Below are 57,671 nucleotides of genomic sequence, written 5' to 3' on the forward strand. Positions count from 1 at the left end.
ACCGCCAACGGCTACGGCGAGCGGGTCGGCAACGCCAACCTGTTCCCCGTCGTCGCCGCGCTGGAACTGAAGTACGGCAAGAGCGTGCTGCCCGAGGGTGCGCTGGCGGAGATGACCCGGATCTCGCACGCGATCGCGGAGGTCGTCAACCTCACGCCCTCCACGCATCAGCCCTATGTGGGGGTGTCCGCGTTCGCGCACAAGGCCGGTCTGCATGCCTCCGCGATCAAGGTCGATCCGGATCTCTACCAGCACATCGCCCCGGAGCAGGTCGGCAACACCATGCGGATGCTCGTCTCCGACATGGCGGGCCGTGCCTCGATCGAGCTGAAGGGCAAGGAGCTCGGCATCGAGCTCGGCGGTGACCGCGAGCTGATCGGCCGGGTCGTCGAGCGGGTCAAGGAGCGCGAACTCGCCGGCTACACCTACGAGGCCGCCGACGCCTCCTTCGAACTGCTGCTGCGCGCCGAGGCCGAGGGCCGCCCGCGCCGCTACTTCCGTACCGAGTCCTGGCGGGCCATCGTCGAGGACCGCCCCGACGGCACCCACGCCAACGAGGCCACCGTGAAACTGTGGGCCAAGGGCGAGCGGATCGTCGCCACCGCCGAGGGCAACGGCCCCGTCAACGCCCTCGACCGCGCGATGAGAGTCGGTCTGGAGCGGTTCTACCCGCAGCTCGCCAAGATGGAGCTGGTCGACTACAAGGTCCGCATCCTCGAAGGTCGCCACGGCACCGAGTCCATCACCCGCGTCCTGATCACCACGGGTGACGGAGGCGGCGAATGGTCCACCGTCGGCGTCGCCGAGAATGTCATCGCCGCCTCCTGGCAGGCCCTGGAGGACGCCTACACCTACGGTCTGCTGCGCGCCGGCGTCGAGCCGGCCGAGTAGACCGCGGGCGGGGGCGCCCCCCGAGCATCAGGGCTGGAGCCGCCACTTCTGGTTGGCGGCTCCGGTGCACGACCAGATCTGTGCCCGGGCCCCGTTCGCCGACGAGTTGTCCGAGACGTCCAGACACTTGTCGGCCGCCGCGTTCACCAGATCACCGGTGGACGCCTCGTACCGCCACTGTTGCGCCCCCGACCCGTTGCAGCCGTACAACTGGATCTTCGCGCCGTTCGCCGTCGACGCACCCGTCACGTCCAGGCACTTGCCCAGTGCCTGGACCGACCCGTCCGCCCGGACCGTCCAGCGCTGGGCGGTGGAGCCGTTGCAGTCCCAGAGCTGGACGGCCGTGCCGTCGGCGGTCGAGCCGCCCGCCACGTCGAGGCACTTGCCGGCCAGGCCCACCAGGGCGCCCGACGCGTCCGAGCCGCCGCTCTGCGTGCCCGACCAGGTGAAGGTCGCGGACGTCTTGCCCGGCAGCGAGTAACGGACGGTCTGGCCGCCCCAGTTGATCCGCATCTCACGCGCCGACGACGAGTCGTTGTAGGCGATCAGGGCCTTGGAGCCGTCGGGATTGCGCCAGGCCACGTTCGGCACGTCGCCGCTCGCCGTCGAGGCGATCCGGTGGGCGCCCGGCTTCACGAACTTCGTCAGATGCCCCATCGTGTAGTACTCGATGGTGTAGTCGACCTGCCCGTGCCGGCCGTCTCCGTTGTGCACGGTGATCAGGCCGTCGCAGGTCCCGCAGCCGCCGTTGTGGGGGCCGCGGTTCTGGTCGACCGCCAGGGACCACTTGGTCACCGACTTCGCCCAGTTACGGGTGTAGTCGATGATGTTCATCATGTCCTCGCGCTGCTGGTTGCCGATCCAGGTGCCGCCCGAGTGCTCGGTCTGGAAGGCGTCCAGCTGCGGATACTGGTTGTGCACGTCCGTCTGCTTGGAGACGTTTCCGCCGTAGCCGTGCCAGGCCACGCCACCGAAGTTGGGGTGGCTGCGCACCGCCGCGTCGTTCACCGCCGGCGCCGCGTAGGCGTCGTAGGTGTCCCAGTTCCAGTCGTGGGCGAGCACCTTGGTCGGCAGGCCGGCGCCCTGGAGCCTCGGCAGCAGCTCGCTCTTGGTGAAGAAGGCGAGCCCGGAGCCGTTCCAGCTCATCGACGGGTAACCGGCGCAGCAGGTCGGCTCGTTCTGTGCGGTGACGTAGTCGACGGGGACGCCCTGGTCGCGCCAGGCCTGGAGGTACTTCACGAAGTAGTTGGCGTAGGTGCCGTAGTTCTCGGCCTTCAGCCAGCCGCCGTTGAGCTGGCCGTTGTCCTTCATCCACGCGGGCGCCGTCCACGGTGACGCCACCAGGGTGAGGCCCGGATTGAGCTGTCGTGCCTGCTTGGTCAGCGGCAGCACGTCGGCGAGGTCGTGGGCGATCGAGAACCGCGACAGCGAGGGGTCGGTCTGCCCGGCCGGCAGGTCGTTGTAGGTGTAGCCGAAGCGGGCCAGGTCGGAGCCGCCCATCGGGTTGCGGACGAAGGAGAGCCCGATCCCCTCGGTGGGTGAGAAGAGCTTGCGCATCGTCGCGTCACGCGTGGCCTGGGAGAGTGCGCCGCTGCCCTTCATCAGCCATGCGGCCGTGTCGGTGAAGGAGGCGCCGCCGCCGCTGAACGTCTGGAAGCGGGTGTTCTCGTCGACGGTGATGTTGGTGCCGCTGCCGCCGTTGCCCGCCTGGAAGTTGACGGGTGTCTGCTGCTGGAGTCCGCGGGTGACGGTGCGGCCGCCGGCGTCGCTGGTCGTGGTGAGCCAGACGTTCACCTGCTCGCCTGCGGCCTGCGCCGTACCGGCGGTCAGACCGGTCAGACCGGCGGCCGCGAGGGTGGCCGCGAGCAGAATTCTGATCGTTCGCTTCGGTCGTCTTGCCATGGGCTGGAGCCCTTCTCGGCAGATGTGTGGGGGTCGAGGCGTGAGTGAACTGCCGATGCGAACGTCCGTCAAGAGATTGCGCATTCACACTCTGAACGAACAACCCTCCATGCAGCGGCTGAAGTTGGGGTTTCGGCGATTCCGGTGTGAAGTCTTGACGGCGTGACGGGACGCTAGTTGACTCGCCGCGCACCACCGGTACCGGTTCCGGCACCGGTTCCGGACCTCGTCGCGGAGGCCTCCCCATGCCCGTCACCATCGCCGATGTCGCACGTCAGGCGGGTGTCAGCAAGACGACCGTGTCCCGGGTGCTCAACACCAGGGGCGAGGTCGACGTCGCTACCGCCGCCCGCGTTCGTGAAGTGATCGCGGCGCTCGGCTATGTGCCCAGCAGCGGAGCCGTCGGACTGGCCCGCGGCACCAGCCGTACGGTCGCCATGCTGACGCCCCCGCTGACCTGGCCGTGGATGGGCGAGGTCCTCCAAGGGGTCGTCGACACCGTCGAGGCCGCCGGCTACGGACTGCTGCTCTTCACCTGCAACCGCGGACGGGAGTCCGTGGAACACTTCGCCGGCCAGGTCTCCGCCCGCGCCTTCGACGGACTCCTCGTCGTCGAGCCCGAGGACACCCTCGACACGATCACCGCGATGCACCGCAAGGGCCTTCCCGTCGTCCTCATCGACGACCGCGGCCATCACCCGGAGTTCCCGTCCGTCGCGACCACCAACCGGGAGGGCGGGGCGTCGGCCGCCCGCCATCTGCTCGCCGACGGCCGCTCCCGCCCCCTGATCGTGACCGGCCGCCCCGACTTCGGCTGCGTACGCGAGCGGCTTGAGGGCTTTCTGGAGGTGCTGCCGACCGACCGCGTCGTCGGCGGTGACTTCACCGAGGTCTCCGGGCGGCTGGCGACGGAACGCTTCCTCGCCACCGGCAGGGCCTTCGACTCCGTCTTCGCGCACAACGACCTCAGCGCGGTCGGCGTGCTGCGGGCCCTGCGCGCCGCGGGACGGAGCGTCCCCGACGACATCGCGGTCGTCGGCTTCGACGACATCCCCATGGCCCAGCACACGGAACCACCGCTGACCACCGTCCGCCAGCCGATGCGCCGGATGGGGGAGCGGGCGGCCGGGATGCTGCTCGCCCACCTCGGCGGCACTCCCGCTCCCGTCGAACCCGTCGTGCTGCCCACCGAACTGATCGTGCGCGCCTCCGCACCCGCCTGAGCCGCGCCCGCTCCCCGACGCCCCTCGCGCTCGATCCCTGTCGTTCCCCCGACACCACCGCACCCGCTCGCACCAGCCCTCCCGCTCGCCGACCTTCCTGCCGTGCCACCCCGTCCGCACCGAAGGAGCCGCAATGCCCCCCACCCGTACCCGCTTCAGAACCAGAGCCGGCACGGCCGCGCTCGCCGCGACCGCCGTCCTGACCACCCTGCTCACCGGCGCCGGAGCCGGGGTCAGCGCGGCGGCCGACGATCCGGTGCCGTTCGCCGTCGACCGCTTCGAGGGCGAGGTCCCGTTCGCCAATCCGCCCGCCGAGGGCATCTTCACGTGGGGGAGCGACGCCGACGACCAGCCCCGGCTGGAGCTGAAGGAGCGCGCGGACGCGCCCGAGGGCGCCAAGGTCCTCGAAGGCTCCTACGACATCAGCGGCTGGGGCGGCCTCACCCACGACTTCGCCTTCGACAAGCCCGCGCAGAACTGGACCCCGTACAAGGGCATCCGCTTCTGGTGGTACGGGCAGAACACCGCACCGCTGCCGCCCGGTTCGGGCAAGAAGATCAACTTCGAGCTCAAGGACGGCGGCGCCAACGGCGAGGCCTCCGAACTGTGGACCACCTCGTTCACCGACGACTGGGAGGGCTGGCACCTCGTCGAGATCCCCTTCGCGGACTTCGTCTACCGCGCCGACTACCAGCCCGTCGGCGGCATCGACCAGGTCCTCGGACTGAACGAGATGTGGGGCTACGCGCTCACCCTGCCCACCGGCGCCCCCGGCCGGTTCGCCATGGACGGCGTCGAGCTGTACGGCAAGGCCGACCCGGCGCTGAAGGCGAGCGTCATCACCGACGCGGCCGTCCACCCGGTCGACGAGGGCGGCACCGCCAAGGTGAAGATCTCCGTCGCCACCACGGGCTCGGGCCCCACCGAGGAACCCGTCACCGTCGCTTACACCACCGAGGGCGGGACCGCCGAAGCCGGCAGGGACTACACCCCGGTCTCCGGCACGGTCACCTTCCCGGCCGGGTCCGTCTCGGGCACATCGACGTCGGTCGCCGTCGCGACCCGCAAGGACCGCTCGGCCGAGCCGGCCGAGACGATTCCGCTGAAGCTCACTGTCACCGGAGCGAAGGCGCCCGCCGAGACCCCGCAGATCGTCGTGGACGCCCACGGTCTGCCGTATCTCGACAAGAAGCTCCCGGTGAAGAAGCGCGTCGCCGACCTGCTCTCGCGGATGACGCTCGCGGAGAAGGCCGGGCAGATGACCCAGGCCGAGCGCAACGCCCTGAAGTCTCAGGGCGACATCGCCGCCTACGACCTCGGTTCGCTGCTCTCCGGCGGCGGCTCGGTGCCGACCCCGAACGCCCCTGAGGCCTGGGCGAAGATGGTCGACGCCTACCAACTGCGCGCGCAGGCGACGCGGTTCCAGATCCCGCTGATCTACGGCGTGGACGCCGTGCACGGCCACAACAACGTCATCGGGTCGACGATCATGCCGCACAACATCGGCATCGGGGCCACCCGTGACGCGGCCGTGGCAGCGAAGACCGGCGCCGTGACGGCGAAGGAGGTCCGCGCCACCGGTATCCCGTGGGACTTCGCACCCTGCCTCTGCGTGACGCGCGACGAGCGCTGGGGCCGCTCCTACGAGGCCTTCGGGGAGGACCCCGCCCTGGTCACCGCCATGGAGACGGTGATCACGGGTATGCAGGGCGCCCCGTCCGGCAAGGATCTCGCCCGCAACGACAAGGTGCTGACCAGCGCCAAGCACTACGTCGGCGACGGCGGTACGGAGTACGGCTCGTCCTCCACCGGCTCGTACACGATCGACCAGGGCATCACCAAGGTCACCCGGCAGGAACTGGAGGCCGTCCATCTCGCGCCGTTCGCGGAGGCCGTCAAGCGCGGCGCCGGCACGGTCATGCCGTCGTACTCGTCGCTGGACGTCCTGGGCGACGACCAGGGCCCGGTGAAGATGCACGCCAACGCCGAGATGATCAACGGCGTGCTCAAGGACCGCATGGGCTTCAAGGGCTTCGTCATCAGTGACTGGCAGGCCATCGACCAGATCCCCGGCGACTACGCGAGCGATGTGCGTACCTCGGTCAACGCCGGACTCGACATGATCATGGTGCCGACGGCCTACCCGGACTTCCACCGGACCCTTCAGGAGGAGGTGACGGCGGGCCGGATTCCCGAGGCGCGGATCGACGACGCCGTCTCGCGGATCCTGACCCAGAAGTTCGCCCTGGGACTGTTCGAGAAGCCGTACGCCGACACCACCCACCTCGGCAGCATCGGCTCGGCTCCCCACCGGGCGGTCGCCCGTGAGGCCGTCGCCAAGTCCCAGGTGCTGCTGAAGAACGACGGCGCGGTCCTGCCCCTCAAGCCGTCGCAGAAGGTGTACGTCGCCGGGTCCAACGCCGACGACATCGGCAACCAGGCCGGCGGCTGGACCATCAGCTGGCAGGGCTCGTCCGGGAAGATCACCCCCGGCACGACGATCCTCGAGGGCATGAAGAAGGCCGCCCCCGAGACGGTGACCTGGTCCAAGGACGCGTCCGCTCCCCTTGAGGGCCACGACGTCGGTGTGGTCGTCGTCGGCGAGACCCCCTACGCCGAGGGTGTCGGAGACGTCGGCAACGGCCACGACCTGGAGCTGAGCGCGGCCGACCGGGCCGCCGTGGACAAGGTGTGCGCCGCGATGAAGTGCGCCGTCCTGATCGTCTCCGGCCGCCCGCAGCTGATCGGCGACCGCCTCGGCGACATCGACGCACTCGTCGCCTCCTGGCTGCCGGGCACCGAGGGCGACGGCGTCGCCGACGTCCTCTACGGCCGGAAGGCCTTCACCGGCCGGCTGCCCGTGACCTGGCCCAGGTCCGCCGCACAGCTGCCGATCAACGTCGGGGACACCGCGTACGACCCGCAGTACCCCTACGGCTGGGGCCTCACCACCCTGAACAAGCCGCCGGCCGGCGGGGAACTCACCCTCAAGGCCATGGCACTGGCGGCGAAGCTCCTGGAGGTGACCGGCCGGGGCGACTCCCCGGAGGCGCGCGAGCTGGTCTCCCGGGCCCGGCTCCTCGTCCAGCAGAAGATCGGGCAGCGGATCACGGCCGCGTCGGCGAAGCCGTTCGCGGACGCGGACCATCTACTGCTGTCCGGCAAGCCGGCCGCGGCCGTGGCCAAGCTGACGGCCGCATACAAGGCGGCCTGAATCAGACCCTTGGCGCATGTCCGAAAATCAACCCTTTCGGGTAGCGTCAAGGTATGAGGACCAGGCTGTTCACCGCACTGTCCGGTCTGCTGCTCGCGCTCTCGGCGGCCGCCCTCGGGGTGGCGCCGGGGGCGCACGCGGCCACCGGCCCCGCCACCGTGGCCGCCGCTCTGGAGAACAGCCCGGTCTATGTCGACCCGCGCGCCTCCGCCCAGCTCTCCAAGGCGGACGCGGACGCGCTGGCACAGAAGATCAAGAACGCGGACAAACCGCTGTTCGTGGCCGTCCTGCCGGCGTCCGCCGACTTCCCGCCCGAATCCGTCCTGCGGAACGTCCGCACCGAGACGGGTGTCACCGGCCTCTACGCCATCCGCCTCGGCGACGGTTTCAACGCGGCGGCCGACAGCCGCGTCCTGTCGGGCCAGGCTGTCCAGAACCTGGTCACCGCGGTCAAGACGCCCCCCGGCGCCGACGCCGCCACCCAGCTGAACAACTTCGTCGACCAGGCGCTCCCGCAGATGCGGGGCAGCGCGCCCGCCTCCTGGGGCACCACCGGAGGGGACGAGGGAGTGAACGGCGGCGCCGTGATCGCCTTCGGTGCGGTGCTCGCCGCGGGCGGAGTCGGCGCCTACGCGCTCGTGGCCCGCAACCGCCGCCGCAAGGCACAGGAGGAGCGAGAGGCCCTCGACAAGCTCCGGGTGGTGGTCGACGAGGACATCACCGCCTTCGGTGAAGAACTCGACCGACTGGACTTCCACCCCTCGGAGAAGGGCGCGAACGACGCGATGCGCGCCGACTACGAGCGGGCGCTCGACTCGTACGACAAGGCGAAGTCGCTGATGGGCGCCGCCCGCCACCCCTCCGACGTGCGAGGAGTCACCGAGGCGCTGGAGGACGGGCGCTTCAGCCTGGCCGCACTCGACGCCCGGCGCACGGACCGGCCGATTCCGGAGCGCAGGGCCCCCTGCTTCTTCGACCCGCGCCACGGGCCCTCCGTCACCGACATGACCTGGACCCCGGACGGCGGCCAGGCCCGCGAGATCCCGGTGTGCGCGGTGGACGCCTCCCGGCTCAAGGGCGGCCTGGACCCGATGGCCCGCACGGTCGAGACGGGGGACGGCCGGCGGCCGTACTGGGAGGCAGGACCGGCGTACGGCCCCTGGGCCGGCGGCTACTTCGGCGGCGGCATCCTCCCCGGTCTGCTGGCCGGCACACTGCTCGGCAGCGTGCTCGCGACCCCTGCGTACGCGGCGGACTACGGCGGCGCCGACTACAGCGGCGGCGACTACTCGGGCGCCGACTTCAGCTCGTCGGACTTCGGCGGAGGCGGGGACTTCGGGGGCGGCGGAGGCTTCGGTGGCGGCGGGGACTTCGGGAGCGGTTTCTGAGCGGGCGGCACCCGGCGATGGCAGCGTCCTGAGGTGCGGTCCGGCCCGGCAGCGACAGCGCGCGGACAGCGGAGCGCCCGCCCGGCCGTCGGGACGGCGGGGCGGGCGCGCTCTGGGTGCCGGGGTGACGTCCCGGATCAGGCCGCGGACTTGATCGCGGAGATGTCGAAGGTCAGCTTCACCTTGTCGCTGACCATCACGCCGCCCGTCTCCAGCGCGGCGTTCCAGGTCAGGCCCCAGTCGGAGCGAAGGATCTCGGCGGAGCCCTCGAAGCCCACGCGCTCGTTGCCGTAGACGTCGGTGGCGGAGCCGTTGAACTCCAGCTCGATGGCGAGGGGGCGCGTGACGTCCTTGATCGTCAGGTCACCGGTGATCCGGTAGGTGTCGCCGCCGAGCGTCTCCGCCTGCGTGGAGCGGAAGGTCATCTGGGGGAACTTCTCGGTCTCGAAGAAGTCACCGCTGCGCAGGTGGCCGTCGCGGTCGGCGATACCGGTGTCGATGCTGGCGATCGTCACGTCGATCTCGGCGGTGGAGTGGTGCGGGTCCTTGCCGTTCAGCTCGAGGCTGCCGGAGAACTCACCGAACGAGCCGCGGACGTTGGTGACCATCGCGTGGCGGACCGTGAAGCCGATGCTGCTGTGGGCCGGGTCGATGGTGTAGCTGCCGGACAGTGCGACCAGGGCGGGGTCGACCTGGGTGGCGGTGGCGGTGGCAGTGGCAGCGGCTTCGGGCTTGCGATTGAAGATACCCATGATGTCGGACTCCTCGGGGGACGGGGCGGTCGGTAGTTAAACCTTCAACGACATCGACCATAGACCTATTCCGTTTAAAGTTCAACATCTTCTGGAGGGGTTCACCCGAACGACATGCGCACCCCCTGGCGACGCGCGTAGAACTCGGGCAGCATCTCTGTGCTCCACCTGCACCGCCCGTACCACCGGACTGGCACGGTCCCCAACGGTCATCAGCAGGAGGGATCTCCCCCCATGAAAATCCGATCGACGCTCACCGCGCTCGCGCTCGTCTCCGGCGCGCTCCTCGCTCCCGGCTTCGGCGTCCTCAGCAGCGCGACCGAAGCCCACGCGGCCACCAAGATCAGCCACGCCACGGCCACGTCGATGTTCCGCTCGTCCGGGATCACCTGGTCCTCGTCCGGCGGCTGCTCGAACCGCAACAACCCCACCTGTACGTCGTTCGACCAGCTGAACCTCATGTCCGCGCAGGGGGCCCAGACACTGAAGAGCGCGAGCGGGTGTGCCCTCAACATCACCGGCGGCACCGAGACCGGGCACGCGAGCGGCACGTACTCCCACTGGAACGGCTACAAGCTCGACTTCAGCAAGGGCACGTGCGTCGGGAACTACATCAAGAACACCTTCAGCTACATCGGCGCACGGCCGGGCGACGGCGCCCCGCAGTGGAGGTCCGGGTCCGGGAACGTCTACGCGGACGAGGGCAACCACTGGGACGTGACCTACTACAACTGCGGCGGCTGCTGACCGTACGGGCGAGTGCCCGGCCCCTCCGCAGATGGCGGAGGAGCCGGGCACTCGGCGTGTCAGGGGCCGGCGGTGACGAGCCGGCGGTCATGGGCTGCTGGTCAGGACCCGACGGTCAGGACGTGCCGGTCAGGACCCGACGGTCAGCGTGAAGCGCCGCGGGTTGCCGTCGTGCGCCGCTCCCGAGACGTCGGGCTGTCCGTCCGGACGGACGTCGTCGTACGGGAACGCGTACCCGATCGGGGTGTTGGCGTGCACGACACGGGAGAAGTGGTTCGTGCCGGGGTCGAGGTAGTAGTCGGCCGCGGTCGCTCCGTTCGGCTGGTCAGGGTGGGACAGCAGGGTCGTCCGGTTGAAGCCGGCGGCGAGCCGGGCGAGCAGGCCCTTCTTGTCGTCCGGGTCGCCGGGGTTGTTGGCGAACGGTCCGTGGTTGCAGGTGAAGACGTCCTTGGAGGACGGCTTCGAGAAGGTGTGACCGCCGTTGAAGGTGAGCGTCTCCCCGTTCACCCGGCCGGTGAACACCCCCCGTCCGCCCTGGAGATCGATCCGCAGATCGGTGGAGCGGTACTTCTCCCAGACCTGGTCGATGTAGGAGTCGAAGGCGTCGCGGAACGGCATCTCCGCGGGCCGGTCGAAGTAGGGGGCCATCAGGTTCTGCGGCGCGATCACGCGCAGCACCTTGCCGTCCGCGCCGCGGATGACGAGCTTGTCCCACGGTTGTCCGTCCTCGGCCGCCTGGGCGGCGAGACCATCGGCGATCTTCTGCACCGCGCCGTCCGGCAGTGGCGCCACGGTGTGGGTGGCGTCCCCGGTGAGTGTGAGGCCGATGGGGAGGGCCGTCACCAGGTCGACGTAGCTGATGTTCGCGTACAACTGCTGGGGGTTGAAGGTGAACTCGGCGAAGGACCAGATGCGGTCGTAGTTGGCGTCGGACGGCGTCGCGAAGGCGGGCTCGACCAGGGAGGGGCCCGGGTTCACGAAGAAGTCCAGCTTGTCGTCGCGGACGAAGTAGACGCGGGCGCCAAACATCTGAGGAAGCGTCAGCACGATCGGGCCGGAGCCCGCCGCGGGCAGCGGGATGGCGCAGTCGACCGGCAGCGGGGTCTCGGGCGCCGACGGGTTCTCGGGGTAGTGGACACCGCCGTCCGGGCGCAGCAGCACCCACCGGTCGGTGCCCTGTTCGTGGCCGGTGACATAGGCGTGGACCGTGCCGGGGAGTGACTTGTTCTCCAGGGCGAGCTCGCAGGTGGGGGCTGCGGCCCTGGCGCGGGGGCTGAGAGCGCTTCCCCAGGCGGGATAGGTGGCCGCGGTGACCGCGGCGGCCGCACCGGTGAGGAAGATACGTCGGGATATCACGGACAGAACTCCTGGTGCTCGTGGGGGAGTTCTCACTGTTGCGACGCCCGGTACCCGCGTCAAGAGATATGACTGAGAGCGCTCTCGGCAGTTTTCACTGCCCATAAGCCGGGGTTAAGGCAGTCGGCGTGAGGACGCGCGTGTGGCGCAAGCGCTTGCTGGCAGCTTGTGTCATGACCATTGAAGGCACCCGGCTGCCGTGCTAGACCACAGGTCGACCGGACCGAATCACTCACGCACCGGAGGCCCCCGTGCCGCTGTCGTCAGCCTGGTCCCGCCGTACCTTTCTGGCCACCACGGGAGCAAGCGCTCTCTGTATCGCCCTCACACCACGGGTGAGCGCTGCGGCGGACGACGAGTACGAGACCCTGCGGCAGCGCTGGTTGGAGATCAGCCTCGGCAGCGGCTACGACGCGACCGTCGAACCGTACGCGTCCCGCCTCGCCGAGACCGGGACGCTCGCCGCGGGCTTCCGCGCCTCGATGGCGCCCACCGCGACCTCACTGTGGCCCGGATACCCCTTCGACCCGCCCGCCGGCATCACCCAGAGCTACACCCGGCTGTGGACCATGACCCAGGCGTACGCGCAGCAGGGCACCGGACACACCGGTGACGCCGGGCTGCTCGCCGACATCCTCCGCGGCCTCGACCATCTCGCGACGACCGTCTACAACCCCTCGACGACCCGCTACGGCAACTGGTGGGAGTGGCAGATCGGCAGCCCCCGCCTCCTGATGGACATCGTCGCCGTCCTCCACGACGACCTCGGCCGGGCCCGGCGGGACGCCGCGTTCGCCGCCGTCGACCACTTCGTCCCCGACACGATGCTCGGCGACTACACCGGCACCTCCACCGGCGCCAACCGCGTCGACCTGTGCCGCTCGGTCGCCCTGCGCGGCGTGCTCGGCAGGGCGCCCGCCAAGATCGCCCTGGCCCGCGACGCCCTGTCGCCCGTCTTCCCATACGTCACCCGGGGCGACGGCCTCTACGCCGACGGCTCGTTCGTCCAGCACACCTGGGTCGCCTACTCCGGCACCTACGGCCAGGTCATGCTCGACGGCCTGGGGCGTCTCTTCAGCCTGCTCGCCGGATCCACCTGGGCCGTCACGGACCCCAACCGGCAGATCATCCTGGACAGCGTCGAGCACGCGTACGCGCCCCTGATTTACAACGGGCTGATGATGGACAGCGTCAACGGCCGTGCCATCAGCCGCGGTTACCTCAAGGACGACGACCGCCGCGTCATGCGCAGCGACCACTTCCACGGCCAGGCGCTGATCGCCGCGATCGCGCTGCTCGCGGGCGGGGCGAGCGCTGAGGAGCGGGAACGCTGGCACGCGCGGATCAAGGGCTGGATCGCCCGCGACACCACCACCCCGATTCTCGAAGGCGCCCAGTTCGGGGTCGCCGATCTGTCCCGGCTGCACGCCGTCGACGCGTCGCCCGTCCCGGCCGCGCCCGAGCCCGTCGGACACCACCTCTTCGCCGCCATGGACCGGGCCGTCCACCGCCGCCCCGGCTGGACCGCGAACATCTCCATGGCCTCACAGCGGATCTCGTACTACGAGTGCGGCAACGGCGAGAATCCACGCGGCTGGCACACCGGCGCCGGAATGCTCTACTGGTGGCCGGGCGAGGCGCAGGGCGGCCAGTACACCGACTGGTTCTGGCCGACCGTGGACTTCTACCGGCTCCCCGGCACGACCGTGTCGACCAAGCGGCTCGCCGACAGGGCGGGCGGCGAGTGGGGACTGCCCAAACCGGCGGCGCGCTGGGTGGGCGGAGCCTGTGACGGCGAGTTCGCCGCCGTGGGACAGCACCTCCACGGGCTGGACTCCACCCTGCGGGCCCACAAGTCCTGGTTCTGCGTCGCCGACGCGGTCATCTGCCTGGGCGCCGGCATCTCCTGCGCCGACGGGGTGCCGGTCGAGACCGTTGTCGACAACCGCAATCTGGGCGAGGGCGGCACGAACGCCTTCACCCGCGGCCACGGCTGGGCGCATCTCGACGGCCACGGCGGCTGGGTCTTCCCGGAAGGGACGGCGGAACTGCGCACCCTGTGGGAGGACCGGACCGGAGCGTGGAGCGACATCAACACCACCAGCTCCACCGAGCGCGCCACCCGCCGCTACCGCACTCTCTGGCTGGACCACGGCACCGATCCGGCCGATGCCTCCTACGCCTATCTGCTGATGCCGGGCGCGAGCCGCCGAACGCTCGCCGCCCGCGCGCACGACCGCCGCTGGCTGGAGATCCTCGACAACACCGCGGCCCGCCAGGCCGTCGCCGTCCGCTCCCTGGGCCTGACCGCGGCGAACTTCTGGCAGCCCGGTACGGTGGGCCCGCTCACCACGACGGCGCCCGCCAGTGTTCTGCTGCGGACCCGGCGCCGCACGGCCACGTTCCATCTCAGCGATCCGCTGCGCACCGGAGCACCCCTGGAGATCACCTGGCGCCGGCCGGTCCGCCGGGTCGTCGCCGCGGACGACGGCATCGAGGTGGTCGCCGCGGGGCGCGAGCTGCGACTGCGCCTCACCGGGGGCACCGCGGGGGCGAGCTACCGCTGTGAGGTGACTCTCAGCTGAACACCTTGTTGGACTTCCACAAACATCAGTGGCACTGAGCTGGTGGTTGGGCTGCTGTGCCGAATGGTTCTGTGCAAGGCCAACAGGAGAACGGACCGGAGACTGTACGGAGTCGACGGCAGGGTTTCCTCGGTCGGATCCGTAGGGTCGAGGCATGACCGTTTTGGACGAGACCGCCAGTGAGCCGAGCGACGCTCGCGGACGCGTGGCCGAGCTGCACGATCTGCGCGACCGTGCGCGGCGCGGGCCCAGTGACCGCGCCACCGAGGCGCAGCACGCCAAGGGCAAGCTGACCGCCCGCGAGCGCATCGCGCTGCTGCTGGACGAGGGCTCGTTCAAGGAGGTCGAGCAGCTGCGCCGGCACCGGGCGACCGGGTTCGGTCTGGAGGCGAAGAAGCCGTACACCGACGGTGTCATCACCGGCTGGGGCACGGTCGAGGGCCGCACGGTCTTCGTCTACGCACACGACTTCCGGATCTTCGGCGGCGCGCTGGGCGAAGCCCACGCCACCAAGATCCACAAGATCATGGACATGGCCATCTCGGCCGGTGCCCCCCTGGTCTCCCTCAACGACGGCGCCGGCGCCCGTATCCAGGAGGGCGTCTCCGCCCTCGCCGGCTACGGCGGCATCTTCCAGCGCAACACCCGCGCCTCCGGTGTCATCCCGCAGATCTCGGTGATGCTCGGCCCGTGCGCCGGTGGCGCGGCGTACTCGCCCGCGCTCACCGACTTCGTCTTCATGGTCCGCGAGACCTCGCAGATGTTCATCACCGGCCCGGACGTCGTCAAGGCGGTCACCGGTGAGGAGATCACCCAGAACGGCCTGGGCGGCGCGGACGTCCACGCCGAGACCTCCGGCGTCGCGCACTTCGCGTACGACGACGAGGAGACCTGCATCGCCGAGGTGCGCTACCTGCTGGCGATGCTCCCCTCGAACAACCGTGAGAACCCGCCGTCGGTCCCGGCCGAGGACCCGGCCGACCGTCGCTCCGACGTCCTGCTGGACCTCGTGCCGGCGGACGGCAACCGGCCCTACGACATGCACCAGGTGATCGAGGAGCTCGTCGACGACGGCGACTACCTGGAGATCCACGAGCGCTGGGCCCGCAACATCATCTGCGCACTGGCCCGTCTCGACGGCCAGGTGGTCGGCATCGTCGCCAACCAGCCGCAGTCCCTGGCCGGTGTCCTGGACATCGAGGCCTCCGAGAAAGCGGCGCGCTTCGTCCAGATGTGCGACGCCTTCAACATCCCGATTATCACTCTTCTGGACGTACCCGGCTTCCTGCCCGGCGTCGACCAGGAGCACGGTGGAATCATCCGGCACGGAGCGAAGCTCCTGTACGCGTACTGCAACGCCACCGTGCCGAGGATCTCGCTGATCCTGCGCAAGGCGTACGGCGGTGCCTACATCGTGATGGATTCCCAGTCCATCGGTGCGGACCTCACCTACGCCTGGCCCACCAACGAGATCGCGGTGATGGGCGCCGAAGGTGCCGCCAACGTCATCTTCCGCAAGCAGATCGCGGAGGCCGAGGACCCCGAGGCCATGCGGACGCGCATGGTCAAGGAGTACAAGGCCGAGCTCATGCACCCCTACTACGCGGCGGAGCGCGGACTGGTCGACGACGTCATCGACCCGGCCGAGACCCGTGAGGTGCTGATCGCGTCTCTCGCCATGCTCCGCAACAAGCACGCCGACCTGCCGTCCCGCAAGCACGGCAACCCCCCGCAGTAACCCTGCGACGAACCTGGAGCCCCAACAGCCATGAGCACTCCTGCCGACTCATCGTCCTTGCTCCGCGTCGAGAAGGGCCACGCCGACGCCGAGGAACTGGCCGCGATCACCGCGGTCCTGCTCGCCCGTGCCGCCTCCCAGCCCGAGGCGCCCGCCCACCGCGGCCGCTCCACGGCCGGCTGGCGCCGCCTGGAGCGCCAGCGCGGCTTCCAGCCCTCCCACAGCTGGCGGGGCTGACGCCAGGCTCTCCTGACGCCTTCTGGGGCCCCTCTCGCCGGTACTCCGGCGGGCGGGGCCCTTCGTCGTACCGCGCGAGCGCCGAAATACGCGACGGGGCGGGGCACGGCGGACACACGAAAGGCCCCCGCGGTGCGGGGGCCTTTTCGACTGGGGACACGAACCGCGGTACCGGCTACCGCAGACGCGCCATCAGGGCGTGTTCGACCAGTGTGATCAGGGCACTCTTGGCGTCTGCGCGGTGGCGGGCGTCGGTGGTGATGATCGGGGTGTCGGGGCCGATCTGGAGTGCTTCGCGGACTTCTTCGGGGTTGTAGGGCTGGTGTCCGTCGAAGCCGTTGAGGGCGATGACGAACGGGAGGCCGCTGTTTTCGAAGTAGTCGACGGCGGGGAAGCAGTCGGCGAGGCGGCGGGTGTCGACGAGGACGACGGCGCCGATGGCGCCGCGTACGAGGTCGTCCCACATGAACCAGAAGCGGTCCTGTCCGGGGGTGCCGAACAGGTAGAGGATCAGGTCCTGGTCGAGGGTGATGCGGCCGAAGTCCATGGCGACGGTTGTCGTCGTCTTGTCCCCGGTGTGTGTGAGGTCGTCGATGCCGGCCGAGGCTGAGGTCATGACGGCTTCGGTACGCAGCGGGTTGATCTCCGAGACGGCGCCGACGAACGTGGTCTTGCCCACGCCGAATCCGCCCGCCACCACGATCTTCGCGCTGGTGGTTGAGCGGGCTGCACCGCCGCTAGAGCTTGCGAAGTCCACTGAGCACCCTTTCGAGCAGTGTCACGTCTGGCTGGCCGCCGGCGGACTCGTCGCCGCCGGGCTGGTGGATGGCGACAAGTCCGGCCTCCGCCAGGTCGGCGACGAGGATCCGGGCAACGCCGAGGGGAATGGTGAGAAGCGCCGAGATCTCCGCGACCGACTTGATCTCGAAGCACAGCCGGCAGATCCGCTGGTGCTCGGGCAACTGCCCTTGCAGCCGGGCGGGATCGGCCGTGGTGGACACCAGCGCCTCGATGGCGAGCTGGTACCGCGGCCGGGTCCGGCCGCCGGTCATGGCGTACGGACGCACAAGCGGGTTGTGCGCGTTCTGGGCAGCACCCGAACCCGATGCCGGCTCCTGGGCCCTGCGCGGCTGCACAGGCTGGATGCGCGACGGCGGCTGCTGCCCATAGGGCGACTGCGGCTGGTGGTAGGGCTGTTGGGCACCCTGACCACTGGGCGTCGAAGGAAAATTGAAGCGGTTCTGAGAGTGCTCACCCGGCATCTGGTGAGCACCGCCGTCATAGGGGCGTCCGCCTGGGGGTGTTGCCACGTTTCCTCCTCCGACTGCCGGTAGCCGGTTCCTGTCCCTGTGGAGCCGCGCCACCGCACCCTATGGTGCGGTGGCGTGAAACGCACTGTCCGTCTGTTAGTTGAGAAGACTGCCCTGGAGTTCCGCACGGAGATCCGGGGTCAGCACGCTGCCGGCCCGGTCCACCAGCAGAGCCATCTCGTAGCCCACGAGGCCGATGTCGGCGTCGGGGTGAGCGAGCACCGCCAGCGAGGAGCCGTCGGAGATCGACATGATGAAGAGGAAGCCGCGCTCCATCTCCACGACGGTCTGGTTGACCGCACCGCCTTCGAAAATCCTCGACGCCCCCGCGGTCAGCGAGGTCAGACCGGAGGCGACAGCCGCCAGCTGATCGGCTCGGTCCCGGGGGAAACCCTCGGACATCGCCAGCAGGAGTCCGTCGGCGGAGACCACCACGGTGTGGGACACCCCAGGGGTGTTGTCCACGAAGTTGGTGATCAACCAGTTCAGATTCTGCGCCGCCTGGCTCATCGGGCTCACACTAACGCTCCTGGTTGTAGGTACTGCCCGGGCCGAAGCCCGATCCGTTCGTGTCCGATCCCGCGCTGCGTCCCTGCTGGACACCGCGCCGCAGGTTGCTCAACCTGCCCCGCACGTCCTCAGGGGCGCGGGAAACCTGGGGGCCCCGCTGCTGGGTCTGCTCCGCGGTGCCCTCGATGAGGTTCGCCTTGGGCACCCGCCGCGGAAGTCCGGAGGAGGTCACTCCGCCGGCCTTCGGCTCACGGAGCTTCTCCGCCCGCTGCCAGCGCTCGTCGTTGGTCGAGCGCCAGTCCGTGGTGTCGACGGTGCCGGTGCTGCCGCCTGCCGACTCGGGCTGACTGTTCTGCGGAGCCTGTCGAGGCTGCTCTGCGGGCTGCTGCCACTGCTGTTCGGGCTGCTGCTGCGGCTGTGACGGCTGGGAGCCGCCGCGCCGCGGCAGACCGGCGTCGGTCAGCGCGTGGCTGTTGCTCGGAGAGGGTCCCGGACGGTCGAAGCCTACGCGCTCGGGAGCCGCCGTGGGGGCGCTCGGCGCAGATTCCGATTCCTGCCGGTACTCCGGCTCATAAGCACCCTGGTAGGCGCTCTGATCCGGCCACTCGCCCTGGTGGGGCTGGGTGTCGTACTGCCCGTCGTACTGCTGCTCGGAACCCTGCGAAGCCTGGTAACCGGCTTCCGCATAGTTGGTTTCGGGCTGCTCCTGACGGTCCTGGTGCTCGGGGTAGCCGTTGACCGCGGGGTAGTTGTCGTACCCCTGCTGGGACTGGTCCTGGGCGTAGCCCTGCTCCGGGTAGTCCTGACCGTAGTCGGGGGCGTACTGCTGCTGGCCCTGGGCGTAACCCTGGTCCTGGCCGTAGCCCTGCTCCTGCGAGTAGTCCTGCTCCTGGCCGTACGGCCGCTCACCGTGTGCCTGGGCCTCCAGCGCCGCACGGCGCTCCTCGCGCATCAGCGAGCGGTTCACCGGGTCGAGCTGGGCGCCCTCCGGCTCCTCGTAGCGGGAGTCGTCGAAGCCGAGCTCCGCCGCGGTGAGCATGGGAGCGTGCTCGAAGGAGGACTGCTCCGGGATGATCTGGGAGACCGTGAAGTCGTCCTCGGGCAGGGGCTCGCCACCGCCACCGTGGGTGATGGCGTCCGGGAGCATGACCAGCGAGGTGGTGCCGGCCTGCTCGCCGGAGGGGCGCAGCTGGACGCGGATGCCGTGCCGGTCGGCGAGGCGGCCGACCACGAAGAGGCCCATGCGCTGCGAGACGGCGGCGTCCACCGTCGGCGGGTTGGCCAGCTTGTGGTTGATGTCGGCGAAGTCCTCGGCGGTCAGGCCGATGCCCTTGTCGTGGATCTCGATCATGACACGGCCGTCGGGAAGCCTGGTGGCCGTCACCCGGACCTTGGTCTGCGGCGAGGAGAACGTCGTGGCGTTCTCCAGCAGCTCGGCCAGCAGGTGCACGAGGTCGGTCACGGACTGGCCGTGGATCTCCGTCTCGGGCACGCCGGTCAGCTCGATGCGCTCGTAGGACTCCACCTCGGAGGAGGCGGCGCGGAGCACGTCGACCAGCGGGACCGGCTGGTTCCAGCGGCGGCCGGGCTCCTCGCCGGCGAGGACCAGGAGGTTCTCGCCGTTACGGCGCATACGGGTCGCGAGGTGGTCCAGCTTGAAGAGGTTCTCCAGCTGGTCCGGGTCGGCCTCGTTGTTCTCCAGGTCGGTGATCAGGGTCAGCTGACCCTCGATGAGCGACTGGTTGCGGCGCGACAGGTTGGTGAAGATCGCGTTGACGTTGCCACGGAGCATGGCCTGCTCGGCGGCGAGCCGGACGGCCTCACGGTGGACCTGGTCGAAGGCGCGGGCGACTTCGCCGATCTCGTCCTGGGTGTCGATGGGGATGGGCTGCACCCGGGTGTCGACGCGGCCCGGCTCGGTACGCGAGAGCTGGTCGACCAGCATCGGCAGACGCTGCTCGGCGATGCCGAAGGCGGCGGTGCGCAGCTGGCGCATCGAGCGGCTCATCTGGCGTGCCATGAGGCCGGCCAGGATGAACGCCGTGAGCAGGGCCAGCACGACGATGGCGCCGTTGAGGATGGCGTCGTTCCGGGCGTTGTCGGAGATGGTCGCGGCCTCGTTCACCGCCTTGTCGACGAGCTCGTTCTCGACCTCGGTGTATCCGTCGAACTTGGCGGTGGAGGCGCCCATCCACGTCCGCGGCGTGATGTCCTGAGCCGCCAGCGTGGAGGGCTTGGCGCCGGTGCCGATCTTGAGGGCCATGCCCGTGAGGACGGAACCGTCGGGGCCCGGCTGCGGGCTGAGGCCGGCGGCCTGGAGCTGCTTCGCGCCGTTCGCGGCCTTCTCGGCCATGACCGCCTTGAGCTTGTCCGCGTCGGCCTGCGTACCGCCGGAGACGTACTCACCGAGGGCGATCTGCTCGAGGTAGTTGTACGAGTTGAACGCCACGGTCTGCTTGGCGAAGATCGTCTCGTCCTTGCTGGGCCGCACCAGGAGGTGCGTACCGATGGAACGCTGGAGAGACCCGGCCGCCTTGGCGAGCTGGATGGCGTAGACGGTACGGCCGTAGCTGGTGACGTTGCCGGTGCCGAGACCCAGCTCGTTCGCGAACTCCATCAGCGAGTGCTGGATCTTGACGTAACCCTCTTCGGTGCCGACCGCCGACTTGGCCTCGATACCGCTGGAGTACGCGATCTTGCGCAGGGCTTCCAGCCCCGGCTCCTCGTTGCGGAACAGTGCCAGACGGCGCTCCAGGCCCTGCTTGTCAGGCATGTCCTGGACGGCGCTGTCGAACTTCTGCTTCGCCGCGTCCGTCGTGTCGTACCACTTGGTCACCTCGTCGCTGGTGCGGGCCTCCGGGGAGGTGGCCGTCAGCAGCGGCACGGCGGTCATGTCGCGCTCGTTGAGCAGTGCCTGGCCGTACTCCGCGGCGGCGCGCACGATGAGGGCCGTCTTCTCGGCGTCCTGGGCCTCGTTCCAGGTGTCGATCGAGCTCTTGACCTGGAAACCGCCCATGACCAGGCCTACGAGCACGGGTATGAGGAGAATCGCGTTCAGGCGCGTCGGAACTCGCCAGTTGCGCGGGGAAAGCCGGCTGGAGCTGCCACCGGGCGGCGGCGTGGGCGCCGGCTCGTCCGCAGGCGACACCACTGTGCGCGGCGGCGGGGTGAAGTTGCCCCGCGCCTGCTGCTGTGCGGAGCTCGTCATGCTTCGCCTCACTCGACCAACAACCTCTCGGCGTCGGCACCAACGCTGTGCCGTATTTCGTTTGGAGCCGTACTACTAGGGAGTTCATCGAATTTCAGCATGCGGGGTGGGTCCGTTCCAAACAGTTGGAATCAGCCATTCCGTGTAGTGGCGACCACAGATAAAACGGGCATAAAGAGCGAGGGACGCCAAAAGGCGAGGCAAAGGTGAGCGCAGTGGTACCGGCCGAACGCACCGGGTGTCCGGACCGCTGGAATTCTCTGTCGAAACGTTATGAACACGGGGGCGGGCCGTGTCAAAGGACACAGCCCGCCCCGTCACAACTACGACAAGTGCCGTATGTCGCCGTCTACTTGAGTCGGGCCATCAGGGCGTGTTCGACCAGTGTGATCAGGGCACTCTTGGCGTCTGCGCGGTGGCGGGCGTCGGTGGTGATGATCGGGGTGTCGGGGCCGATCTGGAGTGCTTCGCGGACTTCTTCGGGGTTGTAGGGCTGGTGTCCGTCGAAGCCGTTGAGGGCGATGACGAACGGGAGGCCGCTGTTTTCGAAGTAGTCGACGGCGGGGAAGCAGTCGGCGAGGCGGCGGGTGTCGACGAGGACGACGGCGCCGATGGCGCCGCGTACGAGGTCGTCCCACATGAACCAGAAGCGGTCCTGTCCGGGGGTGCCGAACAGGTAGAGGATCAGGTCCTGGTCGAGGGTGATGCGGCCGAAGTCCATGGCGACGGTTGTCGTCGTCTTGTCCCCGGTGTGTGTGAGGTCGTCGATGCCGGCCGAGGCTGAGGTCATGACGGCTTCGGTACGCAGCGGGTTGATCTCCGAGACGGCGCCGACGAACGTGGTCTTGCCCACGCCGAATCCGCCCGCCACCACGATCTTCGCGCTGGTGGTCGATCGGGCTGCACCGCCGCTAGAGCTTGCGAAGTCCACTGAGCACCCTTTCGAGCAGTGTCACATCCGGCGTGCCGCCGGCCTCTCCGTTGCCCGGCTGGTGGATCGCCACCATGCCCGCCTCCGCCAGGTCCGCCACCAGAATCCGTGCGACACCGAGCGGCATGGACAGCAGCGCCGACACCTCGGCCACCGACTTGACCTCACGGCAGAGGTGGCAGATCCGCTGGTGCTCGGGAAGCAGTCCGGCAAGGAGCGCCGGATCGGCCGTGGTGGACACCAGCGCCTCGATGGCGAGCTGGTACCGCGGCCGGGTCCGGCCGCCGGTCATCGCATACGGACGTACCAGCGGCTGGTCGCCCTCCAGTCCGTAGGCGTCTGCCGACGCTCCGTACGGATCGTGAGAGGCGGTTGGCGGGGTCATGAGTCCTCCGGGCGGGACAGCAAGTGGTCGGCGTGCCGTCTGAGTGGGCCGGTGGGGGGCAAAAGAGCGACCTGACGGGTTGGTGCGTTGGCGCTTGCCTGCGGAGCCGTGTGTGGGGCACGGCTCAGTGCAGGAGGCTTCCCTGAAGCTCGGCGCGCAGGTCCGGTGTGAGGACGCTGCCCGCGCGGTCGACGAGAAGGGCCATCTCGTAGCCGACGAGGCCGATGTCGCACTCGGGGTGTGCGAGCACGGCCAGCGACGAACCGTCGGAGACGGACATCAGGAAGAGGAACCCCCGTTCCATCTCGACAACCGTCTGGCTGACGGGTCCCCCTTCGAAGATCCGGGACGCCCCCGCGGTCAGCGAGGTCAGGCCGGATGCGACAGCCGCCAGCTGATCGGCGCGGTCACGGGGAAACCCTTCGGACATCGCCAGCAGAAGACCGTCGGCGGAGACCACCACCGTGTGCGACACCCCAGGGGTGTTGTCCACGAAATTGGTGATCAACCAGTTCAGATTTTGCGCCGCCTGGCTCATCGGGCTCAACTATCGCTCCTGCTGGTGAGTGGGGCCGAGGTTGAAGCTGCCGGTCGTCGAGTTCTGCTGACGGCCCTGCTGAATGCCACGACGGAGGTTGGTCAGCCGGCCGCGTACGTCGTTCGGCGCACGCGAGACCTGCGGACCTGTTTGGGTGTTCTGTTCCTGCGCGGTTCCCGCGACGAGATTGGCTCGCGGGACCCGACGGGGCAGACCTGATGTGGTGACGCCGCCGGCCGCGGGCTTCCTGACCCGCTCGGCCTGGCGCACCAGCTCGTCATTGGGGGAGGAGCGCCAGCCGCCACCGTTGGTGCTCTGCCCATTGTGCGGTGCCGCGGCAGGGGTGCGCTGCGGCATCGGCGGGGCGGGGCGCTCCGCGGACTGCTGCGGAACGGGGGCGGGCGACGCGGGCCGGGACGGCTCCTGCTCCTCGGACCGGCCCTGCGGGCCGCCGTGGAACCAGTTCGTCTCGAGCGTGTCGTACAGCGGCGTACGGCCGTCGCCGGGACCGGTCGCGGGCGGCAGCGCCTCGGGCTGCGGCTGCGGCGGCAGGGCGTTCGGCCGGCGCGCGCCGTAGTCGCCGTTCTGGGCGCTCTCGCGGCGCGGTGCCGGAGCACGGCCCGGAGCGGGCGGCTGGGGAGCCCCGAGGTCGGGACGGGCGAACTGCCCGGTGGACGCGGGGTCCTGGGACGGGCCGCCCTGCGAGCCGTTGCGCGGCGGCTGGAAACCGCCACCGGGCGTCTGGCCGGCCGGAGAGGTCGGGCCGAACACGTCCGGGCGGACGAACTGCCCGGTGGACGAGCCGGAACCCGAACCGCGCTGCGGCGGAGGAGCGTTGAAGTCGGGACGTGCGAACTCCGCCGTGGCGGCTGCGCCGCGGTCGTTGTCCTCGTGACCGCGCGGCGCGTCGGCCGGACGCTGGTTGCGCGCGGGCGGCTGCTCGCTGCCCCAGCTGGTGGACGGCGGACGCTGCGGGCCACCGGCACCGGGGAGTTCGGCACGCGGACCGCCGGGCAGCTGCTTGCCGCGGTCGCCGGAACCCTGAGAGAAGCCCTCCGAGCGGGATTCGCCGCGGGCCGGGGCGTTCTGCGCGCCACGGCCGGCACCCGAGCCGAAGGCGCCGGCGAGGCCGCCGCCCTGCCGGCCCTGGCCGGGCTGACCCTGGCCGGGACCGCCGTCGCGACCGGGAAGCGCGGCACGCGGAGCCGAACCGGCCCCGACCTGACCGCGCGGAGCGCCCGTGCCGATCCGGCCGCCCGTGGGAGCACCGGCACCGCCGGGGCCGCCGCCGAGGCCGGGACGGCTGCCGCCGCCCGCGCCACCGGGACCGCCGCCCGGGCGCCCGCCGAGACCCGCGGGACCGCCGGGACCCGGGGGAACGGCACCCTGGCCGTTGCCCGGACCGCCGGGGGAGCCGGGAGCCTTCTTGCCGCCGTGGGCGACGTCGACGGGCAGCATGACCAGTGCGGTCGTGCCGCCGGAGTCGGACGGGCGGAGCTGGATCCGGATGCCGTGTCGCAGGGACAGGCGGCCGACCACGAACAGACCCATGCGGCGGGAGACCGAGACGTCCACGGTGGGCGGCGACGCCAGCCGCTCGTTGATCGCGGCGAGGTCCTCGGGGGAGAGGCCGATGCCGGTGTCGTGGATCTCGACCAGGACGCGGCCGTCGGGCAGTGCGTGACCGGTGACGCGGACCTTCGTCTGCGGCGAGGAGAACGACGTCGCGTTCTCCAGCAGCTCCGCGAGGAGGTGCACGAGGTCGTTGACGACGCGTCCGGCGACCTCGGTCGCCGGGACCGCGGCCAGTTCGATGCGCTCGTACTGCTCCACCTCGGAGGCGGCGGCGCGGAGCACGTCGACCAGCGGGACCGGCCGGGTCCACCGGCGGCCCGGCTCCTCGCCCGCGAGGACGAGGAGGTTTTCGCCGTTCCGGCGCATACGGGTCGCGAGGTGGTCCAGCTTGAAGAGGGAGGACAGCTGGTCCGGGTCGGCCTCGCGGGACTCCAGTTCGGAGATGAGCGAGAGCTGACGCTGGATGAGGCCCTGGGAACGGCGCGAGAGGTTGGTGAACATCGCGTTGACGTTGCCTCGCAGGAGGGCCTGCTCGGCGGCCAGACGGACGGCCTCGCGGTGCACGTCGTCGAAGGCCGCGGCCACCTTGCCGATCTCGTCCCGGGAGTGCACACCGACGGACTCGACCGAGGTGTCCACGTCCTGCGGGTCGGACTCGGAGAGCTGCTTGACCAGGTCCGGCAGACGGTCCTGGGCGACCTTGGTCGCGGTGTCCTGGAGCCGGCGCAGCGAGCGGATCATGGACCGCGCCACGACGAAGGCGCCGACGAGCGAGACGCCGAGGACGAGCAGGATCAGCGCACCGTTGATGATCGCGTCGCGCTGCGACTCCTCGCGCAGTTCACGCGCCTTGGCCTCCATCTGGCCGAGCAGCGTGGACTCGATGACACGCATGGCCTGGATACGGACGCCGTAGTCGTCGGTCCAGTCCAGGAAGGAGCGCTCGTCCTGGCTGGCCAGACCGTTGCTGTTGTCGAGGACGCGCTTGGCGTACTTCTCGGAGGCCTCGATGGTCGGGTTGCCGTTGTCCAGCGGGTCGGTGAGCTCCTGGGCGTTGCCGCCGGAGGACTCGTAGACCGACTCGAAGGCGGCCAGCGAGGACTCGCCGTTCTCGAGAGCGGCCTTGCCGTAGAGGCGGTCGTTGTCCTCGAGGCCCTTGCCCTTGGAGCCGCTGCCGCCGGGAAGCGCGGCGGCGATGATCGCGCGCTGCATGGAGGCGTACTCCTTGGCGGACGAGAACGCCGCCAGCGCGCGGGTGCGCTTGATCATCTCCGGGCTGCTGGTGGCCTGCGCCATGTCCTGCGACAGGCTCAGCAGCGACTCGATGAGCCGGTGGTAGTTCTCGACCGTGAGGGAGTGCGGGCGACCGGTCTGGTAGGCCGTCTCGCGGATGGAGCCGAGGTTGTTGACCTGGACGGCGATCTGGTTCGCGTTGGCCCGGATGCTCTCGAGCGCGTCGTCCTTGTCCGTGTTGGGGATGTCACGGGTGGCTTCGAGGAAGGACTTCCGGGCGCGGTCGGTGACCGTGCGCGGACCGGTGACCTTGAAGTCGGTCGCGTCGGGGTTGTTCGCCAGCGGGCCGGCCGTCAGGTCACGCTCCGCCTGGAGCGCCTGGGCGAGGTCGGTCGCCTGCTTGGTCATGTTGGTGAGCAGCTGCATGTGATCCAGCTGCTTCATGTCCGCCATGGACTCGTTGATACGGAGTCCACCCAGCGTGGTGGCCGCGACGACGGGCAGGGTCAGCAGGGAGACGAGTCTCGTGCTGATGCGCCAGTTGCGCAGAGCTATTCGTGAGCCGGTGTCCGTCGGGCTCTTCGCCTTCGGCGGGGCCTTGGGGCCGTCGCCTCCGGGCGAAGCCGCGCCGGAGCGTGCGGCACGGTCACCGCTGTCGCCGGGGGATGCCGGATCTGCCTTGTGGGTGTGCTGGGCGTGCTGGGGCGAGGAGCCGCGGTCGGTCCCGCCGCGCGGCTCCTGTTCCGCCGCAGCGCTGCCATCCCTCTTGAAACGTCCCTGCACTAGCGTCGCAACCTCTGGACCAGGCGTCCCTCCGCGAGCGGCGGGACGGTGTCGGCGTCGGTGAGGGGCGCGACAGCGCCCCTTTTGTTGGTCGTTGAGTGACCGGCGCTTCTCCCCCTTCTCCGCCGCTGCCCGGCGCTGCGTTGCGCCCGTTGCGCGCCGGCCTGAAGCCGCGGCGGTGCGTGGAATTCCAGCACAGTGCCGGATCTCCAACAAGGGCCGCGTACCGGGCTGTGACCTGGATGACACGGTGTGAGCGTCGCGTCACAAGACGTAGAAGCTTTTCCCGGAGAAAAAGGGGCATTCCTCTACGACTCGACTGGGGGTGAAGGCTCCCCAGTCGCCATGATCAGGAGCGGAATGGCTGGTTCAGCTATGCAATGTCCGTTTCACTCTGGACGATTCATAGTCCGCATTGCCCGGATTGCCCGTCCCCTGGTGAGGAAACTCACACCTAGATCGCGGACTTGGGCGCCCCTCCTCGGGGAATTGGATGTTTAGCCTGGCGCTTTACAGGGATGGGTAATCCGTCAACCGCCGCTCATCGAGCGGCCGTACGCCGACAAGGGCTGAAACCACCGATGAAGACGATGATGTTCCGCAACATAGCCAACCCCCGGCGCACCACTCTCGCCCACCTCAAGGACGCGGACGAACTCCAGACGCCGGAGCAGCAGGAGCACTCGCTCGATCTTCCCACGCAGACGGCCAACCCCCGCCGTACGGTCCTGATGGACGCCCCCGCAGCGTAATGCGCGAGGCGGGAGCCCCCTACCGCGTTAGCCTGAAGCGTCAGACGCCAGCAGCGTAAGAAGTAGTAGAGGGGCCTCCGCATCCCGTGCGCATCGCCAGATTCTCCATCGACGGGAATGTCGCCTTCGGCGCGGTCGAGGGCGACAGTCCGGACGACCTCGTCCTCGACATCATCAAGGGCATCCCGTTCGCGGAGTTCGAGCTCTCCGGCACCAAGGTCCCCCTGAGCAAGGTCCGCCTGCTGCCGCCGGTGCTCCCCAGCAAGGTCGTGGCCTTCGGCCGCAACTACGCGGAGCACGCGGCAGAGCTCGGCCACGAGGTGCCCGACGCGCCGTTCGCCTTCTTCAAGCCCTCCACCTCGGTGATCGGCTCCGGCGACGACATCGCGTACCCCTCGTTCTCCCAGGAGCTCCACCACGAGGCCGAACTCGCCGTCGTGATCGGCCGGCTGTGCCGCGAGGTCCCGCGCGAGCGGGTCAAGGACGTCATCCTCGGCTACACCTGCGCCAACGACGTCACCGCCCGCGATGTGCAGAAGCGCGAGAAGCAGTGGGCGAGGGCCAAGGGCTTCGACACCGCGTGCCCGCTCGGCCCCTGGGTGGAGACGGACCTCGACCCCCACGACCTCGCCATCCAGTGCACGGTCAACGGAGAACAGCGCCAGCTCGGCCGCACGAGCCAGATGATCCACTCCATCGAGGACCTGGTCGTCAACATCACCGAGGCCATGACGCTGCTCCCGGGCGACGTCATCCTCACGGGCACCCCCGCGGGGGTCGGCCCCCTCAACGTCGGCGACGAGGTCGCCGTCACCATCCAAGGTATCGGCACTCTCGCCAACAAGGTGATCAAGCGTGGCTAACGCGAATGTCCGCGTACGTTTCTGTCCCTCCCCGACCGGCAACCCCCACGTGGGGCTGGTCCGCACCGCCCTGTTCAACTGGGCCTTCGCCCGGCACAACGGCGGCACCATGGTCTTCCGTATCGAGGACACGGACGCGGCCCGCGACTCGGAGGAGTCCTACACCCAGCTGCTCGACTCGATGCGCTGGCTCGGTCTGGACTGGGACGAGGGCCCCGAGACCGGCGGCCCGCACGAGCCCTACCGTCAGTCGCAGCGGATGGACATCTACCGCGACATCGCCGAGAAGCTGCAGGCCGGCGGCTACGCCTACGAGTGCTTCTGCACCGCCGTCGAGCTGGAGGCCCGCCGCGACGCGGCCCGCCTCGCCGGCAAGCCCTCGGGCTACGACGGCACCTGCCGCAACCTCCCCGCCGAGCGCATCGCGCGCTACAAGGAGGAGGGCCGGCCGGCCATCGTCCGGTTCCGGATGCCCGACGAGCCGATCACCTTCACGGACCTGGTCCGCGGCGAACTGACCTTCACGCCCGACAACGTGCCGGACTACGGCATCGTCCGGGCCAACGGCGCCCCGCTCTACACGCTCGTCAACCCGATCGACGACGCGCTGATGGAGATCACCCACGTCCTGCGTGGCGAGGACCTGCTCTCCTCCACCCCGCGGCAGATCGCGCTCTACAAGGCCCTGATCGAGCTGGGCATCGCCCAGCAGATCCCGGCCTTCGGCCACCTGCCGTACGTGATGGGCGAGGGCAACAAGAAGCTCTCGAAGCGCGACCCGCAGGCGAACCTCAACCTCTACCGCGAGCGCGGCTTCCTGCCCGAGGGCCTGCTCAACTATCTCTCGCTGCTCGGCTGGTCCTTCTCGGCCGACCAGGACGTCTTCTCCATCCCGGAGATGGTGGAGAAGTTCGACATCTCCGAGGTCAACGCCAACCCGGCGCGCTTCGACCTGAAGAAGGCCGAGGCGATCAACGCGGACCACATCCGCATGCTGGACGTGAAGGCGTTCACCGAGGCATGCCGCCCCTGGCTCCAGGCCCCGCACGCGGCCTGGACGCCGGAGCAGTTCGACGAGTCCCGCTGGCAGGCGATCGCCCCGCACGCGCAGACCCGCGTCACGGTGCTCTCCGACATCACCGCCAACGTCGACTTCCTGTTCCTGGACGCCCCCGTCGAGGACGAGGCGTCGTGGACCAAGGCGATGAAGGAGGGCTCGGACGCGCTGCTGCGGACGGCCCGCGAGAAGCTGGAGGCCGCGGACTGGAGCAGCGCCGACTCCCTCAAGGAAGCGGTCCTGGCCGCGGGCGAGGCCCACGGCCTCAAGCTCGGCAAGGCGCAGGCCCCGGTCCGTGTCGCGGTCACCGGCCGCACGGTCGGTCTGCCGCTCTTCGAATCGCTGGAGATCCTGGGCCGGGAGAAGACGCTCGCCCGGATCGACGCCGCGCTGGCGAAGCTCACCGCCTAGGGTCGGACCATGCCGATCCGCGCGGTCCTCTGGGACATCGACGACACGATCTTCGACTACTGCAGCGCCGACCGCGCCGGCATGATGCGGCACCTCAGGACCGAGGGCCTGGCCGACGGATACTCCTCCGTCGACCAGGCCCTCGGCCGTTGGCGCGAGGTCACCGCCCTGCACTGGGCGCGCTTCTCCGCGGGGGAGGTGGGGTGGCAGGAGCAGCGGCGTGATCGCGTACGGATGTTCACCGGGCTGCCCCTGAGCGATCCCGAGGCCGACGCGTGGTTCGACCGGTACATCGTTCACTACGAGGCCGCCTGGTCCCTCTTCCCGGACGCCGTGCCCGCCCTCGACCTGCTGGCGGGGGAGTACCGGCACGCGGTCCTGTCGAACTCCTCGCTCCACAACCAGGAGCGCAAGCTGCGGGTGCTGGGTGTGCGGGACCGGTTCGAGGCGCTGCTGTGCGCCGCCGAGCTGGGGTTCTCCAAACCCGCCGCCGAGGCCTTCCACGCCGGCTGCGACGCGCTCGGTCTGCCGCCCGACCAGGTGCTCTACGTCGGCGATCAGCCGGACATCGACGCCCGCGGTGCGATCGATGCGGGGCTCGCCGCGGTCTGGCTGGACCGGACCGGTGCGGGAGGGCGCCCCGAGCTGATCCGGATCACCGGCCTCGGGGAGCTTCCCGGCCTGCTGCGCGGGGAATCCCGTTTTGGAGCGCCGGACACCTTCAGGTAATGTTCTTCCTGCGCCGCCCGAGAAGGCCGAAAGGCCCGCCCGGACAGTGCGAATCAAACAAAAACCCCCAGGTCGGGGGTTGAGTTTTGATGGCCTATGGTGTAATTGGCAGCACGACGGTTTCTGGTTCCGTTAGTCTAGGTTCGAGTCCTGGTAGGCCAGCTCGCAGAGCTCATCTGCATCGCCCCCGTTGTGTAGCGGCCTAGCACGCTGCCCTCTCAAGGCAGTAGCGCCGGTTCGAATCCGGTCGGGGGTACAGATCCATCCTGCTGATCATCAGGGTCGCTCCCGATGACCGCGCAGTGACATCACCCGGCCCCGCCGGGTGGGATCGCTAGGGCCCCCGTTGTGTAGCGGCCTAGCACGCCGCCCTCTCAAGGCGGTAGCGCCGGTTCGAATCCGGTCGGGGGTACGTAAGTCACCATGGCCTATGGTGTAATTGGCAACACTACGGTTTCTGGTACCGTCATTCTAGGTTCGAGTCCTGGTAGGCCAGCTCGCGGAGCTCATCCGCAAGGCCCCCGTTGTGTAGCGGCCTAGCACGCCGCCCTCTCAAGGCGGTAGCGCCGGTTCGAATCCGGTCGGGGGTACAAACGAAAAAGGCCCTCCGCATCATGCGGAGGGCCTCTTCGCGTTGTCCGACGGGGTCGGCCTGGCCGCTGTTTCCTGAACTCGCCGCCTGGTGACGTCAGTTGGTCCCGCGGCTGTCCCTCGCCAACTCGCGCCCGCGCAACGGGGAGTTGTGCACGGGGATGCACGCGGTGAAGACGAGCGGGCCGGCCGCTGCGGCGTCGGAGCGGCCGGCCCGGAAGCAGTGCGGACGGCAGGTGTCAGCCGGTACGGCGCAGGGCCTCGCTCAGGCGGCCGGCGGCGTCGATGACGGCCTGGGCGTGCATGCGGCCCGGGTGCCGGGTCAGGCGCTCGATCGGTCCGGAGACCGAGACGGCCGCGACCACGCGGTTGGAGGGGCCGCGGACCGGTGCCGAGACCGAGGCGACGCCCGGCTCCCGCTCACCGATCGACTGGGCCCAGCCCCGGCGTCGTACGCCGGACAGGGCCGTGGCCGTGAAGCGTGCGCCCTGAAGGCCGCGGTGGAGCCGCTCAGGCTCCTCCCAGGCCATCAGGATCTGGGCCGACGACCCCGCCTTCATCGTGAGCGTGGAGCCGACCGGCACGGTGTCCCGCAGACCGGACAGCCGCTCGGCCGCCGCCACGCAGATGCGCATGTCTCCCTGCCGGCGGTAGAGCTGCGCGCTCTCGCCGGTCACATCGCGCAGATGCGTCAGCACCGGCCCCGCCGTGGCCAGCAGCCGGTCCTCGCCCGCCGCTGCGGCGAGCTCCGCCAGCCGCGGGCCCAGGATGAACCGGCCCTGCATGTCCCTCGCCACCATCCGGTGGTGTTCCAGTGCCACGGCAAGGCGATGTGCCGTGGGCCGTGCAAGCCCTGTCGCCGCGACCAGCCCGGCGAGGGTGGCCGGACCGGACTCCAGAGCGCTCAGAACCAGAGCTGCCTTGTCGAGAACGCCGACGCCGCTAGAGTTGTCCATGCAACGATATTCACGTCTCACACTGTGAAACGCAAGTTCAATTTTCCTGGAAACCCGCCAGTCTGTAGAGGCGGCCCGCAGACCAACGGGTTCCGCGACAAGATCTCTAGTGGTGTCGGCCCCCGGGCCGGCCGGAGGGAAAGCGATGGGTAGGACACTCGCGGAGAAGGTCTGGGACGACCATGTCGTCCGGCGCGCCGAGGGCGAGCCCGACCTCCTCTTCATCGATCTGCACCTGCTGCACGAGGTGACCAGCCCCCAGGCCTTCGACGGTCTCCGTCAGAACGGCCGGCAGGTCCGCCGCCTCGACCTCACCATCGCCACCGAGGATCACAACACCCCGACCCTCGACATCGACAAGCCCATCGCGGACCCGGTTTCCCGTGCCCAGTTGGAGACGCTGCGCAAGAACTGCGCGGAGTTCGGCGTACGGCTGCATCCGCTGGGCGACGTCGAGCAGGGCGTCGTCCACGTCGTGGGCCCCCAGCTGGGACTGACCCAGCCCGGCACCACCGTCGTCTGCGGCGACTCGCACACCTCCACCCACGGCGCATTCGGCGCGCTGGCCTTCGGCATCGGCACCTCCCAGGTCGAGCACGTACTGGCCACCCAGACGCTGCCGCTGGCCCGGCCGAGGACCATGGCGATCACGGTCGAGGGCGAGCTGCCCGACGACGTCACCGCCAAGGACCTCATTCTGGCGATCATCGCGCGGATCGGCACCGGCGGCGGCCAGGGCTACATCCTGGAATACCGCGGCTCGGCCATCGAGAAGCTCTCGATGGAAGCCCGGATGACCATCTGCAACATGTCGATCGAGGCGGGCGCCCGCGCGGGCATGATCGCCCCGGACGCCACCACCTTCGACTATCTGCGCGGCCGCGACCACGCCCCGCAGGGCGCGGACTGGGACGCCGCGGTGGAGTACTGGAAGACGCTGCGCACCGACGACGACGCCGTATTCGACGCGGAGGTCTTCATCGACGCCGCCGAACTGGCGCCGTTCGTCACCTGGGGCACCAACCCCGGCCAGGGCGCGCCCCTGTCGGCCAACGTCCCCGACCCGGCTTCGTACGACGACGCTTCGGAGCGCTTCGCCGCCGAAAAGGCCCTGGAGTACATGGGGTTGAGCGCCGGGCAGCCGCTGCGCGACATCAAGGTCGACACCGTCTTCGTAGGCTCCTGCACCAACGGCCGTATCGAGGACCTGCGCTCGGCGGCGTCCCTGCTGGAGGGCCGCAAAGTCGCCGACGGCGTACGGATGCTGGTGGTCCCCGGGTCCGTGCGGGTCGCTCTCCAGGCCGTCGAGGAGGGCCTGGACAAGGTCTTCACCGGCGCGGGAGCCGAATGGCGGCACGCCGGCTGCTCGATGTGTCTGGGCATGAACCCCGACCAACTCGCGCCCGGCGAGCGCTCCGCGTCGACGTCCAACCGCAACTTCGAGGGCAGGCAGGGCAAGGGCGGACGCACCCATCTGGTCTCGCCCCAGGTCGCCGCGGCCACCGCGGTACTGGGCCATCTGGCCTCGCCGGCCGATCTGGTCGCATCCGACTCGGCCGCCACCCCCGCAGGAGTCTGAGAACCATGGAAGCTTTCACCACACACACCGGCCGGGCCGTGCCGCTGCGGCGCAGCAACGTCGACACGGACCAGATCATCCCGGCCCACTGGCTGAAGAAGGTCACCCGCGACGGCTTCGAGGACGGGCTCTTCGAGGCGTGGCGCAAGGACGCGTCCTTCGTTCTCAACCAGCCCGAGCGGCAGGGCGCCACGGTGCTGGTCGCCGGCCCCGACTTCGGCACCGGCTCCTCCCGCGAACACGCCGTCTGGGCCCTGCAGAACTACGGCTTCAAGGCGGTCATCTCCTCGCGGTTCGCCGACATCTTCCGCGGCAACTCGCTCAAGAACGGGCTCCTGACCGTCGTTCTGCCGCAGGAGACGGTCGACCGGCTGTGGGAGCTCGCCGAGACGGACCCGAAGGCCGAAATCACTGTTGACTTGGAGCAGCGGCAGGTGCGTGCGGCAGGCATCACCGCCGACTTCGAGCTGGACGAGAACGCCCGCTGGCGACTGCTGAACGGTCTGGACGACATCAGCCTCACCCTTCAGAACGAAGCGGACATCTCCACTTACGAGGCCTCCAGGCCGGCCTTCAAGCCGCGCACAATTCAGGTCTGATCAGCGCTTTTCCCCGACTGCGCCCCCCACCGTCCGGTGGGGGGCGCAGTCGTCTGTTGAGGTCCTGCCGGGCGACAACTCGCCCCAGATGGCACAATCGGTGCATGGACCGTGACAGCCAACTCGAGCTCTACGAGGCGGTGGCGGCCCGGCTGAAAGAAGCGCACACAAGAGTGCGCACACTGCAAGTCCCGGAGGGCGTAAGGATGGCGCTGTCCCGGAAGCTGCTGGTCGTCACGGCAGCGGCGAAGCACGATCTCCCGGATGCGGCCAGGCGTCTGGACCGCTTCATGCAGGACCTTGACGAGGGCCGATTCCCTGAAGGCGACTGACACCCGAACTCCACAGCGGAGCACTTCGTTGCGGCACTAGGGTGATTAGCCCGTTTCGTGTTTGATTTGCGGTATATATCTGCCTAACGTGCGAAAAAGCCTGGACGCATTCGTTCCGGCAATGTCTCCGAAGGGGAAGACGTGAACAAGGCGCAGCTCGTAGAAACGATTGCCGACAAGGTCGGTGGCCGTCAGCAGGCCGCCGAGGCTGTCGACGCGGTACTTGACGCGATCGTCCGCGCAGTTGTCGGCGGCGACCGTGTCTCGGTCACCGGTTTCGGCTCGTTCGAGAAGGTCGACCGCCCCGCCCGCTACGCCCGCAACCCGCAGACCGGGGAGCGGGTCCGGGTGAAGAAGACCTCTGTTCCGCGCTTCCGTGCCGGTCAGGGCTTCAAGGACCTGGTCAGCGGCTCGAAGAAGCTCCCGCGCGGCGGCGAGGTCTCGGTCAAGAAGGCGCCCAAGGGCAGCCTCTCGGGCGGTCCTTCCACCCGCACGACCACCAAGGCCGCGGCCAAGAAGGCCACCGCCAAGAAGGCCACGGCGACGAAGGCCACGGCGAAGAAGACCGCCGCGAAGAAGACCGCGACCAAGAAGACCGCGGCCAAGAAGACGACGGCCGCCAAGAAGACGGCGACCGCCAAGAAGACCACGGCCAAGAAGACGACCACCAAGAAGGCGGCCGCCAAGAAGACCGCGCCGGCCAAGAAGGCCACCGCGAAGAAGGCGCCGGCCAGGAAGGCGACGGCGCGCAAGACCGCCGCCAAGAAGGCCACTGCCAGGAAGAGGTAAGCGGCACAAGGTCGCAGGGCCACTCACGCGCCGGGCCGGGCTCCTCTGGGGGAGCCCGGCCCGCGGCGTGTTCCGGCACAGATGCCCACCGGATGCCGGCGAACCCCGCGCCTGGTGAACGGCTTCCCGTCGCCGTCCTCGTCCCGTCGTCGAACCGTTCGGCCCGACTCGGCCCGTCAGAGAGTCTGCAGCGTCACCAGCGTGATCCTGCGGGCGTCGCCCTCGCCCTCGGTCTCGATGCGCACCCGCTGGCCCGGCCTCAGCAGCCGCAGACCGCCGGCGTCGAAGGCCGCGGCGTCGAACTCGACCGGCGTGCCGTCGTCGAGGAGCACGCTCCCGCTGCGGGTCAAAGCGTCGTAGGTGTACGAGGTTGCCTGCATACGGCCAGCCTAAGGGCTGTCCCGGGAATCCCCGGTGGATCAAGCGCGCGACGTCGTATGCGGTGCATCGCAAGGCGGTGGGGCGCCCCCGCCGGAGGCTGGGGGAGGGCGTCCTCATACTGGGCGTATTCGGGCGATCCGACAACGCGGCGCGGGGGTCCCCTGCTCGAAGAGCCTGGGGGAGTGCCGTGGCTGTCGTCGAGCGCCCGCTGGGGATTACGGGACAGCCCTTGGCGCCGCTCCCGGCAGGCGGTGCCCGGTCCGGGCGGGAAGCCGGGGATGACGGGACAACTCAGTGCACGCCTCCGGCGGGCCGTGCCCCGTCCGCGTCGCGGTCGGCCATCGCGAGGCGCTCGGCCGTCCGCGGGCCGACCTCCAGGGCCAGTGCCGCCGCCAGATCTTCCGCGGTGTCCACGTCCTGACGTACCGAATCGACTCCGGCGAGCGGGATTTCCACGGCTCCCGACGCCAAATGCCTGCGCCGTGATCGCCCTCCGAAACCGGGTCGCAATTCGGTGCCCGCGGCCGCCGAGAGCAATGTGGTGCCGACCCCGGCCCTATCCGTCAGAAATGCCCGGGGAAATCCCGATGCGTACGCGAGTACTCGTGCCAATTCCTGAGGACGCAGCGCGGGCAGATCGGCGTTGAGGACGGCCACCGCGGCGCCCGGACACAGGCGGCGGACCTCTTCCGCGCCGTGCGTCAGCGCCGCGTTGAGACCTGCCGACGGGGTGTCCGGCACGATCCGCGCGCCCAGCGCGGCGAGCCGGAACGATGCCGCGGGATCGTCCGTGACAACGGCCACATTCCGTACCGACGGGCAGGCCAGGGCCGCTGCGACGGTGTCCTCCGCGAAGGCGAGCGCCAGATGCGGGCGCAGGCTGTCGTCGGCAGCGGCCGCGAGCCTGCTCTTCGCCTCCGCGAGCCGTTTCAGCGGGACGACCAGGGACCAGCGGTCCGTCGGGTCGCAGTTGGTGGCACGCTCATCGTCCATGTGCATCGCAACCCATTGTGTCGTGGCCCCGCGAAGGGGCGGACGACCGGCCCGGTGACCGGGGCGTACGGTGTTCTCGACAGACCAGGGGCCTGGGGCGACACTTGACCCCCAGCAGCCGGGCAGTGGCCCGGCAGTAGAGGAAGGTGCTCGCGTGTCCCGCCGTAGAATCGGCTTCTGGTACCGCCTGGCGGCGGTCATCGCTAAACCGCCGCTGTTGGTTCTGTTCAAGCGGGACTGGCAGGGAATGGAACACATTCCCGCCGCGGGCGGATTCATCACCGCTGTGAATCACAACTCGTATCTGGACATGTTTTCCTATGGCCACTTCCAGTACAACAGCGGACGTGTGCCCCGATTCCTCGCCAAGGCGGCGCTCTTCAAGGCGCCCGGCGTGGGGATCCTCCTGAAGGGCACCGGGCAGATTCCCGTCTACCGCGAGTCCTCCAACGCCTTCGGTGCCTTCCGGGCCGCCGTCGAGGCCATCGAGGCCGGTGAATGCGTCGCCTTCTACCCGGAGGGCACTCTCACCCGGGACCCCGGGCAGTGGCCGATGACCGCGAAGACCGGAGTCGCGCGGGCGGCCATGATGACGCACGCACCCGTCATCCCGGTCGCCCAGTGGGGCGCCAACTTGGCGATGCCGCCGTACGCCAAGGGGAACCGGCTCCGGCTGTTTCCGCGCAAGACGCTGCAGGTGAAGGCCGGTCCGCCGGTCGACCTCGACCGGTTCTACCACCAGGAGCCGACGCCCGAGGTACTGAAGGAGGCGACCGAGGTCATCATGGCCGCGATCACCGAACTGCTGGAGGAGCTGCGCGGCGAGCAGTCCCCCGGCAAACCGTTCGATCTGCGCGAAATGCGCGCGGAGCAGCGCCGCAAGGCCGCCGAGGAGGGCACCAAGTGACACACCCCGCCAAGGCGGCCGTCTTCGGAACGGGCTCGTGGGGCACGGCCTTCGGCATGGTGCTCGCGGACGCCGGGTGCGATGTGACCCTCTGGGGCCGCCGCGCCGAACTCGTCGACGCCGTCAACACCACCCGGACCAACCCCGACTATCTGCCGGGCATCGAACTTCCCCCGACGCTGCGGGCCACCACCGACCCCGCCGAAGCACTGCACGGCGCGGACTTCACCGTGCTGGCCGTTCCGTCCCAGACGCTGCGCGCCAACCTGGCGGCGTGGGCGCCGAAGCTGCCGTCGGACACCGTGCTCGTCTCCCTGATGAAGGGCATCGAACTCGGCAGTGCCAAGCGGATGAGCGAGGTCATCGAGGAGGTCGCGGGGGTTCCCTCCGACCGCGTGGCCGTGATCACCGGGCCCAACCTCGCCAAGGAGATCGCCCAGCGCCGTCCTGCCGCGGCCGTCGTCGCATGCCGGGACGAAGCCGTCGCCCAGCGCCTCCAGGCGGCCGCCCACACCCCCTACTTCCGCCCGTACACCAACACCGACGTCGTCGGCTGTGAGCTCGGCGGCGCCGTGAAGAACGTCATCGGCCTCGCCGTCGGCATCGCGGACGGCATGGGCCTCGGCGACAACGCCAAGGGCTCCCTCATCACCCGCGGCCTCGCCGAGACCACCCGCCTCGGACTCGCCATGGGCGCGGACGCGCTCACCTTCTCCGGCCTCGCCGGGCTGGGCGACCTGGTGGCCACCTGCTCCTCGCCGCTCTCGCGCAACCACACCTTCGGCACCAACCTCGGCAAGGGCATGACGCTCCAGGAGACCATCGCGGTCACCCGGCAGACCGCCGAGGGCGTCAAGTCCTGTGAGTCGGTGCTGGATCTGGCCCGCAGGCACGGCGTCGACATGCCGATCACCGAGACCGTCGTCGGCATCGTCCACGAGGGCAAGCCGCCGGTGGTGGCCCTCAAGGAGCTGATGTCGCGCAGCGCGAAGCCCGAGCGCCACTGACCCGGCACGCGCTGTGCCTGCACTCCACCGCGCCGGGTGCGCACGGTAGTCTCAACGCGATATGAGCACCGAGAACCTCCCCCAGAGCCCGGAGCAGCCGCTCCGCAAGCCGCGTGTGGCTGTCGTCTTCGGCGGCCGCAGCTCCGAACACGGGATCTCCGTGGTCACCGCCGGAGCCGTGCTGAGGTCCATCGACCGGACGAAGTACGACGTACTGCCCATCGGCATCACCGCGGACGGCCGGTGGGCGCTCACCGCCGACGAGCCCGACCGCATGGCGATCACCGATCGTCGTACGCCGAGCGTGGAGCAGCTGGCCGATTCGACCGAGGGCGGCGTCGTGCTCTCCGTCGACCCGGCGAACCGCGAGGTCGTGTACAGCGAACCCGGCGCCGTGCCCAAGGCGCTCGGCGAGGTCGACGTCGTCTTCCCGGTGCTGCACGGCCCGTACGGCGAGGACGGCACCCTCCAGGGACTGCTCGAACTCGCCGGCGTCCCCTATGTCGGCGCCGGTGTCCTCGCCTCCGCGGTGGGCCAGGACAAGGAGTACATGAAGCGGGTCTTCGTCTCCTTCGGACTGCCCGTCGGTCCGTACGAGGTGATCCGCCCTCGCGAGTGGAAGCTCGACCCCGCCGCGGCCCGTAAGAAGATCATCGACTTCGCCGGTGAGCACGGCTGGCCGCTGTTCATCAAGCCCGCGCGCGCCGGTTCGTCGATCGGCATCACCAAGGTCGACGGCCTCGCGGGCCTCGACGAGGCGATCGCCGAGGCGCAGCGCCACGACCCCAAGATCCTGGTGGAGGCCCTGCTGCGCGGCCGCGAGATCGAGTGCGGTGTGCTGGAGTTCGCCGACGGTCCGCGTGCCAGCGCGCCGGCCGAGATCCCGCCCGTCAGCAGCCACGACTTCTACGACTTCGAGGCCAAGTACATCGACTCGGCGTCCGGGATCGTGCCCGCCCCGCTCACCGAGGAGCAGACCGCCGAGGTGCGCCGGCTCGCCGTGGAGGCCTTCGACGCCGCGTCCTGCGAGGGTCTGGTGCGCGCGGACTTCTTCCTCACCAAGGACGGGGAGTTCGTCATCAACGAGATCAACACGATGCCCGGCTTCACGCCGATCTCCATGTACCCGCGGATGTGGCAGGAGAGCGGGGTCAGCTACCCCGAGCTCGTCGACCTGCTGATCCAGGCGGCACTGCGCCGGTCCACCGGACTGCGCTAGGGAACGCTTCCTCCCCCGGGACAGGTCCTAGGGGACTTCGAGTGTGGCCGGCACCGTCTTCTTGACGGCGCCGGCCAGCTCGGCGAGCGGGGTGACGTCGTGCGCGTACCGCTCGTCCATCGTGACCTCCACATAGGTCTTGCGGTACGTGGTGGTGAACCGCGGACCGTCGGCCCGCTGCTCCAGCAGCCAGTTGACCCCGTTCGCGTCGACGGCCTGCGACTGGGCGTCGCTCATCTTCTCCGGCCGGGGGACACCGCAGCGCAGTACGATCGCGGCGTCGCCCCAGCCGGCGGTCAGTTCGGAGTCCGGTTCGGTGCCGGTACGGCGCTGCCCGGCGACGGTCTTCGGCAGCTCCTTGTGCAGCGCACCGCACAGGGCCGCTTCCTCGGGCGGGGGGCTGGGAACCGCCACCGGCGCCGCCGCGTCCGTGGTGGAGCAGCCTGCGGCGGCGAGGAACGCCGCCGCGGCGGCGAACAGACGGAGGGACCGGTGGGCAGACGTCACCGGCCAAGCGTAGACGGGGGCTACAGGTGCACGACCGGGCAGGTCAGGGTTCGGGTGATGCCGTCCACTTGCTGGACCTTGGCGACCACCATGCGACCGAGATCGTCGACCGTGTCGGCCTGCGCACGCACGATCACGTCGTAGGGGCCTGTGACGTCCTCGGCCTGAATCACTCCGGGAATCTTCCCGATGGTCTCGGCGACGGTCGACGCCTTGCCCACCTCGGTCTGAATGAGGATGTACGCCTGTACCACGGAACCTCCAGAACGGCCCGGGGATCGTTTCCCCTACCTTCGGTGGGGAGATGCCGGGGGAGAGAAGGGACGCCACGGTATCGCGTCGTGATGGGGCGCGGGGAGACCCGCGCGCCGGGTGGCACCCGCAGCGTGGCGCAGGAAAAGCAGAAGTTGACGTATCTCTTGACGGTACCCACCGCCAAGACCGCTCGCGACCGCAAGGAAGCGGCTCTGCCGGACGTTCCGGCAGCACGACGGAGAGGTGAGACTCGGTGAAGGGCACTGTGGGCGAGTTGGGGGAGTTCGGGCTCATCAGAGAGCTCACCTCCCGGCTCACCTCCACCCCAGCGGTCCGCATCGGACCGGGAGACGACGCGGCGGTCGTGGCCGCGCCCGACCGCCGTGTCGTGGCGAGCACGGACATCCTGCTGGAGGGGCGGCACTTCCGCCGAGACTGGTCGACGGCGTACGACGTGGGCCGCAAGGCCGCCGCACAGAATCTGGCCGACATCGCGGCCATGGGCGCGGTCCCCACCGCGCTGCTGCTCGGGCTGGTCGTCCCCGCCGAACTCCCCGTCACCTGGGCCACCGAGCTGATGGACGGCATCCGTGACGAGTGCCAGGTCGCGGGAGCCTCGGTCGTCGGCGGCGACGTCGTCCGCGGCGATGTGATCACCCTCGCCATCACGGCGCTCGGCGATCTGCGCAACCACGAGCCGGTGACCCGGGGCGGCGCACGGCCCGGCGATGTCGTCGCGTACACCGGCTGGTTGGGCTGGTCGGCCGCCGGGCACGCGGTCCTCTCGCGCGGGTTCCGCTCCCCGCGCGCGTTCGTCGAGGCGCACCGGCGCCCCGAACCGCCGTACCACGCGGGTCCCGCCGCGGCCGGTCTCGGTGCCACCGCCATGTGCGACGTCAGCGACGGACTCGTCGCCGACCTCGGACACATCGCGGAGGCGAGCAAGGTCCGGATCGACCTGCGTTCGGGCTCCATCGACATCCCGAGCCAGATGAACGACATCGGCCAGGCCGTCGGCGTCGACCCGTTGCAGTGGGTGCTCACCGGGGGCGAAGACCACGCCATCGTCGCGACCTTCCCGTCCGACGTGAAGCTGCCCGCCCGCTGGAAGGTGATCGGCGAGGTGCTCAACCCGTCGGCGCTGCCCCAGGTGACCGTGGACGGTCTGCCCTGGCACAGCAAGAGCGGCTGGGACCACTTCGGGGAGGACTCGTGACGCCGGTGCGCGTCCTGACCGTCGCCGGCTCCGACTCGGGCGGCGGCGCGGGGATCCAGGCCGATCTGAAGACCATGATGGCGCTCGGCACCCACGGCATGAGCGTGATCACCGCGGTCACCGCGCAGAACTCGCTGGGTGTGCAGGGCGCGTGGGAGCTCCCCGTCGAGGCGATACGGGCCCAGTACCGCAGCGTCGTCGACGACATCGGCGTCCAGGCCGTGAAGACCGGCATGCTGGCGTCCGCGCCACTGGTGGAGGCCGTGGCCGAACTGCTGGCCGGCACCGACGCGCCCGTCGTCGTCGACCCGGTGGGGGTCTCCAAGCACGGCGACTCGCTGCTCGCGGCCTCGGCGCTGGACTCGGTCCGCACGAAGCTGCTGCCGGTCGCCACCGTGGCCACACCGAATCTGGACGAGGTGACCCAGCTCACGGGCCTGGAGGTGACGGACGAGGCCGGGATGCGCCGGGCCGCGGACGCCGTGCTCCGCTTCGGCCCGCGCTGGGCGCTGATCAAGGGCGGGCATCTTTCCGGCGACGCCGTGGACCTGCTCACGGACGGGACCGAGGAGCACTGGCTGCGCGCGCCCCGGCTCGACAACCGGCACACGCACGGGACCGGCTGCACGCTCGCCTCCGCCGTGGCCGCGGGGCTGGCGAAGGGGCTCACCGTCCCGGAGGCGGCAGTGGCCGCGAAGGAGTACGTCACGGGCGCGATCGCGGCGGGGTTCGCCCTGGGCGGGGGCATCGGCCCGGTGGATCACGCCTGGCGTCAGCGGTAGCGGGGGCGACTGCCCGGTACGGCGCGGCCGTGTGTCAGCACGGCCGTGCACGCTCCGTCGGCCGCGGCGGGGTGGCGCGGTCGGGCAGGACGACAGCACGACAACAGCACGACAGCACGGCGGTACGGCAAAAAGCCGGTCCACTGATGTGGACCGGCTTTTCAAGGCAACCGCAGGGGCTGCGCTACGACGAAACGTCGCGGTTAGCGCGAGACCTTGCCGGCCTTGATGCACGAGGTGCAGACGTTGAGCCGCTTCGGCGTCCGACCGACCACGGCACGCACACGCTGGATGTTCGGGTTCCAGCGACGAGACGTACGGCGGTGCGAGTGCGAAATGTTGTTGCCGAAGCCCGGCCCCTTGCCGCAGACGTCGCAGTTGGCAGCCACGGGTCACTCCAAAGACTTCAGATGCACTTACAGTGAATTCCGGCGGCCGGAAATCAGTGATCTGATTCGGTGGCTTTGCCGGGGGAATGGCCCGACTTTCATCGGGCAACCGGAGCAGCATACAACGACTGCGTCCGAGATACGAAACTACCACGGTTCGCCCCGCCCCCTCCCCGGCCCCCGCTCCCACCGGGGTCTACTCTGCGGTGCAACCCGCCGCTCAAGGAGGATCACCAGGTGCCGCAGACCCTCGACGCCGCCTCGGTACGCATCTGGTGCTCACGGGCGCTGGAGGCACTGGGCCGGGAGCGCGAGGAGATCGACGCGATCAACGTCTACCCCGTCGCGGACGGGGACACCGGCACCAATCTCTATCTGACCCTCGAGTCGGCGGCCCAGGCGGTCGAGGCCGTCTTCGCGGCGCACGAGACGGGGTCCTCGGCCCCCGCGGCGTCCGACGCGGTCCGCTCCATGGCGCACGGAGCGCTGATCGGGGCCCGCGGGAACTCCGGCACCATCCTGGCGCAGCTGCTGCGGGGCATGGCGGAGCGGCTCTGCGACGGGGACCACCTGGCGGGCGCCCTGCGCCGGGCTTCCGCGCTCGCCCGTGAGGCTGTCGCGCACCCTGTCGAAGGAACGATCCTGAGCGTGGCCGCGGCGGCCGCGGAAGCCGCGGAGAGCGCCCCCGAGGATGCCGCGAGAGCGGCCTACGAGGGGGCACGGGCCGCGCTGGACGCGACGCCCGGACAACTCGACGTGCTCAGCCGTGCGGGAGTCGTGGACGCCGGCGGGCGTGGACTCCTCGCGGTGCTGGGCGCGCTGGTCGAGGCGGTGTCGGGCGAGGCCCCGGTTCCGCCGCCGCTGGCGCACGTACGGCCGGATCCCGCGGGTCCCGGCGCCGCGGCGCAGCCCTGTGCCGACGACGGCGGGCCCGCGTTCGAGGTGATCTATCTGCTGGAGGCGGAGGACGAGGCCGTGGCGCGCCTGCGGACCCGGCTGGACGCCCTCGGCGATTCCCTGGTCGTCGTCGGCGGCGACGGGCTGTGGAACGTCCACGTCCATGTCGATGACGCTGGTGCCGCCGTGGAGGCCGGTGTCGAGGCGGGGCGGCCCTACCGGATCCGCATCACGCACTTCGACCTGGCTGCGGCCCCCGTACGGGAGCAGGTGCAACGGGCGGTGGTGGTGGTCGTCTCCGGCGAGGGGCTCGCCGGGCTGTGCGCCGAGGCGGGCGCGACGACGGTGCTCGCACGGCCGGGGGAGCCGCCCGTCAGCGGCGAACTGGTCGACGCCATCCGGCGCGCGCACGCCCGCGAGGTCGTCCTCATGCCGAACTCCGCCGATCTGCGGCACACGGCGGCCGCCGCCGCCGAACAGGCCAGGACGGAGGGCGTCCGGGTCGCTCTCGTCCCCACGCGCGCGGCCGTCCAGGGAATCGCCGCATTGGCGGTGCACGAGCCGGACCGGCGCTTCGACGAGGACGTGGTCGCGATGACGGCGGCCGCCGGAGCGACGCGCTACGCCGAAGTCACGGTGGCCGAGCGGCAGTCGTGGACGACGGCCGGCGTGTGTCAGGAGGGCGATGTGCTCGGTCTGATCGACGGAGACGTGGCGGTGATCGGCACCGACCTCATGACCACGGCGACGACCGTGCTGGACCGGATGCTGGCGGCCGGCGGCGAACTGGTGACGCTGGTGCTGGGGGAGGGCGTCGCCGACGGCGACGAGGTGGCCGCGAAGCTGGAACGTCACGTCAGGGACACGCACTTGGCCGTGGACACCGTGCTCTACCGCGGTGGGCGGGGCTCGACACCGCTGCTGATCGGCGTGGAGTAGGCGGAGCGGCCGGCCGGGGCCGGAGGGAGTACCCCCGGCCCCGGGGCCGGCCCCGCCGTGCGACCGGCCTCAACGCCAGGGGCGAGGCCGGGGCCGCCGTGAGGCAGCCTCAAGGTCCCGGGGCGCAACGCCCTGGGCGAGGCCGGGGCCGCTGTAAGACCGGCTTCAGGTTCCCGAGGCCCGGGCCTGGTGCGGGGCCCGGTTTCAGGTTCCCGCCGCCCGGGCCCCCGGCTCACTCCCGGCCGGGAGGCCCCCGTTCACCCCCTGCCCACGTACTCCAGCAGCGACCGCGCATCCGCGCCCACACCCTCGGCGTCGTGCCGCGCCAGCACGCCCCGGGCCCGGGCCTCCGCCGCGTCGGCCGCGCCCAGGTCCGCCTCCAGCCAGCCCGCCAGCAGCTCCGACCGGGCCCGCTGCTCGGCGTACTGCTCGCCCGCCGCCGTGAACGCGGCGATCGCCTTCTCCGCGGACTCCACCGCCTCCGTGTACGCGGCCCGTGCCGAGCCGTCGGTGTCGTCCTCGCCCGGTCCGCCCTCGATGGCGGACGCGATCAGCTCCGCAGTCTGCCGATGGGTGTCGGCCAGTTCGGCGCGCAGCCCGTCGCGTGCCTCCCGGTCGTCGGCGCCTTCCAGGGCGGTCTCGCACGCCTGCGCCGCCGACGTCATCAGCTCGCGCGCCACCGCCGGGCCGGCCTGGCCCTCACGGACGGCGATCCAGGCCCGCACCCGCAGCGTCCGCACATACGCGTGGACGTCGCCCAGCTCCCGCCACAGCTCGCCGGCCCGCTGATAGGCCAGCTCCGCCTCGGAGTTGAGGTCGGCCCGGTACAGCGCCTGGCCGGCCAGGTTGGCGAGCATCGCGTGGTCGCGCTGCTCAGGCCACCCGCGCGCGATGTCCGCGGCCCTGAGCCAGTGCTCGGCAGCCGCGCGCGCCTCGTTCAGCGTCGCCAGACAGTCGCCCAGCCACCACAGCGTCTGCACGATCATGCCGTCGCCGTGATCGTCGGGCGTCAGGTCCGGCAGCACGGCCTCCAGCACCGCGGCGCTCTCGTCGACGCGCCCCAGCTGGAGCAGGAAGCCGCCGAGCCGGTGCCGCGCGTACGCGCCGTTGCCCTTGCTCTCGCCCGCCTCGTCCGCCCAGTGCGCCGCCTCCAGCGCGTGCTCGGCGGCCTCGGCGAGCTTGTCGTTGTCGGCGAGCGACTCGACGAGCTGGAGGTGCAGCCGGCACAGCCCGCCCGCTTCGGCATAGGCGCGTGCGTGCTCCAGGGCCGCGCGGGAGGCGCGCTCGGCCGTCTCCGGGTCGCCGAGATGCCGGCTTACTCCCGCGAGCTGGGTCTCGACCTCGACGGCGTACCAGGGGCGTTCCGCGGCGATGTACGCCTCGGCGGCCCGGGCGTAGAGCCCGGCGGCCTCCTGTGCGTCACCCCCGAAGGCGGTGATGTTGCCGAGGTAGCCGAGCGCCTCCCCGAGCGTGGTGCCGACGCCCGCGTCGTCCCGGTGCGGCTCGGCGAAGGCCAGCAGCTCCCGTACGGACTCCTCCAGCGCACCGACCGCGGCCGCCGTGTCCTCGGACAGGTGGATCCGGTCGTTGAGGATGCGGCAGCGGCACAGCAGCACCCGGCTCACCTGGTGGGCGCTCGCGCCGCCTTCCGCATGAAGGGCGAGCATCCGGGCGCGGAGCCCGGCCAGTTCGGCCAGCGCCTCGTCGAAGCGCTCCTCGGAATGCTCGTCCTGGCAGAGCGCGTAGGCGGCCCTCGCCCGTGCGGCCAGCGCCCGGCCGAGGTCGCCCGCGCTCTCGTAGAGGTCCGCGGCGGCGCGGAAGTGCGCGGCGCTCTCGGCGGGGGGCACCGTGCGGTCCAGGCCCCGGTGCTCCTCCAGCTCGGCTCGGTCGCGCGCGCCGAGCTCGGCACCCTCGCGCACGGCCGCGGCGGCGACGGCCGCCCAGGCCTCCAGCGAGTCGGGGCGCTGCGCCTCCGAGAGGCCGCGCGCCTCGGCCAGCAGCGAGTCGAGGGAGGCCGCGGGCGCGGGCACCGGGGCCGGGCGCGGCGCCGGGACGGGCCGGGAGGGCCGCAGCCCCAGCGGCAGCCGCTCCAGCAGCGGTTCCTGATCCATCCGTTCCCGGATCGTGCGGCTCACCTCGGAGCCGCTGTTGCGCTCGTCGAACCGCGCCGCGAGGGCGAGAGCCTCCTTGCGGGCGTGCACGGCCAGTTCGCGCGCCGTCCAGTCGCGGCCGCCCGGTCCGGCGAGACTCTGCTCTCCGTGGCCGAGGGCGGTGAGCCGGTCGGTGAGCAGCGCCGTCACCGCGAGATAGCCCATCAGGCTGCTCGGCTCCCCGGAGTCGGTGAAGTACGCCGGACGCTCGGCGAGGATCTCCAGACCGCGTGCCTCGTTGCCGGTCAGCGCCAGGAACTCGACGTGCTGGGCGACGGCGCTGCGCATGCTCTCCATCGAGCGCACCAGCCGGTGGCCGCGCAGATGGTGCGCGCGGGCCTGGTCCTGCCGCCCGAGACGCAGCAGGGGCAGCAACGAGGACGAGAGCACCGCGTGCGGCTCGTGCGCACAGCTGAACTCGCCCTCGTACACCGGCCGCCAGACCTCCAGCGCCTCGGCGTCGTCGCCGCGGTGCGCCAGGTACGAGCCCTGGGCCCGCAGCTCGCAGGCCCGGCAGTCGCTCTTGTTGTCGCGGTCCGCCGCCTGCCAGGCCGCGTACGCACGCGCCGCGCGCTCCGTGTCGCCCACATGGCGCGCGATCCGCAGCTCGCCCTGGCGCACGGCACGCTCGGAGTGCCCGGCGACCCGGTAGCGGTGCTCCATCTCGCCCTGCCACTTCTCGATGGAGGCGAGCGGGATGTGCGGCTGGTCGATCATGCCGCTGGAGACCCACTTGAACATCCAGAAGAGACTGTGTGTCTGCTGTCCGTCGAAGTCCCCGGGCCGTTCGTCCCACATGCGCAGCAGCCGCGCGAAGGGGACGAACATCTTGTCCGCCTCGGAGCTGTAGTTGTAGACCTGCATCAGATGGTTGAGGCCGTCGATCAGCAGATCGGTGTCGCCCGACTGCTCGATGCCGGCGAATATGCGCTCCGCGCGGGCGTTGCGCGCCGGGCCCTCCGGCTCCTCGTAGTTGTCGGCCAGGGCCTGCCGCAGGGAAGTGACGTCGGTGCTCATCGGCCGTTCTCCTGGTCGTGGGTGGCCCATTCGAGCAGGCCGACGAACGCGCGGTTGAGCAGCGCGGAGTCGGCCGGGCGCAGCGGCCGCTGGGCCATCAGCAGGGCCTGCCCGTACAGGGCCTCCGTCGCCGTTCCGGCGAGTTCCCTGTCATCGAGCGAACTGATCCTGCGGATCAGGGGGTTGAGGTGGTTCAGCACCAGCCGGGCCCGCGGCGCGCTGCCGCGCAGCGACCCGAGGATGCCGGCCCACAGATCGTCCGCCTGCTCCTCCGCCTCGGCGCGGGAGCGCTCATGCCGGGCCGCACGGTCGTCCAGATGCAGCGCGGGCACGGTCAGCGGGTGGAAGGCGCGCAGCGCCACGTCGCAGCCCAGCGGGTCGAGCTTGGCGCGGGCCGCCGCCAGGAAGCCCGCCAGCGCGAGTTCGGCGTTCGGGTCCACGGTGTCGAGATGCGCGGTGACGGTGTCGGCGTCCAGCTCGGCGACAACCGTCCCGGGCCGTACCGACGGGAGCTTCTCGACCAGTTCGGTGTCGTAGGTGTAGCCGCCGTTGACGACGCCGATGCCCTGCGCGGACGCGATCGGCGCCACCTGGCGGTACTCCTCCACGGTCCGCGTGAAGTGCACCACCGGATGCCGGCGGGCGAACTCCTCCAGCGAGAGCGAGCCGTCGGTGGTCTCGAACGGCAGCCACGGCAGCATGGTGCGCAGCATCTCGCCGTCGTGCCTGGCGAGCGACTTCACACCCAGGTGGTGGACGGACAGGAACTGCGCAAGCCGCTCCGGATCACCGGCCGCCAGAGCGGTGAGCCACTCCCTGATCCGGGCGCCGAGCGCCTCCCGTACGGCGGCCAGCGTCTCGTCGGCGTACAGCGACTCGCGGGACGCGGTGGGCCGCAGCGAGTCGGTGTCGATCACGCAGCGTACGAAGAAGGCCCAGTCCGGGAGGAGTTCGTCGGCCCGGTCGGTGAGCAGCATGCCCTTCAGATGCACACGGTGACCGGAACGCTGGGCGGGGCTGACGGCCTGGGGCAGGACGTAGGCGACCCCGCGGACCCCGGCGAGCGGGATGTTCAGGTCGAGCGAGTCGAGCGGGGTGAAGCCGAACAGCTCGTGGCAGTGGCGCGCAAGAGCCACCCGGCGGGCCGCCGGGCCCGGGTGGGCGCGGTCCCAGGGCGAGGGCAGATCGGTGACCGCGGTGTCCCCGACCCGTACGTCGTAGGGCAGCAGCGAGCCGAAGTCCCGGGCGAGTGCCAGCACCCGCTCCTCGGTCAGCCAGTCTCCGCTGCCCGGGCGGGCGGTCAGATGCACGGTCGTGCCCGGCTCGGGACGCGCGCTGTCCGGCAGCGTGCGCACGGTGTACGAACCGTCGTCACGGGCCGACCACTCCACGGGCGGCGCGTCCGGAGTCCGCGCCGAACGGCTGACCACCCGGATCTCGGCCGCCACGACGAAACAGGCGAGCAGCCCGATGCCGAACTGGCCGAGGAAGTCGGCGCGCGCGGACGCGATGCCGTCGGCGCCGGCGCGCTTGGAGCTGCGGCCGATCGTGGCGAGCAGGCTGTGCACATCGCTCTCGGTCAGACCGATGCCGGAGTCCTCGACGCGCAGCCGCCCGTCCTCGGCGAAGAGGCGTACCCGCGTGGGCGCGTCCGGTTCCTCGGCCCGCCGGGCCGTGATCGCGTCCACGGCGTTCTGCAGCAGTTCGCGCAGATACACCCTGGGGCTCGAATAGAGGTGATGGGAGAGAAGATCCACCAGGCCGCGCAGATCCACCTGGAAGGTGTGCGGGGTGGTCTCGGACGTGGGTCGCGTGGTCTCAGAAGTCATCGTCGCTGCGCCGGTGGGGGGACGAGCGGCGGCGCGGGTCGGGCGATCCCGGCGAAGGTGATCGCGGCGTGGGCAAGCAGCGGGGAAGGCGGGGGAGACCGCGCCATCCTAGGGTCCACGGCACCGGTGTGACCAGCGGTTATCCACAGGTGCACGACGTCTGTCGGTGCCGTGGTGTGCAATGGATCGCGTGTCCGCGCTCGACGAACCCCTGAAGAAGACGCTCGGAGCCGCCACCGCGAAGGTGATGGCCGAGCAGCTCGACCTGCACACCACCGGCGATCTGCTGCACCACTACCCCCGGCGGTACGAGGAGCGCGGCCAGCTCACCCGGCTCGCCGAGCTGCCGCTGGACGAGGACGTCACCGTGGTCGCGCAGGTCGCCGACGCCCGGGTGCACACCTTCAACGCCGGCCGCGGCAAGCGGCTGGAGATCACCATCACGGACGGCAGCGGCCGGCTCCAGCTCGTCTTCTTCGGCCGGGGCGTGCACAAGCCGCACCAGGAACTGCTGCCCGGCAGCCGGGCGATGTTCGCGGGCAAGGTCTCCGTCTTCAACCGCAAACTCCAGCTGGCCCACCCGACGTACGCCAAGCTCGCCGCCGACAGCGGTGACGACTCCGCCGACGTCGAGTCCTGGGCGGGCGCGCTCATCCCCATCTACCCGGCCTGCAAGGGGCTGGAGTCGTGGAAGATCGCCAAGGCGGTCGACGCCGTGCTGCCGAGCGCCCCGGAAGCGGTCGATCCGCTGCCGCCGGCGCTGCGGGAGGGGCGCGGCTTCGTCCCGCTGCCCGAGGCGCTGCTGAAGGTCCACCGGCCGCACACCAAGGCCGACATCGAGGACGCCCGGCAGCGGCTCAAGTGGGACGAGGCGTTCGTGCTCCAGGTCGCGCTGGCCCGGCGCCGCTTCGCCGAGACCCAACTGCCCGCAGTGGCCCGCCGGCCCGTCCCCGGCGGGCTGCTCGACGCGTTCGACGCCAAGCTGCCCTTCACCCTCACCGACGGGCAGGTCAAGGTCACCGAGGAGATCTTCGACGACCTGGCCACCGAGCATCCGATGCACCGGCTGCTCCAGGGCGAGGTCGGCTCCGGCAAGACCATGGTCGCGCTGCGCGCCATGCTCACCGTGGTGGACACCGGCGGTCAGGCGGCGATGCTCGCGCCGACCGAGGTCCTCGCCCAGCAGCACCACCGCTCCGTCGTCGAGATGATGGGAGAGCTCGCCGACGGCGGCATGCTCGGCAGCGCGGAGAAGGCCACCAAGGTCGTGCTGCTGACCGGTTCGATGGGCGCCGCCGCCCGCCGGCAGGCGCTGCTCGACCTGGTGACCGGCGAGGCTGGCATCGTGATCGGCACCCATGCGCTCATCGAGGACAAGGTGCAGTTCCACGACCTCGGACTCGTCGTGGTCGACGAGCAGCACCGCTTCGGTGTGGAGCAGCGCGACGCCCTGCGCTCCAAGGGGAAGCAGCCGCCGCATCTGCTGGTGATGACCGCGACCCCGATCCCGCGGACGGTCGCCATGACCGTCTTCGGCGACCTGGAGACCTCCGTACTGGACCAGTTGCCCGCCGGCCGCTCACCCATCGCCACCCATGTCGTCCCGGCCCAGGACAAGCCGCACTTCCTGGCGCGCGCCTGGGAGCGGGTCCGCGAAGAGGTCGGCAAGGGGCACCAGGCCTATGTGGTGTGCCCCCGCATCGGCGACGGCGAGGACGAGAAGACGAAGAAGAAGTCGGCCGAGGACGAGGCGGAGAAGAGGCCGCCGCTCGCCGTCCTGGAGATCGCCGAACAGCTCTCCCGCGGAGCACTCGACGGGCTGCGCGTCGAGGTCCTGCACGGCCGGATGGCGCCCGACGACAAGGACGCCGTCATGCGCCGCTTCGCCGCGGGCGAGGTGGACGTCCTGGTCGCCACCACCGTCATCGAGGTCGGGGTCAACGTCCCGAACGCCACCGCCATGGTGATCATGGACGCGGACCGGTTCGGCGTCTCGCAGCTGCACCAGCTCCGCGGCCGGGTGGGCCGTGGCTCCGCACCCGGACTGTGTCTGCTGGTGACCGAGATGCCCGAGGCGACCCCGGCCAGGGCGCGGCTTGGCGCGGTCGCCGCCACCCTCGACGGCTTCGAGCTCTCCCGTATCGACCTCGAACAGCGCCGCGAGGGCGACGTCCTCGGCCAGGCCCAGTCCGGTGTGCGCTCCTCGCTGCGGATGCTCACCGTCATCGACGACGAGGAGGTCATCGCCGCCGCCCGCGAGGAGGCCGTCACGGTCGTCCGAGAGGACCCGGAGCTGGAGCGGCTCCCCGAGCTGCGCACGGCCCTGGACGCCCTGCTGGACAAGGAGCGCGAGCAGTATCTCGACAAGGGCTGAGACACTGGTCCGTGAGGATGTTGGCCAGGCCGGCCGGCACGAGCTCCCGGCCGCTTGCGAGTGAGGACTGAGATGACCCGCGTGATCGCCGGTACGGCCGGCGGACGCCGCCTGGCCGTCCCGCCCGGCACCGGCACCCGCCCCACGTCCGACCGCGCTCGCGAGGGCCTCTTCTCCAGCTGGGAATCGCTCCTCGGCACGCTGGCCGGACTGAGGGTCGCCGATCTGTACGCGGGCTCCGGCGCCGTCGGCCTGGAGGCGCTCTCCCGCGGTGCGTCCCACGCGCTGCTCGTCGAGGCGGACGCCCGCGCCGCCCGCATCGTCCGGGAGAACGTCCGGACGCTCGGACTGCCGGGTGCCGAGGTCCGTACCGGCAAAGCGGAACAGATCGTGACGGGTCCGGCGCCGAGCGACCCCTATGACGTGGTCTTCCTCGACCCGCCGTACGCCGTCACCGACGATGATCTTCGCGAGATCCTGCTCACACTCCGCTCTGAGGGCTGGCTCGCGGACGATGCCGTCGTCACCGTGGAGCGCAGCACCAGAGGCGGTGAATTCGTCTGGCCGCAGGGCTTCGAACCGGTGCGGGCCCGTCGCTACGGCGAGGGAACGCTTTGGTACGGTCGCGCCGCCTCTACGTGCGAAGACGCACCATGACCGGACCGGAGAGCGAGGGACTTCAGTTGCGCCGAGCAGTCTGTCCGGGGTCGTTCGACCCCATCACCAACGGACACCTCGACATCATCGCCCGCGCCTCCAAGCTGTACGACGTCGTACATGTCGCGGTGATGATCAATCAGTCCAAGCAGGGACTGTTCACCGTGGACGAGCGGATCGAGCTGATCCGCGACGTCACCAGCGACTACGGCAACGTCGAGGTGGAGTCCCACCACGGCCTGCTCGTCGACTTCTGCAAGCAGCGGGACATCCCGGCCATCGTCAAGGGCCTGCGGGCGGTCAGCGACTTCGACTACGAGCTGCAGATGGCCCAGATGAACAACGGCCTCTCCGGCGTCGAGACGCTCTTCGTCCCGACCAATCCCACCTACAGCTTCCTCTCCTCCAGCCTCGTCAAGGAGGTCGCCGCCTGGGGCGGTGACGTCTCCCACCTGCTGCCTCCCGTCGTGCACGAGGCACTCGTCCGCCGGCTCGCCGAGAAGTGACGTACTGACAGCCCGTCACCCGGTGTCCGGCGGGCGGTCGGGGGCCGTACAGTCGTCCCGTCCGTCTCATATCAGGCAGAGAGTGGCGAACCACGGTGGACGTGCAGAAGAAGCTCGACGAGATCGTCGAGGCGGTGGGCTCAGCCCGGTCCATGCCCATGTCGGCCTCCTGCGTGGTCAACCGCGCCGAGCTGCTCGCCATGCTCGAAGAGGTCCGTGAGGCACTGCCCGGCTCGCTCGCGCAGGCCCAGGAGCTGATCGGCGGCCGTGAGCAGCTGGTCGCCCAGGCCCGCCAGGAGGCGGAGCGGATCATCGAGAGCGCCCACGCGGAACGTGGCTCGCTCGTCTCGGACACCCATGTCGCCCGCCAGTCCCAGGACGAGGCGGACCGCATTCTCTCCGAGGCCCGCCGGGAGGCCGAGGAGATCCGTGCGGAGGCCGACGACTACGTCGACTCCAAGCTCGCCAACTTCGAGGTCGTCCTCACCAAGACCATCGGCTCGGTGGACCGCGGCCGCGAGAAGCTGCTCGGCCGCGGGCCCGGCCTGGACGCGCAGGGGTACGCCGACGAGGACGCCCCCGAGTACAGCTCGGACCCGCAGACCCTGATCGGCCGCGCCGACGAGTACGTGGACGCCAAGCTCGGCGCCTTCGAGGCGGTCCTGTCCAAGACCCTGGAGGCCGTCGGCCGCGGCCGGCTGAAGCTCCACGGCCGCACCACCAGCGACGCGCTCGGCGAGCACATGGCCGCCCAGGACGCCGCGGGCGCCCAGACCCGCTCCAGTGACGCCGACTATCTGGCCGGACTGGCCGAGATCTCGGAGCCCCAGCAGACTCCCGTGCCGCAGCAGGCCCCTGTACCCCAGCAGCCGCAGTACCAGCCGATGGCCGAGGCCCAGCCCGCGATCCCGGCCCAGCAGGACCCCTACGCCGCCGCGGGCTACGGCGACCAGCACCAGCAGTACGCCGCGTACCAGCAGGACCCCTACGCCGGATACCAGCAGCAGGGCTACGACCCGCAGTACGGACAGCAGGACCCGTACGCCTACCAGCAGCCGGTCCAGCACCAGCCCCAGCAGCAGGCCGCCGCCCTCGACGAGACCAGCCTCTTCGACACCAGCATGATCGACCTCGAACAGCTGCGCCGGTACGAGCAGGGGCACTGACCCCGGCGGAGCGGCTGACGACGAGTACCGGATTGGGTCTACGGCGGCCCGTCCGGTAACCTGGTTCTTCGGTCGCGCGTAGATCCGCGATCCAGGCTGCCCGCTCCCTCGGAGCACGGGCCGGCCCACTCCCCACGATTCGAAAGCAGGAAGACCCCTGAACGCCCGCCTCGACCACCGCAACCCCCTCGTGTTCGACACGCACGAGCTGGGCCGGCGTCCCGGCGCGCTCCAGCGGCTCTCCCGCTCGGTGGAGGCGCCCGGTCCGCCGGCGACCTTCGGTATCGAAGGAGTCATCGGCGTACCGGAAGACGCGCCGGTGAAGCTCGACCTCCGTCTCGAGTCGGTCATGGAAGGTGTGCTTGTCACCGGCACCGCCCGTGCGACCGCCGAGGGGGAGTGCGTAAGGTGTCTGGAGCCGCTGCACCAAGAGGTCGCTGCGGACTTCCAGGAGATGTTCTCGTACCCCGACGCCGATGACCGGAGCCGCACTCGCACTGCGGAGCCCGTCGACGACGCCGAGGACGAGGACACGCTCTTCCTCGAGGACGGCCTGTTCGACCTCGAGCCCGTGCTGCGTGATGCGGTGGTGCTCGCACTGCCGATGCAGCCGGTGTGCCGGGAGACCTGTGCCGGCCTGTGTTCCGAATGCGGGATCAGGCTGGACGAGAACCCCGGTCACCACCACGACGCCGCCGACATCCGTTGGGCGGCACTGCAGGGACTCGCCGAAACCATCAAGGACGGCGAGAAGGACAACATGGGCGGCGCCGAAGCGGGCGTCGACGAGAAGCAGGAGAAGTAGCCGTGGCTGTTCCGAAGCGGAAGATGTCGCGCAGCAACACGCGCCACCGCCGGTCGCAGTGGAAGGCTGCGGTCCCCACCCTGGTTTCGTGTGAGCGTTGCCAGGAGCCGAAGCAGCAGCACATCGCGTGCCCGAGCTGCGGCACCTACAACAAGCGCCAGGTCCTCGAGGTCTGAGCGGCTGGTGAGAGGCCCGATGTCTGAACTGTCCCATGCCAAGAAGCAGGCAGACGCAGTAAACACAGCCAACGCAGCCTCGTCCCACACGCTTCTGGAAGGGCGGCTCGGGTATCACCTCGAGTCCGCCCTTCTGGTGCGAGCACTGACCCACCGGTCGTACGCGTACGAGAACGGCGGCCTGCCCACCAACGAACGGCTCGAGTTCCTCGGGGACTCGGTGCTCGGTCTGGTGGTCACCGACACGCTCTACCGCACCCACCCCGACCTGCCGGAAGGCCAACTGGCCAAACTGCGGGCCGCGGTGGTCAATTCGCGTGCGCTGGCGGAAGTCGGTCGCGGTCTGGAACTGGGTCTCTTCATCCGGCTCGGCCGGGGTGAAGAAGGCACGGGCGGACGGGACAAGGCATCCATCCTCGCCGACACCCTTGAAGCGGTGATCGGCGCCGTCTATCTCGATCAGGGTCTCGAAGCGGCGTCCGAGCTGGTGCACCGGCTCTTCGACCCGCTGATCGAAAAATCCTCGAACCTCGGTGCGGGCCTGGACTGGAAGACCAGTCTTCAGGAGCTCACCGCGGCCGAGGGACTCGGTGTTCCGGAATATCTCGTCACGGAGACGGGCCCGGACCACGAGAAGACCTTCACTGCTGCCGCCCGCGTCGGTGGTGTCTCGTACGGCACCGGCACCGGCCGCAGCAAGAAGGAAGCGGAGCAGCAGGCGGCGGAGTCCGCATGGCGGGAGATCCGTGCCGCCGCGGACGACCGTATCGCCGCCGCCAAGGCCGAGAAGGCCGAGGCGGAGAAGGCCGAGGCCGACAAACTCGCTGCTGCGGCAGCGAGCTCGGAGGAGAAGGCGGTCACCGCTGCCGACGCCTCCGACGGAGAGGCCGCCGACACCTCTTCGTCCTCGGAACCGGCGGACCGGGCCACGGCCTAGTCCTCGGAGCCTTCTGTCCGGGCCCCGGCCCGGACCATGGCGCTGCATTCCTTCCGACCTCGTCGGGGCCCCTCGTTCCCTCCCGGAGCGCAGGGGCCTCGGCGTTTTTCCGCAGGTGACGGAGAGGTACGCTGCGGGCGTCACTCCGAGCCTCCCCGGAAGGAGCCCCGTGCCCGAGCTGCCCGAGGTCGAGGTCGTACGTCGCGGACTGCAGCGCTGGGTCAGCGGACGGACGATCGCCGAGGTGCAGGTTCTGCACCCGCGCGCCGTGCGCCGCCATCTCGCCGGCGCCGGGGACTTCGCGGCCAGGCTCAAGGGACACAGCGTCGGGATAGCGCGCAGGCGGGGAAAGTACCTGTGGCTGCCGCTCGCGGACACCGACAGCTCGGTCCTCGGGCACCTCGGGATGAGCGGACAGCTCCTGGTGCAGCCGGAGGACGCCGCCGACGAGAAGCATCTGCGGATCCGGATCCGTTTCGACGACGCCCTGGGCACCGAGCTCCGCTTCGTCGACCAGCGCACCTTCGGCGGACTCTCGCTCCACGACAACACCCCGGACGGACTGCCCGACGTCATCGCGCACATCGCCCGCGATCCGCTGGACCCGGCCTTCGACGACGGTGGTTTCCACACCGCGCTGCGGCTGCGGCGTACCACGATCAAGAGGGCGCTGCTGGACCAGTCGCTGATCAGCGGGGTCGGCAACATCTACGCCGACGAGGCCCTGTGGCGGGCGAAGCTCCACTACGAGCGCCCCACGACCGGCCTGCCCCGCGCCCGCTCGGCCGAACTGCTGGGCCATGTGCGGGACGTGATGAACGCGGCCCTGGCCGTCGGAGGCACCAGCTTCGACAGCCTGTATGTGAACGTGAACGGCGAATCAGGCTATTTCGACCGCTCGTTGGACGCCTACGGCCGTGAGGGCGAGCCCTGCCGTCGCTGCGGCACCCTGATGCGGCGACGCCCCTGGATGAACCGTTCCAGCTACTTCTGCCCGCGCTGCCAGCGGCCGCCGCGCATCGTGCGCACATCGCTGCCCGGGAAGCTCTAGGGCGCTATTTCAGAAGTCCCGCCTGCCCGCGAGACACGCCCCAGCCCCCGGCGGGTCCCGGCGCGACTGCTAGAAGCCGAAGTCCTGCGTCCACCACGGGCCGCCGTCGGCCATGTGCACACCGACGCCGAGGGTCTTGTAGTCGCAGTTGAGAATGTTTGCTCGGTGGCCTTCGCTGTTCATCCACGAGTTCATGACCGCGGAGGCGTCGGCCTGGCCGCGGGCGATGTTCTCGGCGCCGAGGCGGTTCACGCCGGACTGTGCGGCGCGGGCCCAGGGGGAGTCGCCGTCGGGGTCGGTGTGGCCGAAGAACCCGCGGTCGGCCATGTCCTTGCTGAAGGTGCCGG

Annotated in this window: 50 protein-coding genes and 5 tRNA genes (1 of these 55 running past the window's edge); 35 read left to right on the plus strand and 20 right to left on the minus strand. The window is 70.3% G+C overall.

Annotation, left to right across the window (positions count from 1 at the left end; translation table 11 throughout):
• Positions 1-891: alpha-isopropylmalate synthase regulatory domain-containing protein (locus ACFWU3_RS11805; protein WP_384434817.1), on the plus strand; the 891-nt coding region annotated here is incomplete at its 5' end.
• A 27-nt stretch (positions 892-918) separates the two neighbouring features.
• Here ACFWU3_RS11805 and ACFWU3_RS11810 read toward each other — a convergent pair.
• Positions 919-2,793: a ricin-type beta-trefoil lectin domain protein gene (locus ACFWU3_RS11810; protein ID WP_384434820.1), complete on the minus strand. Its 1,875-nt coding sequence runs from the start codon at positions 2,791-2,793 to the stop codon at positions 919-921.
• Positions 2,794-3,038: 245 nt separating this feature from the next.
• Between ACFWU3_RS11810 and ACFWU3_RS11815 the strand changes: the two genes are divergently transcribed.
• From ACFWU3_RS11815 to ACFWU3_RS11825, 3 genes are all read left to right on the plus strand, one after another.
• Positions 3,039-4,016: a LacI family DNA-binding transcriptional regulator gene (locus ACFWU3_RS11815; protein WP_384434823.1), complete on the plus strand. Its 978-nt coding sequence runs from the start codon at positions 3,039-3,041 to the stop codon at positions 4,014-4,016.
• Positions 4,017-4,149: 133 nt separating this feature from the next.
• Positions 4,150-7,230 (plus strand): glycoside hydrolase family 3 N-terminal domain-containing protein, encoded by a 3,081-nt coding sequence (locus ACFWU3_RS11820; protein WP_384434826.1) that lies wholly within the window; start codon positions 4,150-4,152, stop codon positions 7,228-7,230.
• Between the two features lie 53 nt (positions 7,231-7,283).
• Positions 7,284-8,618, plus strand: coding sequence for a hypothetical protein (locus ACFWU3_RS11825; RefSeq protein ID WP_384434829.1), 1,335 nt, complete (start codon positions 7,284-7,286; stop codon positions 8,616-8,618).
• A gap of 137 nt (positions 8,619-8,755) precedes the next feature.
• Here ACFWU3_RS11825 and ACFWU3_RS11830 read toward each other — a convergent pair whose 3' ends face one another.
• On the minus strand, positions 8,756-9,370 hold the full coding sequence (locus ACFWU3_RS11830; protein ID WP_384434832.1) for a YceI family protein: 615 nt from the start codon (positions 9,368-9,370) through the stop codon (positions 8,756-8,758).
• Between the two features lie 234 nt (positions 9,371-9,604).
• On the opposite strand from ACFWU3_RS11830, the gene ACFWU3_RS11835 reads away from it, so the two are divergent.
• Entirely contained in the window at positions 9,605-10,117 is a 513-nt protein-coding gene (locus tag ACFWU3_RS11835; protein ID WP_340475606.1) for a hypothetical protein, read from the plus strand.
• 129 nt (positions 10,118-10,246) lie between these two features.
• Here ACFWU3_RS11835 and ACFWU3_RS11840 read toward each other — a convergent pair whose 3' ends face one another.
• Positions 10,247-11,473, minus strand: a complete 1,227-nt coding sequence (locus ACFWU3_RS11840; RefSeq protein WP_384434835.1) for a glycoside hydrolase family 64 protein — start codon at positions 11,471-11,473, stop codon at positions 10,247-10,249.
• Between the two features lie 257 nt (positions 11,474-11,730).
• Between ACFWU3_RS11840 and ACFWU3_RS11845 the strand changes: the two genes are divergently transcribed.
• From ACFWU3_RS11845 to ACFWU3_RS11855, 3 genes are all read left to right on the plus strand, one after another.
• Positions 11,731-14,058 (plus strand): polysaccharide lyase 8 family protein, encoded by a 2,328-nt coding sequence (locus ACFWU3_RS11845; protein ID WP_384435235.1) that lies wholly within the window; start codon positions 11,731-11,733, stop codon positions 14,056-14,058.
• A 154-nt stretch (positions 14,059-14,212) separates the two neighbouring features.
• On the plus strand, positions 14,213-15,796 hold the full coding sequence (locus ACFWU3_RS11850) for an acyl-CoA carboxylase subunit beta (RefSeq protein ID WP_313943891.1): 1,584 nt from the start codon (positions 14,213-14,215) through the stop codon (positions 15,794-15,796).
• A gap of 30 nt (positions 15,797-15,826) precedes the next feature.
• Positions 15,827-16,033 carry an acyl-CoA carboxylase subunit epsilon gene (locus tag ACFWU3_RS11855; protein WP_313943890.1) on the plus strand — a complete coding sequence of 69 codons (207 nt, stop codon included), beginning with the start codon at positions 15,827-15,829 and terminating at the stop codon, positions 16,031-16,033.
• 175 nt (positions 16,034-16,208) lie between these two features.
• Here the strand turns inward: ACFWU3_RS11855 and ACFWU3_RS11860 are convergent, their stop codons facing one another.
• The 8 genes from ACFWU3_RS11860 to ACFWU3_RS11895 all read right to left on the minus strand — a co-directional run bounded on the left by ACFWU3_RS11860 (position 16,209) and on the right by ACFWU3_RS11895 (position 26,506).
• Entirely contained in the window at positions 16,209-16,790 is a 582-nt protein-coding gene (locus tag ACFWU3_RS11860; protein WP_050791473.1) for an ATP/GTP-binding protein, read from the minus strand.
• The gene (locus ACFWU3_RS11865) at positions 16,771-17,343 is read right to left on the minus strand and encodes a DUF742 domain-containing protein (RefSeq protein WP_384434840.1); all 573 of its coding nucleotides are present in this window, start codon (positions 17,341-17,343) and stop codon (positions 16,771-16,773) included. Before ACFWU3_RS11865 ends, ACFWU3_RS11860 begins: the two co-directional genes overlap by 20 nt.
• 96 nt (positions 17,344-17,439) lie before the next feature.
• Entirely contained in the window at positions 17,440-17,853 is a 414-nt protein-coding gene (locus tag ACFWU3_RS11870; RefSeq protein ID WP_006127847.1) for a roadblock/LC7 domain-containing protein, read from the minus strand.
• Between the two features lie 10 nt (positions 17,854-17,863).
• On the minus strand, positions 17,864-21,073 hold the full coding sequence (locus ACFWU3_RS11875; RefSeq protein ID WP_384434843.1) for a nitrate- and nitrite sensing domain-containing protein: 3,210 nt from the start codon (positions 21,071-21,073) through the stop codon (positions 17,864-17,866).
• Positions 21,074-21,410: 337 nt separating this feature from the next.
• On the minus strand, positions 21,411-21,992 hold the full coding sequence (locus ACFWU3_RS11880) for an ATP/GTP-binding protein (protein WP_159686641.1): 582 nt from the start codon (positions 21,990-21,992) through the stop codon (positions 21,411-21,413).
• Positions 21,973-22,377: a DUF742 domain-containing protein gene (locus tag ACFWU3_RS11885; protein ID WP_313943887.1), complete on the minus strand. Its 405-nt coding sequence runs from the start codon at positions 22,375-22,377 to the stop codon at positions 21,973-21,975. The genes ACFWU3_RS11880 and ACFWU3_RS11885 overlap by 20 nt, the downstream gene beginning before the upstream one ends.
• A 124-nt stretch (positions 22,378-22,501) precedes the next feature.
• Positions 22,502-22,915: a roadblock/LC7 domain-containing protein gene (locus ACFWU3_RS11890; RefSeq protein ID WP_142214992.1), complete on the minus strand. Its 414-nt coding sequence runs from the start codon at positions 22,913-22,915 to the stop codon at positions 22,502-22,504.
• Between the two features lie 9 nt (positions 22,916-22,924).
• A complete protein-coding gene (locus ACFWU3_RS11895) occupies positions 22,925-26,506 on the minus strand; it encodes a nitrate- and nitrite sensing domain-containing protein (RefSeq protein ID WP_384434848.1) in 3,582 nt (1,193 codons plus the stop codon).
• Between the two features lie 581 nt (positions 26,507-27,087).
• On the opposite strand from ACFWU3_RS11895, the gene ACFWU3_RS11900 reads away from it, so the two are divergent.
• The 9 genes from ACFWU3_RS11900 to ACFWU3_RS11940 all read left to right on the plus strand — a co-directional run bounded on the left by ACFWU3_RS11900 (position 27,088) and on the right by ACFWU3_RS11940 (position 30,908).
• The gene (locus ACFWU3_RS11900) at positions 27,088-27,258 is read left to right on the plus strand and encodes a hypothetical protein (RefSeq protein WP_313943885.1); all 171 of its coding nucleotides are present in this window, start codon (positions 27,088-27,090) and stop codon (positions 27,256-27,258) included.
• A gap of 86 nt (positions 27,259-27,344) precedes the next feature.
• Positions 27,345-28,121 carry a fumarylacetoacetate hydrolase family protein gene (locus ACFWU3_RS11905; protein WP_384434852.1) on the plus strand — a complete coding sequence of 259 codons (777 nt, stop codon included), beginning with the start codon at positions 27,345-27,347 and terminating at the stop codon, positions 28,119-28,121.
• Positions 28,114-29,589 (plus strand): glutamate--tRNA ligase, encoded by a 1,476-nt coding sequence (gene gltX / locus ACFWU3_RS11910; RefSeq protein WP_384434854.1) that lies wholly within the window; start codon positions 28,114-28,116, stop codon positions 29,587-29,589. Before ACFWU3_RS11905 ends, gltX begins: the two co-directional genes overlap by 8 nt.
• Positions 29,590-29,598: 9 nt before the next feature.
• Positions 29,599-30,318, plus strand: a complete 720-nt coding sequence (locus tag ACFWU3_RS11915) for an HAD family hydrolase (protein WP_384434857.1) — start codon at positions 29,599-29,601, stop codon at positions 30,316-30,318.
• Between the two features lie 90 nt (positions 30,319-30,408).
• Positions 30,409-30,480: transfer RNA gene (locus ACFWU3_RS11920), tRNA-Gln, on the plus strand.
• A gap of 21 nt (positions 30,481-30,501) precedes the next feature.
• Positions 30,502-30,574, plus strand: a tRNA-Glu gene (locus tag ACFWU3_RS11925).
• 83 nt (positions 30,575-30,657) lie between these two features.
• Positions 30,658-30,730, plus strand: a tRNA-Glu gene (locus ACFWU3_RS11930).
• A 12-nt stretch (positions 30,731-30,742) separates the two neighbouring features.
• Positions 30,743-30,814 (plus strand) — tRNA-Gln (locus ACFWU3_RS11935).
• Positions 30,815-30,835: 21 nt separating this feature from the next.
• Positions 30,836-30,908: transfer RNA gene (locus tag ACFWU3_RS11940), tRNA-Glu, on the plus strand.
• Between the two features lie 240 nt (positions 30,909-31,148).
• Here the strand turns inward: ACFWU3_RS11940 and ndgR are convergent.
• Entirely contained in the window at positions 31,149-31,865 is a 717-nt protein-coding gene (gene ndgR / locus ACFWU3_RS11945) for an IclR family transcriptional regulator NdgR (RefSeq protein WP_010984119.1), read from the minus strand.
• A gap of 145 nt (positions 31,866-32,010) precedes the next feature.
• On the opposite strand from ndgR, the gene leuC reads away from it, so the two are divergent.
• From leuC to ACFWU3_RS11965, 4 genes are all read left to right on the plus strand, one after another.
• Positions 32,011-33,444 (plus strand): 3-isopropylmalate dehydratase large subunit, encoded by a 1,434-nt coding sequence (leuC, locus tag ACFWU3_RS11950; protein ID WP_384434861.1) that lies wholly within the window; start codon positions 32,011-32,013, stop codon positions 33,442-33,444.
• Positions 33,445-33,449: 5 nt separating this feature from the next.
• Positions 33,450-34,043: a 3-isopropylmalate dehydratase small subunit gene (gene leuD, locus ACFWU3_RS11955; protein WP_384434864.1), complete on the plus strand. Its 594-nt coding sequence runs from the start codon at positions 33,450-33,452 to the stop codon at positions 34,041-34,043.
• 104 nt (positions 34,044-34,147) lie between these two features.
• Entirely contained in the window at positions 34,148-34,375 is a 228-nt protein-coding gene (locus tag ACFWU3_RS11960; RefSeq protein WP_313943879.1) for a hypothetical protein, read from the plus strand.
• Positions 34,376-34,516: 141 nt separating this feature from the next.
• On the plus strand, positions 34,517-35,164 hold the full coding sequence (locus ACFWU3_RS11965) for an HU family DNA-binding protein (protein ID WP_384434867.1): 648 nt from the start codon (positions 34,517-34,519) through the stop codon (positions 35,162-35,164).
• Between the two features lie 176 nt (positions 35,165-35,340).
• Here ACFWU3_RS11965 and ACFWU3_RS11970 read toward each other — a convergent pair whose 3' ends face one another.
• On the minus strand, positions 35,341-35,544 hold the full coding sequence (locus ACFWU3_RS11970) for a hypothetical protein (RefSeq protein WP_313943877.1): 204 nt from the start codon (positions 35,542-35,544) through the stop codon (positions 35,341-35,343).
• Between the two features lie 292 nt (positions 35,545-35,836).
• Entirely contained in the window at positions 35,837-36,544 is a 708-nt protein-coding gene (cofC, locus tag ACFWU3_RS11975) for a 2-phospho-L-lactate guanylyltransferase (protein WP_384434871.1), read from the minus strand.
• Between the two features lie 148 nt (positions 36,545-36,692).
• On the opposite strand from cofC, the gene ACFWU3_RS11980 reads away from it, so the two are divergent.
• From ACFWU3_RS11980 to ACFWU3_RS11990, 3 genes are all read left to right on the plus strand, one after another.
• Positions 36,693-37,445 carry a lysophospholipid acyltransferase family protein gene (locus tag ACFWU3_RS11980; RefSeq protein WP_384434874.1) on the plus strand — a complete coding sequence of 251 codons (753 nt, stop codon included), beginning with the start codon at positions 36,693-36,695 and terminating at the stop codon, positions 37,443-37,445.
• Positions 37,442-38,452, plus strand: coding sequence for an NAD(P)H-dependent glycerol-3-phosphate dehydrogenase (locus tag ACFWU3_RS11985; RefSeq protein WP_384434877.1), 1,011 nt, complete (start codon positions 37,442-37,444; stop codon positions 38,450-38,452). Before ACFWU3_RS11980 ends, ACFWU3_RS11985 begins: the two co-directional genes overlap by 4 nt.
• Positions 38,453-38,513: 61 nt before the next feature.
• Positions 38,514-39,671, plus strand: coding sequence for a D-alanine--D-alanine ligase family protein (locus ACFWU3_RS11990; RefSeq protein WP_384434880.1), 1,158 nt, complete (start codon positions 38,514-38,516; stop codon positions 39,669-39,671).
• 27 nt (positions 39,672-39,698) lie between these two features.
• Here the strand turns inward: ACFWU3_RS11990 and ACFWU3_RS11995 are convergent, their stop codons facing one another.
• On the minus strand, positions 39,699-40,178 hold the full coding sequence (locus tag ACFWU3_RS11995; protein WP_384434883.1) for a DUF3515 domain-containing protein: 480 nt from the start codon (positions 40,176-40,178) through the stop codon (positions 39,699-39,701).
• A gap of 20 nt (positions 40,179-40,198) precedes the next feature.
• Positions 40,199-40,432 (minus strand): Lrp/AsnC family transcriptional regulator, encoded by a 234-nt coding sequence (locus ACFWU3_RS12000; protein ID WP_029384521.1) that lies wholly within the window; start codon positions 40,430-40,432, stop codon positions 40,199-40,201.
• Between the two features lie 254 nt (positions 40,433-40,686).
• Here ACFWU3_RS12000 and ACFWU3_RS12005 point away from each other — a divergent pair, with 254 nt between their 5' ends.
• Both ACFWU3_RS12005 and thiD read left to right on the plus strand, forming a co-directional pair.
• A complete protein-coding gene (locus ACFWU3_RS12005; protein WP_313943871.1) occupies positions 40,687-41,649 on the plus strand; it encodes a thiamine-phosphate kinase in 963 nt (320 codons plus the stop codon).
• Positions 41,646-42,431 carry a bifunctional hydroxymethylpyrimidine kinase/phosphomethylpyrimidine kinase gene (gene thiD / locus ACFWU3_RS12010; protein ID WP_384434888.1) on the plus strand — a complete coding sequence of 262 codons (786 nt, stop codon included), beginning with the start codon at positions 41,646-41,648 and terminating at the stop codon, positions 42,429-42,431. Before ACFWU3_RS12005 ends, thiD begins: the two co-directional genes overlap by 4 nt.
• Positions 42,432-42,634: 203 nt before the next feature.
• Here the strand turns inward: thiD and rpmB are convergent, their stop codons facing one another.
• On the minus strand, positions 42,635-42,820 hold the full coding sequence (rpmB, locus tag ACFWU3_RS12015) for a 50S ribosomal protein L28 (protein WP_003957616.1): 186 nt from the start codon (positions 42,818-42,820) through the stop codon (positions 42,635-42,637).
• A gap of 237 nt (positions 42,821-43,057) precedes the next feature.
• Here rpmB and ACFWU3_RS12020 point away from each other — a divergent pair, with 237 nt between their 5' ends.
• The gene (locus ACFWU3_RS12020; RefSeq protein ID WP_384434891.1) at positions 43,058-44,656 is read left to right on the plus strand and encodes a DAK2 domain-containing protein; all 1,599 of its coding nucleotides are present in this window, start codon (positions 43,058-43,060) and stop codon (positions 44,654-44,656) included.
• A gap of 257 nt (positions 44,657-44,913) precedes the next feature.
• Here ACFWU3_RS12020 and ACFWU3_RS12025 read toward each other — a convergent pair whose 3' ends face one another.
• Positions 44,914-47,823 (minus strand): tetratricopeptide repeat protein, encoded by a 2,910-nt coding sequence (locus ACFWU3_RS12025; RefSeq protein WP_384434894.1) that lies wholly within the window; start codon positions 47,821-47,823, stop codon positions 44,914-44,916.
• Positions 47,820-49,652, minus strand: coding sequence for an HSP90 family protein (locus ACFWU3_RS12030; RefSeq protein WP_384434897.1), 1,833 nt, complete (start codon positions 49,650-49,652; stop codon positions 47,820-47,822). Before ACFWU3_RS12030 ends, ACFWU3_RS12025 begins: the two co-directional genes overlap by 4 nt.
• A 181-nt stretch (positions 49,653-49,833) precedes the next feature.
• Here ACFWU3_RS12030 and recG point away from each other — a divergent pair, with 181 nt between their 5' ends.
• The 8 genes from recG to mutM all read left to right on the plus strand — a co-directional run bounded on the left by recG (position 49,834) and on the right by mutM (position 57,324).
• Positions 49,834-52,026, plus strand: coding sequence for an ATP-dependent DNA helicase RecG (recG, locus tag ACFWU3_RS12035; RefSeq protein ID WP_384434900.1), 2,193 nt, complete (start codon positions 49,834-49,836; stop codon positions 52,024-52,026).
• Positions 52,027-52,098: 72 nt separating this feature from the next.
• Complete coding sequence (gene rsmD / locus ACFWU3_RS12040) at positions 52,099-52,683, plus strand: 16S rRNA (guanine(966)-N(2))-methyltransferase RsmD (RefSeq protein ID WP_384434903.1); 585 nt, start codon at positions 52,099-52,101, stop codon at positions 52,681-52,683.
• A gap of 26 nt (positions 52,684-52,709) precedes the next feature.
• Positions 52,710-53,189: a pantetheine-phosphate adenylyltransferase gene (coaD, locus tag ACFWU3_RS12045; RefSeq protein WP_384435240.1), complete on the plus strand. Its 480-nt coding sequence runs from the start codon at positions 52,710-52,712 to the stop codon at positions 53,187-53,189.
• Between the two features lie 95 nt (positions 53,190-53,284).
• Positions 53,285-54,355: a DivIVA domain-containing protein gene (locus tag ACFWU3_RS12050; RefSeq protein ID WP_384434906.1), complete on the plus strand. Its 1,071-nt coding sequence runs from the start codon at positions 53,285-53,287 to the stop codon at positions 54,353-54,355.
• A gap of 190 nt (positions 54,356-54,545) precedes the next feature.
• Positions 54,546-55,160, plus strand: a complete 615-nt coding sequence (locus ACFWU3_RS12055; protein ID WP_327679791.1) for a DUF177 domain-containing protein — start codon at positions 54,546-54,548, stop codon at positions 55,158-55,160.
• 2 nt (positions 55,161-55,162) lie between these two features.
• Entirely contained in the window at positions 55,163-55,336 is a 174-nt protein-coding gene (gene rpmF / locus ACFWU3_RS12060) for a 50S ribosomal protein L32 (protein ID WP_026165248.1), read from the plus strand.
• Positions 55,337-55,355: 19 nt separating this feature from the next.
• A complete protein-coding gene (gene rnc / locus ACFWU3_RS12065; protein WP_384434910.1) occupies positions 55,356-56,273 on the plus strand; it encodes a ribonuclease III in 918 nt (305 codons plus the stop codon).
• Positions 56,274-56,442: 169 nt separating this feature from the next.
• The gene (gene mutM / locus ACFWU3_RS12070) at positions 56,443-57,324 is read left to right on the plus strand and encodes a bifunctional DNA-formamidopyrimidine glycosylase/DNA-(apurinic or apyrimidinic site) lyase (RefSeq protein WP_384434913.1); all 882 of its coding nucleotides are present in this window, start codon (positions 56,443-56,445) and stop codon (positions 57,322-57,324) included.
• Between the two features lie 69 nt (positions 57,325-57,393).
• Here the strand turns inward: mutM and ACFWU3_RS12075 are convergent, their stop codons facing one another.
• On the minus strand, positions 57,394-57,671 hold the 3' end of the coding sequence (locus ACFWU3_RS12075) for a CAP domain-containing protein (RefSeq protein WP_384434916.1). 643 nt of this gene lie beyond the right edge of the window; only the last 278 of its 921 coding nucleotides appear in the window; its start codon lies beyond the right edge, outside the window; it ends in the stop codon at positions 57,394-57,396.

This window comes from Streptomyces sp. NPDC058685 (genome assembly GCF_042714725.1).
GTDB lineage: Bacteria > Actinomycetota > Actinomycetes > Streptomycetales > Streptomycetaceae > Streptomyces.

Bases quoted from the DNA above. Each gene is read 5' to 3' on its own strand.
- ACFWU3_RS11810 (WP_384434820.1), bottom strand. From the start codon at position 2,793: ATGGCAAGACGACCGAAGCGAACGATCAGAATTCTGCTCGCGGCCACC.
- ACFWU3_RS11815 (WP_384434823.1), top strand. From the start codon at position 3,039: ATGCCCGTCACCATCGCCGATGTCGCACGTCAGGCGGGTGTCAGCAAG.
- ACFWU3_RS11820 (WP_384434826.1), top strand. From the start codon at position 4,150: ATGCCCCCCACCCGTACCCGCTTCAGAACCAGAGCCGGCACGGCCGCG.
- ACFWU3_RS11825 (WP_384434829.1), top strand. From the start codon at position 7,284: ATGAGGACCAGGCTGTTCACCGCACTGTCCGGTCTGCTGCTCGCGCTC.
- ACFWU3_RS11830 (WP_384434832.1), bottom strand. From the start codon at position 9,370: ATGGGTATCTTCAATCGCAAGCCCGAAGCCGCTGCCACTGCCACCGCC.
- ACFWU3_RS11835 (WP_340475606.1), top strand. From the start codon at position 9,605: ATGAAAATCCGATCGACGCTCACCGCGCTCGCGCTCGTCTCCGGCGCG.
- ACFWU3_RS11850 (WP_313943891.1), top strand. From the start codon at position 14,213: ATGACCGTTTTGGACGAGACCGCCAGTGAGCCGAGCGACGCTCGCGGA.
- ACFWU3_RS11855 (WP_313943890.1), top strand. From the start codon at position 15,827: ATGAGCACTCCTGCCGACTCATCGTCCTTGCTCCGCGTCGAGAAGGGC.
- ACFWU3_RS11870 (WP_006127847.1), bottom strand. From the start codon at position 17,853: ATGAGCCAGGCGGCGCAGAATCTGAACTGGTTGATCACCAACTTCGTG.
- ACFWU3_RS11885 (WP_313943887.1), bottom strand. From the start codon at position 22,377: ATGACCCCGCCAACCGCCTCTCACGATCCGTACGGAGCGTCGGCAGAC.
- ACFWU3_RS11890 (WP_142214992.1), bottom strand. From the start codon at position 22,915: ATGAGCCAGGCGGCGCAAAATCTGAACTGGTTGATCACCAATTTCGTG.
- ACFWU3_RS11900 (WP_313943885.1), top strand. From the start codon at position 27,088: ATGAAGACGATGATGTTCCGCAACATAGCCAACCCCCGGCGCACCACT.
- ACFWU3_RS11915 (WP_384434857.1), top strand. From the start codon at position 29,599: ATGCCGATCCGCGCGGTCCTCTGGGACATCGACGACACGATCTTCGAC.
- ndgR (WP_010984119.1), bottom strand. From the start codon at position 31,865: ATGGACAACTCTAGCGGCGTCGGCGTTCTCGACAAGGCAGCTCTGGTT.
- leuC (WP_384434861.1), top strand. From the start codon at position 32,011: ATGGGTAGGACACTCGCGGAGAAGGTCTGGGACGACCATGTCGTCCGG.
- leuD (WP_384434864.1), top strand. From the start codon at position 33,450: ATGGAAGCTTTCACCACACACACCGGCCGGGCCGTGCCGCTGCGGCGC.
- ACFWU3_RS11960 (WP_313943879.1), top strand. From the start codon at position 34,148: ATGGACCGTGACAGCCAACTCGAGCTCTACGAGGCGGTGGCGGCCCGG.
- ACFWU3_RS11970 (WP_313943877.1), bottom strand. From the start codon at position 35,544: ATGCAGGCAACCTCGTACACCTACGACGCTTTGACCCGCAGCGGGAGC.
- cofC (WP_384434871.1), bottom strand. From the start codon at position 36,544: ATGCACATGGACGATGAGCGTGCCACCAACTGCGACCCGACGGACCGC.
- ACFWU3_RS11990 (WP_384434880.1), top strand. From the start codon at position 38,514: ATGAGCACCGAGAACCTCCCCCAGAGCCCGGAGCAGCCGCTCCGCAAG.
- ACFWU3_RS12025 (WP_384434894.1), bottom strand. From the start codon at position 47,823: ATGAGCACCGACGTCACTTCCCTGCGGCAGGCCCTGGCCGACAACTAC.
- ACFWU3_RS12030 (WP_384434897.1), bottom strand. From the start codon at position 49,652: ATGACTTCTGAGACCACGCGACCCACGTCCGAGACCACCCCGCACACC.
- recG (WP_384434900.1), top strand. From the start codon at position 49,834: ATGGATCGCGTGTCCGCGCTCGACGAACCCCTGAAGAAGACGCTCGGA.
- rsmD (WP_384434903.1), top strand. From the start codon at position 52,099: ATGACCCGCGTGATCGCCGGTACGGCCGGCGGACGCCGCCTGGCCGTC.
- rnc (WP_384434910.1), top strand. From the start codon at position 55,356: ATGTCTGAACTGTCCCATGCCAAGAAGCAGGCAGACGCAGTAAACACA.